This window comes from Parafannyhessea sp. LCP19S3_B1, from assembly GCF_052121955.1.
In the GTDB taxonomy this organism is placed as follows: domain Bacteria; phylum Actinomycetota; class Coriobacteriia; order Coriobacteriales; family Atopobiaceae; genus Parafannyhessea.
The window spans coordinates 1-53,975 of record NZ_JBQKDH010000016.1; the positions used below are offsets into that span (position 1 = coordinate 1).

Annotated in this window: 48 protein-coding genes and 1 pseudogene; 17 read left to right on the forward strand and 32 right to left on the reverse strand. The window is 62.8% G+C overall.

The features are described from left to right. Positions 1–204: 204 nt before the first annotated feature. From ACTQWE_RS09125 to ACTQWE_RS09170, 10 genes are all read right to left on the reverse strand, one after another. The gene (locus ACTQWE_RS09125; protein WP_373576277.1) at positions 205–591 is read right to left on the reverse strand and encodes a VOC family protein; all 387 of its coding nucleotides are present in this window, start codon (positions 589–591) and stop codon (positions 205–207) included. Positions 592–830: 239 nt separating this feature from the next. Continuing rightward, complete coding sequence (locus ACTQWE_RS09130; RefSeq protein ID WP_441921605.1) at positions 831–5,096, reverse strand: hypothetical protein; 4,266 nt, start codon at positions 5,094–5,096, stop codon at positions 831–833. 72 nt (positions 5,097–5,168) lie between these two features. Beyond that, positions 5,169–6,074, reverse strand: coding sequence for a class C sortase (locus tag ACTQWE_RS09135; protein ID WP_441855207.1), 906 nt, complete (start codon positions 6,072–6,074; stop codon positions 5,169–5,171). Positions 6,075–6,146: 72 nt separating this feature from the next. Beyond that, positions 6,147–7,829: an isopeptide-forming domain-containing fimbrial protein gene (locus ACTQWE_RS09140; RefSeq protein ID WP_441855206.1), complete on the reverse strand. Its 1,683-nt coding sequence runs from the start codon at positions 7,827–7,829 to the stop codon at positions 6,147–6,149. Positions 7,830–7,957: 128 nt separating this feature from the next. Next, positions 7,958–9,574 carry a SpaA isopeptide-forming pilin-related protein gene (locus ACTQWE_RS09145; protein WP_441855205.1) on the reverse strand — a complete coding sequence of 539 codons (1,617 nt, stop codon included), beginning with the start codon at positions 9,572–9,574 and terminating at the stop codon, positions 7,958–7,960. A gap of 327 nt (positions 9,575–9,901) precedes the next feature. Continuing rightward, positions 9,902–10,624: a DUF554 domain-containing protein gene (locus ACTQWE_RS09150; protein WP_441855203.1), complete on the reverse strand. Its 723-nt coding sequence runs from the start codon at positions 10,622–10,624 to the stop codon at positions 9,902–9,904. 98 nt (positions 10,625–10,722) lie between these two features. Further along, complete coding sequence (locus tag ACTQWE_RS09155) at positions 10,723–13,974, reverse strand: DEAD/DEAH box helicase (protein WP_441855201.1); 3,252 nt, start codon at positions 13,972–13,974, stop codon at positions 10,723–10,725. Positions 13,975–14,176: 202 nt separating this feature from the next. Then, positions 14,177–15,133: a DMT family transporter gene (locus ACTQWE_RS09160; RefSeq protein WP_441855199.1), complete on the reverse strand. Its 957-nt coding sequence runs from the start codon at positions 15,131–15,133 to the stop codon at positions 14,177–14,179. Further along, positions 15,133–16,062, reverse strand: a complete 930-nt coding sequence (locus ACTQWE_RS09165; protein ID WP_441855197.1) for a DMT family transporter — start codon at positions 16,060–16,062, stop codon at positions 15,133–15,135. Before ACTQWE_RS09165 ends, ACTQWE_RS09160 begins: the two co-directional genes overlap by 1 nt. Positions 16,063–16,198: 136 nt before the next feature. Beyond that, positions 16,199–16,633, reverse strand: coding sequence for a nucleotidyltransferase substrate binding protein (locus ACTQWE_RS09170; protein ID WP_441921607.1), 435 nt, complete (start codon positions 16,631–16,633; stop codon positions 16,199–16,201). A gap of 316 nt (positions 16,634–16,949) precedes the next feature. On the opposite strand from ACTQWE_RS09170, the gene ACTQWE_RS09175 reads away from it, so the two are divergent. Then, the gene (locus ACTQWE_RS09175; RefSeq protein ID WP_170104241.1) at positions 16,950–17,642 is read left to right on the forward strand and encodes an iron-sulfur cluster assembly scaffold protein; all 693 of its coding nucleotides are present in this window, start codon (positions 16,950–16,952) and stop codon (positions 17,640–17,642) included. 18 nt (positions 17,643–17,660) lie between these two features. Further along, the gene (locus tag ACTQWE_RS09180) at positions 17,661–18,665 is read left to right on the forward strand and encodes a GGGtGRT protein (protein ID WP_170104240.1); all 1,005 of its coding nucleotides are present in this window, start codon (positions 17,661–17,663) and stop codon (positions 18,663–18,665) included. Between the two features lie 160 nt (positions 18,666–18,825). On the opposite strand, the gene ACTQWE_RS09185 is transcribed toward ACTQWE_RS09180, so the two are convergent. Beyond that, on the reverse strand, positions 18,826–19,665 hold the full coding sequence (locus ACTQWE_RS09185; protein ID WP_441855193.1) for an alpha/beta hydrolase: 840 nt from the start codon (positions 19,663–19,665) through the stop codon (positions 18,826–18,828). A gap of 220 nt (positions 19,666–19,885) precedes the next feature. Next, positions 19,886–20,617 carry a D/L-lactic acid transporter LarD gene (larD, locus tag ACTQWE_RS09190; protein ID WP_441855191.1) on the reverse strand — a complete coding sequence of 244 codons (732 nt, stop codon included), beginning with the start codon at positions 20,615–20,617 and terminating at the stop codon, positions 19,886–19,888. A 318-nt stretch (positions 20,618–20,935) separates the two neighbouring features. Here larD and ACTQWE_RS09195 point away from each other — a divergent pair, with 318 nt between their 5' ends. Continuing rightward, positions 20,936–21,838 (forward strand): DegV family protein, encoded by a 903-nt coding sequence (locus ACTQWE_RS09195; RefSeq protein WP_441855189.1) that lies wholly within the window; start codon positions 20,936–20,938, stop codon positions 21,836–21,838. A 26-nt stretch (positions 21,839–21,864) separates the two neighbouring features. Here the strand turns inward: ACTQWE_RS09195 and murI are convergent, their stop codons facing one another. Beyond that, a complete protein-coding gene (gene murI / locus ACTQWE_RS09200; protein ID WP_373576268.1) occupies positions 21,865–22,635 on the reverse strand; it encodes a glutamate racemase in 771 nt (256 codons plus the stop codon). Positions 22,636–22,890: 255 nt separating this feature from the next. Between murI and ACTQWE_RS09205 the strand changes: the two genes are divergently transcribed. Then, positions 22,891–23,319, forward strand: a complete 429-nt coding sequence (locus ACTQWE_RS09205) for an FKBP-type peptidyl-prolyl cis-trans isomerase (protein ID WP_090844851.1) — start codon at positions 22,891–22,893, stop codon at positions 23,317–23,319. A gap of 377 nt (positions 23,320–23,696) precedes the next feature. Here the strand turns inward: ACTQWE_RS09205 and ACTQWE_RS09210 are convergent, their stop codons facing one another. Then, positions 23,697–23,975 (reverse strand): hypothetical protein, encoded by a 279-nt coding sequence (locus ACTQWE_RS09210; RefSeq protein WP_441855187.1) that lies wholly within the window; start codon positions 23,973–23,975, stop codon positions 23,697–23,699. 147 nt (positions 23,976–24,122) lie between these two features. On the opposite strand from ACTQWE_RS09210, the gene pth2 reads away from it, so the two are divergent. The 4 genes from pth2 to ACTQWE_RS09230 all read left to right on the forward strand — a co-directional run bounded on the left by pth2 (position 24,123) and on the right by ACTQWE_RS09230 (position 28,952). Further along, a complete protein-coding gene (gene pth2, locus ACTQWE_RS09215; RefSeq protein WP_441855185.1) occupies positions 24,123–24,575 on the forward strand; it encodes an aminoacyl-tRNA hydrolase in 453 nt (150 codons plus the stop codon). Between the two features lie 224 nt (positions 24,576–24,799). Continuing rightward, complete coding sequence (gene metF / locus ACTQWE_RS09220) at positions 24,800–25,663, forward strand: methylenetetrahydrofolate reductase [NAD(P)H] (protein WP_441855183.1); 864 nt, start codon at positions 24,800–24,802, stop codon at positions 25,661–25,663. A 3-nt stretch (positions 25,664–25,666) separates the two neighbouring features. Next, complete coding sequence (locus ACTQWE_RS09225) at positions 25,667–26,392, forward strand: vitamin B12 dependent-methionine synthase activation domain-containing protein (protein WP_441855181.1); 726 nt, start codon at positions 25,667–25,669, stop codon at positions 26,390–26,392. Beyond that, the gene (locus ACTQWE_RS09230; protein WP_441855179.1) at positions 26,385–28,952 is read left to right on the forward strand and encodes a homocysteine S-methyltransferase family protein; all 2,568 of its coding nucleotides are present in this window, start codon (positions 26,385–26,387) and stop codon (positions 28,950–28,952) included. The genes ACTQWE_RS09225 and ACTQWE_RS09230 overlap by 8 nt, the downstream gene beginning before the upstream one ends. Positions 28,953–28,963: 11 nt before the next feature. Here the strand turns inward: ACTQWE_RS09230 and ACTQWE_RS09235 are convergent, their stop codons facing one another. Continuing rightward, positions 28,964–29,944 carry a magnesium transporter CorA family protein gene (locus tag ACTQWE_RS09235; RefSeq protein ID WP_441921609.1) on the reverse strand — a complete coding sequence of 327 codons (981 nt, stop codon included), beginning with the start codon at positions 29,942–29,944 and terminating at the stop codon, positions 28,964–28,966. 228 nt (positions 29,945–30,172) lie between these two features. Here ACTQWE_RS09235 and ACTQWE_RS09240 point away from each other — a divergent pair, with 228 nt between their 5' ends. After that, complete coding sequence (locus ACTQWE_RS09240) at positions 30,173–30,793, forward strand: histidine phosphatase family protein (protein WP_441921611.1); 621 nt, start codon at positions 30,173–30,175, stop codon at positions 30,791–30,793. A gap of 173 nt (positions 30,794–30,966) precedes the next feature. On the opposite strand, the gene ACTQWE_RS09245 is transcribed toward ACTQWE_RS09240, so the two are convergent. The 8 genes from ACTQWE_RS09245 to asnS form a co-directional block, all read right to left on the reverse strand. After that, the gene (locus tag ACTQWE_RS09245; RefSeq protein ID WP_441921613.1) at positions 30,967–32,472 is read right to left on the reverse strand and encodes an FGGY-family carbohydrate kinase; all 1,506 of its coding nucleotides are present in this window, start codon (positions 32,470–32,472) and stop codon (positions 30,967–30,969) included. Between the two features lie 102 nt (positions 32,473–32,574). Beyond that, entirely contained in the window at positions 32,575–33,951 is a 1,377-nt protein-coding gene (locus ACTQWE_RS09250) for a PTS galactitol transporter subunit IIC (RefSeq protein WP_441921615.1), read from the reverse strand. Between the two features lie 53 nt (positions 33,952–34,004). Further along, positions 34,005–34,289 carry a PTS sugar transporter subunit IIB gene (locus ACTQWE_RS09255; RefSeq protein WP_441921617.1) on the reverse strand — a complete coding sequence of 95 codons (285 nt, stop codon included), beginning with the start codon at positions 34,287–34,289 and terminating at the stop codon, positions 34,005–34,007. A 41-nt stretch (positions 34,290–34,330) separates the two neighbouring features. After that, on the reverse strand, positions 34,331–34,798 hold the full coding sequence (locus ACTQWE_RS09260) for a PTS sugar transporter subunit IIA (RefSeq protein ID WP_441921619.1): 468 nt from the start codon (positions 34,796–34,798) through the stop codon (positions 34,331–34,333). A gap of 44 nt (positions 34,799–34,842) precedes the next feature. Next, positions 34,843–35,706: a class II aldolase gene (locus tag ACTQWE_RS09265; protein WP_441921621.1), complete on the reverse strand. Its 864-nt coding sequence runs from the start codon at positions 35,704–35,706 to the stop codon at positions 34,843–34,845. 316 nt (positions 35,707–36,022) lie between these two features. Beyond that, on the reverse strand, positions 36,023–36,760 hold the full coding sequence (locus ACTQWE_RS09270) for a GntR family transcriptional regulator (protein WP_441921623.1): 738 nt from the start codon (positions 36,758–36,760) through the stop codon (positions 36,023–36,025). Between the two features lie 48 nt (positions 36,761–36,808). Then, positions 36,809–37,369, reverse strand: coding sequence for a hypothetical protein (locus ACTQWE_RS09275; protein WP_441921625.1), 561 nt, complete (start codon positions 37,367–37,369; stop codon positions 36,809–36,811). A gap of 229 nt (positions 37,370–37,598) precedes the next feature. Continuing rightward, positions 37,599–39,002 carry an asparagine--tRNA ligase gene (asnS, locus tag ACTQWE_RS09280; RefSeq protein ID WP_441921645.1) on the reverse strand — a complete coding sequence of 468 codons (1,404 nt, stop codon included), beginning with the start codon at positions 39,000–39,002 and terminating at the stop codon, positions 37,599–37,601. Positions 39,003–39,222: 220 nt separating this feature from the next. Here asnS and ACTQWE_RS09285 point away from each other — a divergent pair, with 220 nt between their 5' ends. Beyond that, entirely contained in the window at positions 39,223–39,744 is a 522-nt protein-coding gene (locus tag ACTQWE_RS09285) for a GAF domain-containing protein (protein WP_439794037.1), read from the forward strand. A gap of 54 nt (positions 39,745–39,798) precedes the next feature. On the opposite strand, the gene ACTQWE_RS09290 is transcribed toward ACTQWE_RS09285, so the two are convergent. Next, a complete protein-coding gene (locus tag ACTQWE_RS09290; RefSeq protein WP_304212458.1) occupies positions 39,799–40,524 on the reverse strand; it encodes a B3/B4 domain-containing protein in 726 nt (241 codons plus the stop codon). A 382-nt stretch (positions 40,525–40,906) separates the two neighbouring features. Here ACTQWE_RS09290 and fumC point away from each other — a divergent pair, with 382 nt between their 5' ends. From fumC to ACTQWE_RS09320, 6 genes are all read left to right on the forward strand, one after another. After that, complete coding sequence (fumC, locus tag ACTQWE_RS09295; protein ID WP_441921628.1) at positions 40,907–42,334, forward strand: class II fumarate hydratase; 1,428 nt, start codon at positions 40,907–40,909, stop codon at positions 42,332–42,334. 3 nt (positions 42,335–42,337) lie between these two features. After that, the gene (locus tag ACTQWE_RS09300) at positions 42,338–43,492 is read left to right on the forward strand and encodes an NAD(P)-dependent malic enzyme (protein ID WP_304215621.1); all 1,155 of its coding nucleotides are present in this window, start codon (positions 42,338–42,340) and stop codon (positions 43,490–43,492) included. A gap of 219 nt (positions 43,493–43,711) precedes the next feature. Then, on the forward strand, positions 43,712–44,020 hold the full coding sequence (locus tag ACTQWE_RS09305) for a hypothetical protein (RefSeq protein ID WP_154539433.1): 309 nt from the start codon (positions 43,712–43,714) through the stop codon (positions 44,018–44,020). Then, on the forward strand, positions 44,007–44,471 hold the full coding sequence (locus ACTQWE_RS09310; protein ID WP_154539431.1) for a hypothetical protein: 465 nt from the start codon (positions 44,007–44,009) through the stop codon (positions 44,469–44,471). The genes ACTQWE_RS09305 and ACTQWE_RS09310 overlap by 14 nt, the downstream gene beginning before the upstream one ends. A 367-nt stretch (positions 44,472–44,838) precedes the next feature. Next, positions 44,839–46,260, forward strand: a complete 1,422-nt coding sequence (locus ACTQWE_RS09315; RefSeq protein ID WP_441921631.1) for a glycoside hydrolase family 25 protein — start codon at positions 44,839–44,841, stop codon at positions 46,258–46,260. After that, a complete protein-coding gene (locus ACTQWE_RS09320) occupies positions 46,257–47,435 on the forward strand; it encodes a cation diffusion facilitator family transporter (RefSeq protein WP_441921633.1) in 1,179 nt (392 codons plus the stop codon). The genes ACTQWE_RS09315 and ACTQWE_RS09320 overlap by 4 nt, the downstream gene beginning before the upstream one ends. Here ACTQWE_RS09320 and ACTQWE_RS09325 read toward each other — a convergent pair. From ACTQWE_RS09325 to ACTQWE_RS09360, 8 genes are all read right to left on the reverse strand, one after another. After that, positions 47,432–47,872, reverse strand: a complete 441-nt coding sequence (locus ACTQWE_RS09325; protein ID WP_206109837.1) for a type II toxin-antitoxin system VapC family toxin — start codon at positions 47,870–47,872, stop codon at positions 47,432–47,434. The two genes, ACTQWE_RS09320 and ACTQWE_RS09325, sit on opposite strands and share 4 nt — an antisense overlap. Positions 47,873–47,874: 2 nt before the next feature. After that, positions 47,875–48,201 (reverse strand): ribbon-helix-helix domain-containing protein, encoded by a 327-nt coding sequence (locus ACTQWE_RS09330; RefSeq protein ID WP_157692089.1) that lies wholly within the window; start codon positions 48,199–48,201, stop codon positions 47,875–47,877. 126 nt (positions 48,202–48,327) lie between these two features. After that, on the reverse strand, positions 48,328–48,948 hold the full coding sequence (locus tag ACTQWE_RS09335) for a biotin transporter BioY (RefSeq protein WP_441921636.1): 621 nt from the start codon (positions 48,946–48,948) through the stop codon (positions 48,328–48,330). A 105-nt stretch (positions 48,949–49,053) separates the two neighbouring features. Beyond that, positions 49,054–49,959, reverse strand: a complete 906-nt coding sequence (locus tag ACTQWE_RS09340; protein ID WP_441921638.1) for a DegV family protein — start codon at positions 49,957–49,959, stop codon at positions 49,054–49,056. Next, positions 49,956–51,692: an acetyl-CoA carboxylase, carboxyltransferase subunit beta gene (gene accD / locus ACTQWE_RS09345; RefSeq protein WP_441921640.1), complete on the reverse strand. Its 1,737-nt coding sequence runs from the start codon at positions 51,690–51,692 to the stop codon at positions 49,956–49,958. Before accD ends, ACTQWE_RS09340 begins: the two co-directional genes overlap by 4 nt. Beyond that, positions 51,685–53,022: an acetyl-CoA carboxylase biotin carboxylase subunit gene (locus ACTQWE_RS09350; protein WP_170104211.1), complete on the reverse strand. Its 1,338-nt coding sequence runs from the start codon at positions 53,020–53,022 to the stop codon at positions 51,685–51,687. The genes accD and ACTQWE_RS09350 overlap by 8 nt, the downstream gene beginning before the upstream one ends. A gap of 3 nt (positions 53,023–53,025) precedes the next feature. After that, on the reverse strand, positions 53,026–53,454 hold the full coding sequence (fabZ, locus tag ACTQWE_RS09355; RefSeq protein WP_090861256.1) for a 3-hydroxyacyl-ACP dehydratase FabZ: 429 nt from the start codon (positions 53,452–53,454) through the stop codon (positions 53,026–53,028). 10 nt (positions 53,455–53,464) lie between these two features. Continuing rightward, positions 53,465–53,707: an acetyl-CoA carboxylase biotin carboxyl carrier protein gene (locus ACTQWE_RS09360; RefSeq protein ID WP_441921643.1), complete on the reverse strand. Its 243-nt coding sequence runs from the start codon at positions 53,705–53,707 to the stop codon at positions 53,465–53,467. Between ACTQWE_RS09360 and ACTQWE_RS09365 the strand changes: the two are divergent. Beyond that, positions 53,706–53,975: pseudogene (locus ACTQWE_RS09365) on the forward strand (hypothetical protein); the annotation flags it as partial. The gene ACTQWE_RS09360 and the pseudogene ACTQWE_RS09365 sit on opposite strands and share 2 nt — an antisense overlap.

Genomic DNA, 53,975 nt, shown 5'->3' on the forward strand with positions numbered 1-53,975 from the left:
CCCGCAATAACGCACTCGCACTGCCCGCCCCCCCCCCCCCCCGCGGGCGCGGGGGTGCGGGGGGGCCGCCCCCGCCCGCGGGCCCCCGCGCCCCTCTCGTTGCATCTTGCAGCCCGCGCACGCGCGCCATTGCCATTTCGGCATCCGATGCGGACGGCCATGCCAGCGCAAGCTGTCTTGGTCGCCGTTCCCATGCGCCTCGTGCTACTTCTGGACGGTCAGGTGGATGGCGAAGCCCGCGATCTCCTCCTGGAAGTACACCAGGAACGTCTTGCCGTCCTTCAGCACGCGCGAGGACTCGTTGATCTTGAAGCCGCGTGCCTCAAACCACTTCTCCGCCGCGGCGATGTCATCCACGTGGAACCCGATGTGGCCCTTCGTCCCGCGGCCGCGTCCAGGCCTCATGACCTCGATGTAGTCGCTCGCAAAAAGGGACGCCGGCGCGATCTCCATGCGCGCGAGCCCCATCAGGCGCTCGAAGTCGCCCACAATCTTTTCGACGTCCTCGTCGGTCTCCGCGTTGATGCCCACGTGTGCAAGATACATGCCAAACAGCTCGCGCGGGTCCTCGCTTTTGCTCTGGTCTGCCATCTTCAGCTCCCCTTTGTCAGTCGCTCGCATTCCCAACCCTCACAACCAGTCAGACTCTCGTCCGCAGATCATGGAAGGGCTCATCGCCCATTGTATGCAAACAGCACAGCCTTACCCTGGGCTCCGTCTCTTGTAACCTACAAGATATATGCAAAGGGGTGCGAGGAGCCTGCTGGCTCGTCGCACCCCTCTTTCATGCGTTAGCAGGTTGCTCGCAAGGCAATGCAGAAGTAAAAGACCTACTCGTGCCTTCTTCTCCTAACCCATGCAAATGCAGATGCTCCTAGGACCACGCAACCTGCGACTACCAGCCCAGCAAATCCACCTGCACCAGCCAACGGCATGGTCGTGACGGACGTCTTGTGATACGTGCTGCTGCTCTGGCCATCCGTTGCGTTGCCAATGGTCTCGATGGTCGCCGTGTTCACGTACATGGTCGTCTTCTTCACGGGGTCCTTGCGAACAACGGGCACCGTGATCGACACGCTTCCCTCCGAGGGAAGCTTGCTGATGTCAAACGACACGCCATCAGATCCTGTCTGATAGCTCACGACTGACTGGCTGTCAATCTTTGTTCCCGGCGCAACACCCAAGGAACTAGACTCGACCTTCATGTCAGAATCTGAATCGAGAGCCATACCCTTTGGAAGAACATCCTTCACGTGAATCCTTGTTACGTCAGGTAGAGAGTCGCTCTTCTGGGCGTTATTAGTCACCTTGATGGTGTAGGTCAGTTGCTTGTTCGCATCGTTTCCAATCTCAGCAGGACTTTCCACAGTACCAGACTTAGGATCGCAGGTCTTCTCGATTGATAGGTCTGCTGCCAGGAGTTTCACCGTACGATTGGCGGTTTGCACAGTAGTCATATCACCCGGAGCAGGTACAGCCCCTGTGAACATTCGCTTTGAAATCAGGGCCTCATTCTTCTCCGTTCGACCTTTACGCGAAGCGTCAGCCGTGGCCTTCAAGTGCACATAGGCCACCAAAGTACCCTTTTTATCCAGCACAAAGTCTTTTCCAGAATCAGTCTTGCGACAGTCAACGGCAACAGCCCTCACCGCAGAGGGGTCCTTCGGAGGCGTTTTGCTCCAGATACCACTGTCAAGCGAACGAGTCTTGTCCGTAGGCACCGATGTAGAGTACCACACCACAGGTCTGCAGGTGTCCTCTGTCTTAGAGCCAGTCGAATCACAGGTTGGCTTAGCTTCAATGCTTGAAACGTCGATGCTCTCAAAGCTTCCTACCGCGTTATTGTCCTCGGGACTGAATACGTCGTACAGGACAGCGTTATCCGTTCTTGTATCCGAAGCAGATGTGTACTGCAGACAATCGATATACCTGTCGCCAAGATAAGTGAATCCAGACGACTGATATACGGGGTTGATATCTGTCGAAACCCTAGAGCTGAATCCCGCCTGCAGTGCAGTTACATTGTTGAAATCCATTACTGCCTGCGTTGTGGCTACCTGATATCCTTTTGCCCAAGCTCTTTGTGCTGAGTCTTTAAAATACGTCCAGTCATCGAACCCCTTCCCCGTATATGAAGAGTCCTCGGCATTGGAATGTAAAATACTGTCCTTACCGGACGTGTTGATGAAAATCACACTGTTGGTTACCCTGCCACCCCGGTCTACGATATTGGTGTATGAATCATGCAATATATAGTTCAAACGAATACCAAGACCAGACCAATAGTTCGCAGCGTAAAGCTCTTTCTCAGGGAGGCTGTATGTGACCTTAAGTAGTGTTCTTCCGCTACCATTCCAATTTTTAATGAACTTCACATCATGATTCATGTTTGGAGTAATCACACCGAATGCGCTTCCGGTTCTGAGTCCGACCGTGACCTCATCTGCATTTGTGTAAGTTCCCGCTGGCAATAGGTCACAAAACACCCCGGACTGTGGGATATAGTTCTTCATGAACCTTGTGTTTCCGTACTCTGAACCACCCCATACATTAGTTCCATTATATATACTCACGCTTACTGGTAAGGTTCTTTCCAAGTTGTTTGGACTGTCACTCAGCTTGCTCTGATCAGTTTCTTTAATGAAGGCAGTCTTCGTGTATATAGGTCCTAATTCATAACTGACCAAATGCCAATATTGACCAGCCGTTTCATCGAAAGTCGCAACTTCCTTTCCTTCGACCAACTGAGAGCCAGAGGCAAATCCACCAATTGCACTATTGATGCCGTTGGAAATATCTTGTTTTAAACGCTGTTCTATTCGATCATCTGGAATGATTCTGAGTGAATAGCGTAGGCTAACATCTGATGCGAAGAATCGGCTCCCATTCTGCTTCATTTTGATTTGAACGGTATCGGAAGGCAAGGCTGCGCGACTATTGCTCCCGACGGATAGGCTCTTGCTCCCGTCTTTCTTTGTTAAGGTGTAAGTCGACCCCGCTTTAACGACTGTACCAAATTCTTCAAATTTACTTGACCCCGCTCTGCGAATCAGAATCTCAATCGGTTCGTATAACTTCAAATCATTGTTAGGCCTAGAAGAGCGCTGCCAACCCAACCCTTCTGTATACGTTGCGTCATATTCTTGGTCATTAACATAAAAAGAGGTAATACGATATTCGTTGTCCGTAAGCTTAATGGGATCATTAGCCGAGATATTACTAATGCTTGGGTTTTTCCCAAAATAGCTAGGCACAGCGGAGAACAGATAGTATGAGCCATCCTGCGCCTCAAACCCTGTTGATGAACTGTATGTCGAACTCTCGGAGTTCCACTTGGCTTTATTGTCGTAGTTGTAAGAGGAAATGACATAGTCTGGTAATGAAATGCTATGCCCCTGTTCCAAGAGTGATTGAGCGGCTTGCACCGTATACGTACGGTCCACAGCATTCTGCCTTGCTTTTGTAATCCCTCGTGCTGTCCCACCATCTGGCAAGGATTTGACAGCAAGGTCTCCTGTTGGACCATAGTCTCTCGAAACCTCGTGGCCGTCCTGCCATTGCTCCGACAACTTTACGCCATTGCTAATTGTAATCCCGTCTTTCGCCATATCAACGCCATTAGCTATAGCTTCTTTTACCATTTTAAGAGGATATCTCATTAATAGTGCATATATTTGATAATTATATCCACCACTAATGCTATTAGCATGCAGCATGCCCGAATACGCGGAGTCTGTTTTAGTCGGAGAGTTTGATATTCCAATCCATTGATTCTTTAATATCTCCGCATTGCCAGAAATTCCCGTATAGTTTGTATCTAGCCTGGAATTGATAATACCGGGAGTCGCGTAAGCTTCCAAATCTCGTTGGCTTGTGTACTTTTGTGCTCCAATTAGTTCGCCGCCGCCCGCCTTGGCAGAATCAACCGATATCGAATATTTATAGGGCATAGTAGATTTGCCGTCGCGATTATATGTTATATACCAAATAATATAAAAATATCTATTCGCATCGACCGGCCTACTGCCCCAAGCATCATCCCAAGAAAAGTATATGCCCTTGTTGGGGTCCTCGGTCGCGTGGGTAAGTGTTAGGGAAGATGAATTGACCTTCGTCAATACCTTTACGCTAATAATCTTTCTGGCGACCTCGCTATCGCTTATCTCGCACGAAACGGGAAAGCTACCCTCATACACGCCCATATCCGAACCATCAGCCTGAGTTTGTTGCCTCACATCAAGCATCGTAGGACGGAAACGATAGTCAATATCCAAGTCAAGCTCTGTCGCACCGTTGAGTTCCTTCGCATTCTGAATTACGTTGTACTTGACCTGTTGCCCATCTACCTCTCGCATCTCCTCTGTGTAATTAAAGTCCGTCACAGTGAGACTCGGCGCTTTAGGAATCATCCAACTAACTTGTTCAAGTGGAGTCCCCTTTCCGACGTTGTCCTCACACGCCACTAAAAGAGGGTCGTCCTTGTCCAAACCACGATAGAAGCCGGCAGGAACATAAATTTTCACTGAGCCAGCCTTGTACTTGGTCTTAGAATCACCCGCAAGCTTGAGGTAGACCTTCAACGTTGACTTGTGAAGGGTGTTTTCGCTTGGCGTGCAGGAGAAGTCCGTCCAGGTGTTTGAATCATCCTTTTTGAAGCCAGCGTTTGTGTAGCTTATCTCCTTGTCAGGAGCGTTGGTCCAGTGTGCCGTGAAGGTGGACTGGCCGTCCTTATTGTCGGAGGTGTCCTGCGACGGAGCCGCGGGAGCAGCCAGCGCTGCAGCACCGGAGTTGTCATTGGACTTCGAGTCCTTCTCGTCTGCGGCACCTGCCTTCTCGCCATCGTTCGACGAGGAGGAATCACTGCCGGTCGTGGTGGACTTGGAAGGCGTGGCCTCTTGGTTCTTCTCGCCCGTAGGCGTGGGCTTGCTGGTGGAGGCATCGCTCGTCGCATCGTTGGATGCGGACGTGGTGGTCTGCGTCTGCGGCGTGGTGCCAAGCGCCTCCGCGAGCCCCTGGGTAGGCGTGGTTGCCCAGGCCATCGCTATCGCGAGGACCGCCGTGAGCAGCTGCGTGGGCAGACCGTTTCTTCTGAACATGTTGGAACCCTCCGAACCAGAACTGTAAAGACCTTGGAGAGACGCGCCTTGCGGCGTGGATCGTGCTTGGTGCTAGCTGGACCTTCGTGCGTGTCGCGCGGGGGTGGTGGCGGGGGCGCGCCTGGATGGGGTGCGACCCCTTGCCTTGCGGCGGCCAACGTGCGCGCCGATGGCGAGCGCCGTGGCGAGGCCCGCGACGCCGAGCATTGCGGGGAGCGTGCGTCGGTTGACGTAGTTGCCGAGGTTTCCCGAGCCGGCGTCGCGGTCGAGCTTGCGGCTGGTGCGGTGGCCTCGGACGAGCAGACGGTGGTCGTTCACGCCGTAGGGCGTGCACGTGACGAGGAGGCAGGTGTCCTTGCCGGGCACGATCGCGATGGCCCGCTCCCACGCGTCCGTATCGTCCTGCGAGATGACCTTGATGCTGTCGACCTCGTACACGCACTCGCGACCGAGCGTCTCGAGCGCGAAGAGGTCGCCCTTGCGGAGCTCGCGGATGTCGTCGAACGCGCGCATGTCGGGCATGCCGGAGTGGGCGGAGACCACGCAGTTGGAGCTTGTGCCGCCGACGGGGAGGCTCGTGCTGGACACGTGGCCGACGCCCGCAGAGAGGGACTCCTGGCTCACGCCGTGGTAGACGGGCATCTGAAGGTTGATCTTGGGACACTCGACGTACGACATGTACGGGTGCGTGAGCGCGAGCTGCTGATCGTAGGGAAGCACCTTCTCGCTCACCTCCTGCCCCGCGAGAGCGGAGTTGTAGACGTCCGCCTGGTGAAGCTGCTGCTTTGCCTTGGAACTTTCTGACTCAGAGTAGGCAGACTCCATCTTGGAGACGGCCTGGCGGTCGCGGTACGTTGCCACCCAGTCTGACACGAGCGGGTAGAGCAGCATCACGAGGCCGAGAGCCATGCCCACCAAGGGAAGAATCCCCCAGATGCGCGAGCCCTTCTTGCCCGAGTGACGCCTGCCGCTACCCAATGGACATCCCCTCTTGTGCACGGCACCCTCCCGCCGCCATCGTGGCTTTGGGAGAGGCCATGCGCCGGTAAGCTACTCCGAATCAGCCGCGTTGCGACGGTGCCTGATGTAGGCGGCCGCAGAGATGACGAGAACCGCGGAGCCGTACACGACGAGCGCCGTGGTGCCCTTCATACCAGTGAGCGGCATGGTGATTTCCTTCTTGTCGCCCACGGTGACGGTGACGGTACCGGTCTGCACATCTGCCGCGGTGTCTTTCGCCGCCTGAAGCTGGTGGTCGCCCGTGATGCCGTTGGACTGGCCAGGGATGGCGTCGTCGTTGCCGGTAACCTGGTTGTCGATGGCGGTGAGGGTCTGGTTGTCGTCGCCGGCAATCGTCGGGGTAATCTTGATGGTGGTATCGGTAGTGGTGTCATAGCCAGTAGGAGCAGTTACCTCGTGGAGGGTATAGGTACCCTCGTCGAGGCCGTTGACCGAGACAGCGCCGTTCTCGTCGGTCGTCAGGTGTGCTTCCTGCTCGTTTTCGGTCTTGGAGCCATCTGCCTTGATGTACTTGCCATCGGTACCCTTGAGCGTGAACACGGCACCATTAAGGGTGGCCTCGGTGTCGCGGTCCTTCTTCACGAGGTTCAACCTGTAGGTGTAGCTCTTCGTCGTAGAAGGAGTCGGGGTGTCGGTGGTACCCTTCTCGCCCTGGTCAGCAGTCTTGGGATCGTTGCTGTAAGTAAGCTTCGCGCTGTTGGACAGGTTGTTGTTGGTGTCGGACCCGCCCTGGGCCTTGGTGTTAACAGTAGCCTTGTACTCCACCGTCACGTGCGTGTCCTTGTTTATGGTTATCGCCGTATCGTTCTCGTCGGTAGCCCTCTTGAGATCGGTGAACTCAACAGTGAGCGTAGAGGTGCCATCTTCATTCGTCCCGAGGTTCGTCGTGTAGCCACTCTTAACCGTGGTCTCGGCCTCTCCGTTCTTGACCTTAACCACAACGCTATTTCGGTCAGCCGTCAGGCCAGCGGACAGGGTATCGGTGAACTTGTAGTAGTACTTCGAGTAGGTGTCGATGTTATTCGCCACCGTGCCGTCGAGCTTGTAGTTCACGGTGTCGCCAACGCCCACGGAGTCGGCCTTCTTGTTGTCGTTCACCGTCTTCGAGATGGTGGGGAGGGAGTCCTTCTCCTTCACGAAAACGTCCTTGCCACCGACCACGGCGAAGATAGGAGCCGTGGCAACCTCGCCCGGCACGTCAAGCGATTTGGCATCGGTAACGAACAGCCAATAGCCGTCGGAAAGATTTACAGCCGTACCGGCGGTCACGGCCTTCGAGGAAAGCTTGCTGTTCTGCAGTGCCGTTGCCAGCTGATAGGCAACAGTGTTGGAAGCAACAGCCGTTTCGCTATTCGTTTTCTGGATGTTGGCTTTAATCCAGTCGGCACCATCCTGGGCGGTCGCGAACTTATCCGTGTGACCGTTCTTCGCTGCAACGCTCTCAACTACAGCCTCTGCGCCGTCAGCCCACTTGAGGTCGCTGACCGTCTTGCCGTCGGTCGAATTCTCGGAATCCTTCACCGCGGCAGTGAAGATCTGATAGCCCTTGAAGGACGTGGTCTGACCATCGGTCTTCGTGATGGTGATGTTGCCAGTTGCCGCACCGTCTGCCAGCGCGACGGTCGCCGGGATGACGGGAGACGCCGCCATCGCGAGGGCGAGCCCAGCCGCGACTGCCGAACGTGCCACCTTGCTCGAGAACTTTCCGTCCATGTGTACCATCCCTGTCTTTCTACTCGTGCGACGCGCGCCGCATTGACTTGGCTGTGTGTGGATTCCAACCCGCGCGGGGCCGTGGACGAGGGTCGAAGCCGACCCGGATTCCCTGATTCCTGATGGGGCTATGCCTCGTCGTTCTTGCGGCGGACGCGCCATGCCGTCCAGATCGCTGCCGCGCCACCGCAGACCAAAAGGACCGCACCGGCGATGCTCACGGGGTCGCCCGTCTTGGGGAGCATCTTGGAGATGCCGCCGGCAAGACGACCGAGTCCCGTGTTTGGCACGTTCCTCGCCGCGGGCTTCGCGACATCGGCGATGTTTACCCGTGCGACGCCCGAGGCGGGGTCGACGTCCTCCACCTTCGCCTTGGTAGCCTGCGCGGAGAAGCCCTTCGCCTGGGCATCTGCCCCTTTAAGCGTGACAGTCGCCGCATCGGCGGTGTTGTAGCCCTTTGGAGCGACGACCTCGGTGAGCGTGTAGCTGCCATCTCCGGTTCCGGGGATGGTGACCGAGCCGTCCGAGGAGGTCTTCCACACGGACGCCTTGTCCTTCTCGGCCGTGCGGGAGCCATCGGTGTCGACGTAGAGACCTTGGGAGTCCCTCACCGTGAAGCCGGCGCCGGAGAGCGCCTTGCCCGTGGCGGAGTCGACCTTGTGGATCCGGACGGACCAGGTGGCGACGCGGCACTGGCTTCCCGCCGTGGTCGTGGTGGCCTGCGTTGCCGCTACTTGGGCGGGAACGCGCAGGCGCAGCGGCGTCCTGAGGAGGAGCCTCGCGGCATGCATGGCACCCTGTGCGGGCGCCGCCACGACGGCCTGGGTGCGGGCGGGCTTGCGCGGGTACGAGAGCGTCGCCGTGTTGTCGTTGGTGTCCGCGAGGCCCGAGGTGGCCGAGGGCAGGAGCTTGGCGTCGTACGTTACCGTGACGGTGCGCACGTCCCCGCGCTGCGGGAGGACCTTCTTGAGGTCTGCAAACGAGACGGCAAGCGACGTGCCCTTGTAGGCGACCGTCGCGGCGGACGTGACGTCCTGGCCGTCCTCGCCACCCAGGCACACGCGCACGGTGGAATCGTCGATCCCGATGGAGGGATCGGAGACGTCGTCGAAGCGGTACGCGTACGCGGGGAAGCTGTCGTAGTTGCGCGGGACGGTGCCCACGATCTTGTAGTGGATGGTGTCGCCCACGGACGCGACGGCGAACTGGGACCAGTCGCCCGTGGTGCGCACGTACTTCTGCACGGTGGGAGCCTCGGCCTTCTCGGTCACGGTGCGGGCCGCGCCGCCGCCCACGAGCACGAGCACGGGGCTGGAATCCGCTGAGGAGACGAGCCAGTAGCCGTCGTCCAGCGTGACGGGCGTGCCGTCGGCCTTGATGTCCGCCTTGTCCGCAGCGGCGCCGGAGTCCTCCACGGCCCAGTCGATCCTGTTGGCGAGCTGGTCAGAGGTGTTGGCGGCAATCCAATCCGCCACGTCCTGCGCCGTGTCCGCGTTGGCACCGAGGCTACGCCAGTCGCCACGGCTGAGCGCACCCGTGAACTCGACGTCGCTCAGGCGCAGGTCGTCGCCCTTGCCGGTCACCTTGCCGGAAAGGACCCTCCACGCGCCGTAGTCGCGCGCGACACCATCCGAGGGCTGAATCGCGAGGGTGCCCTCCGCAAGCGCCTGGCGCGGCACCGCCACCAGCGCAAGCACGAGAGCCCCCAGCGCCAACGCCGCAACCCGCATATGACGTCTTGACATGACACTTCCCGTCTCGATGCACGTCCACGCAAAAAGCGCCCACCCACCCCCCGCGGCGTGCGGACGTTCTTATCTTCTGACAGGGTGTGGACACAAATTCGATACCTGAAACAAAGCTAAGTATAGTTACGACAAGGAGCTGCCCCCCCCCCGCAACATGGGGTATGGGAGAAAAGAGCATGCCTTCTTGACAATTACTATTGGGTTCGTGCCATTGGGACCGCGCACATGGACGCTCGTTCCCGCATGGGGGACGTTTGCTCCCGAGGGACGTCGTTCGCTCTGCGCGGCGGCGTTCGCTCTGCGCCGGAGACTTGCGCGGCGGGGCTACAGGACGGAGGCCACCACGCCCGCAAGCGGCACGAGTGCGATGGGCAGGAACGCCGCCGGCAGGATGTTTGCCACCTTGATGTTGGTGACGCCCATGAGGTTTGTGCCGACGGCAAGCAGCAGCACGGAGCCGGTGACGCCCATCTGCAGGATGACGGCATGGCTCAGGAGCGGGCCCACGAGGCTTGCGAGCACGCTCAGGACGCCCTCGTACACCACGAGGCTCACGCCGCAGAACGGCACGCCTATGCCCATGGTGGCCGCGAGCGGCAGGCACACCACGAGGTCGATCACGCCCTTTGCGATGAGGGTGGACGGGTCCAGCTGGATGCCGGCGGATATGGAGCCCAGTATCGCCATGGCGCCGGTGCAGCAGAACAGGGTGGACGCGACGAAGCCCTCGCTGAAGCTGCCCAGACGCTCGCCGCCGCCAAACAGCCTGTCCAGCCTGGCCTGGGCCCAGTCGCCCAGGCGGCGCACCCACCTGTCCAGGTCGATGGCGTAGCCCACGACCGAGCCCAGGGCCACGGCCATGGTGACCACCGCGATAGAGCCGCCTTTTGCGACCATGCCCTGCACGGCCACGAGCACCACGCACAGGCCCTGGCCCTTAAGGAGGAAGTCGCCCAGGTCGTCCGAAACGTGACGCTTGAACAGCAGGCCGAGCACACCGCCCACGAAAGCCTCGAGGCCGTTCATGAGCGCACCAAAAAGTACCACGTTCTTCTCCCCCAGTTGCGCAGGGCGGATTTCCTGCGAAAACGACATGTAGCTGTGAATGGTACACCAAGCGCGGCGGCAAGGCGCCCTTGGCGGCGCTACCTCCCCAGCAGGTCCACCAGGTCCTCCTTGCGCAGGCTCGAGAGCGACGTGCCGCCGCCCTCGCCCACCACCTGGTTGGCGAGCTCGCTCTTGGCCTCCTGCAGCGCCAGGATCCTGTCCTCCACGGTGTCGCGGGCGATGACCTTGTACACCGTGACCTCGCGCGTCTGGCCAATGCGGTGGGCGCGGTCCGTGGCCTGGTTCTGCGCGGCGGCGTTCCACCACGGGTCCGCGTGCACCACCACGGAGGCGCCCGTGAGGTTGAGGCCGGTGCCGCCCGCCTTGAGCGAAATCAGGAACACGGGCGTGTCGTCCTGGTTGAACGAATCCACCAACTGAAGGCGGCGCTTCTTGGGCGTGGCGCCCGTGAGCATGTAGTGGGCGACGCCGTGCGCGTCCAGCCGCTGCGCAATGAGGTCCAGGTAGCTTGTGAACTGCGAGAACACCAGGACCTTGGCCTGGGCGTCCACCACGCGCTCCACGAGCGAGAAGATCGTGTCGAGCTTGGCCGAGGGGCCGTCGTAGTCCTCGTACACCAGGCGAGGGTCGCAGCACAGCTGACGCAGGCGCATGAGCTCCGCGAGCACCTGCAGCTTGCCGCGGGTGAACTCCTGGTCGGTCTGGGACGTGAGCGAGAGGCGCAGCGCCTGCTCGTGCGCGTTGTACAGCTGGCGCTGCTCGCCCTCGAGCTGCGCGTACACCACCTGCTCCAGCTTGTCGGGCAGGTCGCTCAGCACGTCGCGCTTCAGGCGGCGCAGCACGAACGGGCCTATGGCCGCGCGCAGCCTGTTGGCGCAGTCCGCGTCGCCCGCGAGGATGGGGTCCTCGTACCTCTCGCGAAAGCGGTCGTAGCCGCCCAGGAGCCCCGGCATGAGGTAGTCGAATATGCTCCAGAGCTCGGACAGGCGGTTCTCGATGGGCGTGCCCGTGAGCGCGAAGCGGTGCCGCGCCGTGACGGCCTTCACCGCGCGGGCAGAGAGCGTCTCGTGGTTCTTTATGTACTGCGCCTCGTCCAGGACCTCGCACCAGAACTCCGTGGGGGCGTAGCCCTCTATGTCGCGGCGCAGCAGGTCGTAGCTGGTTATGAGCACCTCGTGGCCGCGCTCGCGGCGGATGCGGGCGCGCTCCGGCGCCGTGCCCACCACGGGCGCCACGTCCATCTGGGGCGCGAACTTCTGGAACTCCGCCACCCAGTTGTAGACCAGGGAGGACGGGCACACCACGAGGCTCGTGCCCCTGCCGCGGTTTGCCAGCAGGAAGGATATCATCTGCACGGACTTGCCCAGACCCATCTCGTCCGCGAGGATGCCGCCAAAGCCCATGGCCGCAAGCGCGCTGAGCCACTGGAAGCCGGCGCGCTGGTACGGGCGCAGCTGGCCCGCGATCGCGGCGGGCGGCTCGAAGCGCTTGGGGTCCACGGAGCGAAATCCGTCAACGTACGCGCGGAACGACTCGTCCTTCTGCTCGTCCGTCATGATGTTGTCGAGCAGGAACGCCTTGTAACTGGGAATGCTCACCTCGCCGGCCGCAAGGTCGCGCGCGGTCAGGCCAAGCTCCTCCGCGAGGGCGGCCGCCTGCGAAAGGTCCGCGCCGGCAAGGTCCACGAACGATCCGTCGCGCAGCCGGTGGAAGCGCTGGTGGCGGCGGTAGCTGGCAAGCAGGCCAAACAGCTCGTCCAGCGGCAGGTCGTCCGCGGAGACCCTCAGGTTGATGAGGTTCGACCGCACGGAGAGCCCCACCTGCACCCTCGGCGCCTCGCGGCGCAGCATCCGGTCGAACGCGTCCGTCACGTGGACGGTGCCCGCCTCGCGAAGGCGGGCCATGCCGTCCAAAAGCAGCCTCGCGATGGCGGGAGTGTCCTTCTCGCCTATGGTCGCCACCGTGCCGCCCGCGGCCGGCAGCCTGAAGTACTGCTGCACCAGCTGGCGCGCCCGGGCCTCCCCCGCGGCGTCGCGCGCGTAGTCCGGCACGGCGTCGGGGTCGCGCGTGAGCACGGAGAGCCGGCGGGCGCCGTAGCTGGCCTCCGCGCGGCACGTCACGCCCGTGCGCACGTGGTCCAGGTAGAAGTCCAGCGTGAGGGGCTGCGGCATCTGGTCCAGCACCTCCTGCGGCGCGTCCACGCGCATGGCCTCGCCCACGCGGGGCAGCACCGCGGCCGCAAAGCGCGGCACGTCGCGCTCGCCCAGAAGCACCCGGGGCGCGTGGCTCGAATACACGCTCGTAAGGAACGGCGCCACGTCCAGCAGCCGCTTGGAGCAGCGGAAGAGCGCGTCGCGCGTCAGCGCGTACAGGTGGCCAGGCGTCGTGAAGAACTCCGCCTCGCCCTCGCGCTCCAGGTCGAACGCGCCATAGCGCGCCTCCTTAAGCCGCAGGCCCACCTGGGGGTCGCCGTCCGCGACGGTCACGTCGCGCGCCGGCTGCTGCACGCCCTCCGTCACCACCTCGACCTCGATCGTGCGGCCAACGTGTAGCGCTATGAGCTCGTCCAACTCTGGCGGCGAGAGCCGCAGCTCGCGGCCTATGGGCGTCTGCAGCCCCGGCATGCCATACACGCGCGGCGACACGCGCGAAGACGCGAAGGAGCGCCTGTTCTGCACGGCGCGCACCAGAAGCTCCGCCACGGGGCGTGACTGTGCGTCGAACATGTCGAGCGAGTGCACGAACGCGAGCTTCTTGCCGTACTCGTGAAACGCGCCCGCCAAGATGTCCTGCGCAAGGTCGCCCACGTCGCGCACCACGTACGAGCCGCGCGGCCCCGCTATCCTCAGGCGCAGGTACCAGTCGTACTCGTGCTCGAGCGTCACCTTGAGGCCCACGGTCCCAGGCGCCGCGTCCGTCGCGGAGGCCACGCGCACCGGGGCCGGCGCGCACGCGCGGTCCAGGTAGTCGCCCAGCACGCGCGAGGTGCCCGTCTGGCCCTGCGGGCTGTGGCCCTTGTACGCGCCCGCGTTGCGGTTGAAGTCCAGCGCCAGCGCGATGCTGTGCTTGCACGGCCCCGGGTAGCGCCGCGCCGCCGGGCAGGTGCAGTGGTAGTCCACCACCTCGTCCGCGGCCTCGTCAATGGTGATGCCGCAGCGGTAGTGGTCCTCGTATCCGCTCGAGCTGTCGACGCACGCCTCGATGCTGATGCGCGAGCCGCTGTAGCTGCAGGAGCGGTTCCATATGCGGTCGCTGCGCTGCGCTATGATGCGCCCACGCCCCAGCACCGCCGGCCTGCAGACCTTGGACAGCGACTTCTCGGATATCAAGCGACGACCTCCTGCCCCTCTTTCCTGCGCGACGCCACGCCCGCGCCACATGGCGACCCCGCGGGCGAGAAGAACGTGTTCCCGTCGTTGGTGCCATATCGTAAGCCATTCGTTCCCGCAATTGCGAAAACCGGCGTCTCGCGTATCTTTTTAGCGTAGCGCGTTTCGGGCGCGGCGGAGGCGTGTTTCTCCAACGGCCCCGTCAGCCGCGCGCCTTCGCGCGGACGAGCGGTCCCAGCCCAAACTGGCTCACGGTGATCGCCACGAAGATGAGGACGAAGCCCACCATCAGAGAGGGCGTGACCTTCTCGCCGTAGAACACGATGGAGAACAGCACCGCGAACACGCTCTCGAGCGAGAGCAGGAGCGCGGCCTGCGCCGGCGGCACGTGGCGCTGGCCAACGTTCTGCAGCAGCAGCGCCGCCACCGTGGAGCCAAGCACCACGTAGGCCATGCACCCCCAGAACCGCGGCGTCAGCGCGGCGAAGTTGGGCACGGGCTCCGCCACCAGCGCCACGGCGGTGCACAGCACGGCCGAAAGCGCAAACATCACCGTCGTGATGACCATGGCGTCGTGCGCGCGCCCAAAGCGGCCCACGGCCACGATGTTGAGCGCGAAGAACAGGGACGAAACGAGCGTGACCACGTCGCCAAACCCCAGGCCAAAGCCGCGCTCGCCGGAAAGCGCCAGAAACCCCACGCCCGTAAGGCACAAGAGCGCCGCAACCACGCTGTTTGCGCCGGGCCGCCTGCGCAGGAACGCCCAGTTAAGAAACGGCACCATCACGCAGTACGTCGCCGTGAGAAACGCGTTCCTGCCGGGCGTGGTGCCCGAAAGGCCCACGTTCTGGATGATGAACGCGACGGCCTCCGGAAGGCCGATCGCCACGCCCGCCAGCACGTGGCTCGCGTCCAGGTAGCGCGCGAGGCGGCGGTGGAAGATGACAACCATCACCAGCGTCGCCAGGCAGAAGCGCACCGCGATGATCCAGATGGGGGTCATGGCGTCCAGCGTGTCCTTCAGGACCACGAACGCGCCTCCCCAGATGACGGCCGCAAGCAGCAGCCCCAGCTCGAACGCCCACACCGGCGGCTCGCGGCGCGCGCCCGCGGCACTCGTTCCCGCGCCCGCGCCCGCGCGCAACGCTTCCCTCGACACTACAGCCTCCCCCTTCTGGCCTCGGCCCTCAGCTCGTCCGCCTGCCGGCGGTCGGGCGCAAACTGGCTCACCAGGACCGCCCCGAAGATGAGGGCGAACCCCGCAAGCAGGGAGGGCGTGATCTTCTCGCCGTAGAACGCGACGGAGAACGCCGCCGCGAACACGCTCTCGAACGAGAGCAGGAGTGCCACCTGGGACGACGGCAGGTGCCGCTGTGCGACGTTCTGCACGAGCAGCCCCACGACGGTGGTCGCAATGGTTATGTACGCCAGCTCTGCGGCGAACTCCGCCGTGAACGCGGATGCCGCGGGCGCCGGCTCAAGCGCGACCGCCCACCCCAGGCACACGAGCGCGCACGTCGCAAGCATGACGAACGTCAGGCACACGGCGTCGTGCGCGCGGCCCAGGCGCCCTACGGCCACCATGTTGCTCGCGTACATCAGCGCGGAGAGGAGCGTGAGCCAGTCGCCCGCGCCCAGGCTCAAGCTCTGCCGCCCCGTAAGCGACAGCAGCCCCACCCCGGCCAGGCACATGAGCGCCGCTACCACGTTGTTTGCGCCCGGCCGACGGCGCTCGACCGCCCACGCCAGAAACGGCACCATCACGCAGTACGTGGCCGTGAGGAACGCGTTGCGCCCGGGCGAGGTCTGCGTGAGTCCCAGGTTCTGCAGCAGAAACCCCAGCGCCTCCGGCAGGCCCACCACCACGCCGGCCAGCACGTGGCTGAGGTCGATGGTCCGCGCGATGCGCCGCCAGAATGCCACGCCCAGCACAAGGGCCGCCAGCCCAAAGCGCATGGCAAGCAGCCACGACGTGGCCACGGCCTCCATCGCGTCCTTTATCACCACGTACGACGCGCCGTACGCCACGGTGGTCAGCACCACGGCCACGGCGTACGCCCAGCTTGGTATGTTCCGGGGAGTGTTCATCCCACCGATTATATGGCATGGGCGGCGGCGCCCTGGGCAAGAAGGACGTGCCACGAGGGGTCGCGGCACACGGGCGCGCGACGGCCTTCGGACACGCACAATCCCGCATACAGCCCGACGCCGCCTGGCGTGGGGCCTACTTCGGAAGCCCGGCCACGACCTCGCGCATGTCCCGCTCGAACGCCGCGAGCGCGGGAATGTAGCGCTCCAGGATGTCGCGCGCGGCGACCGCGGACACGCTCGGATTGTCCAGAGTGGCATCATGTATCTGTGGAAGCTCGCTCCTGAGCCGCAGCATGGAAAGCCAGCTCTTCTCGTCCGTAATCAGCCCGTTGTAGAGCGCCTTGGAAAGGAGCTCGCGCGTGGTCCCCTCCGGGAAGTCGTCGACGCCCCAACCGTCCGCCAAGACGCACCGCATGGTCGCGCACGCGGAGTCGAACGCGCGCGAGAACTGGTCCAGCAGCCCGCAGAGCACGTAGTCGTCGGCGAAGACCGGCTTCTGATACGCCAACGCGAGGGATGCGTTTAGCCTGACAAGCCGACCCAGCCCGATTTCGTAGCCCATCGTCATCCGCAGCCTCCATGCCCACGGTGAGCACCCAAACCAAGGGCGCCGCACTTCTCGTGCGTGCGAATGATTATAGGTGCCGCGCGTGCTTGCGCCCTCCCCCGCCCGGGACGACAGCCATCAATCGCGACACCAAATGACCACGCTTCCGCGTCAAGTCCCGCCCCTAACGATATTTCTACCGAACTTGAATGTATTGTGGCGACAAACACACGCCGTGGCATAAAATGGGTCTGACCGGCCGCATGGGCCAGTCACACACCGGACAGTGGCGCGCGGGACAAGGCCCGACGCGCTTGATGTGGTGGAGAGGAGAACCATGCAGTATTCCGCAGAAGTGGAGCGTATGTGCACTGTCGCCAAGGGCGCATACCACGGTCCTGCGCCCATTCCCGAGGAGGGCAAGTGGGTCCAGGCCAAGGAGATCTCTGACATCTCTGGCTACACGCACGGTGTAGGCTGGTGCGCACCCCAGCAGGGCGCCTGCAAGCTCAGCCTCAACGTCAAGCAGGGTGTCATTGAGGAGTGCCTGATCGAGACGATCGGCTGCTCCGGCATGACGCACTCCGCGGCAATGGCGGCCGAGATCCTTCCCGGCAAGACCATCCTCGAGGCGCTGAACACCGACCTCGTCTGCGACGCCATCAACGTCGCCATGCGCGAGCTCTTCCTGCAGATCGTCTACGGCCGCACCCAGACTGCGTTCTCCGAGGACGGCCTGCCCGTCGGCACCGGCCTCGACGACCTTGGCAAGGGCCTCCGCTCCATGGTGGGCACCACCTACGGCACCAAGGCCAAGGGCGCCCGCTACCTCGAGCTGACCCAGGGCTACATCACGAAGATGGCCCTCAACAAGGACGACGAGATCATCGGCTTCGAGTTCCTTAACCTCGGCAAGTTCACCGACGCCATCAAGGCCGGCACCGATCCCAAGGAGGCCGTCGAGGGCGCCATGGGCCGCTACGGCCAGTGGGACAACCCCGCCAAGGTCATCGATCCTCGCGAAGAGTAGGAAGGGAGCTGAATACACATGGCAATCACGTTCGAAGGCTACGAGCGCCGCATCGACAAGATCAACAAGACCTGCGCAGAGTACGGCATTGCTGACCTTGAGGAAGCTCGCAAGATCTGCACCGACCTCGGCTTCGATCCCTACCAGATCACCGAGGGCATTCAGTCCATCGCGTTCGAGAACGCAAAGTGGGCATACGTCCTTGGCTGCGCCATCGCCGTCAAGAAGGGCGTAAAGACCGCGTCCGAGGCCGCCGCCGCCATCGGCATCGGCCTGCAGGCGTTCTGCGTCCCCGGCTCCGTCGCCGAGGAGCGCAAGGTCGGCCTGGGCCACGGCAACCTGGGCGCCATGCTGCTTGGCGAGGACACCGAGTGCTTCGCGTTCCTGGCCGGCCACGAGTCCTTCGCTGCCGCCGAGGGCGCCATCGGCATCGCCAACAACGCCAACAAGGCCCGCAAGAAGCCGCTGCGCGTCATCCTGAACGGCCTTGGCAAGGACGCCGCCCAGATCATCGCCCGCATCAACGGCTTCACCTACGTCCAGACCAAGTTCGACTACTACACCAGCGAGCTTGAGATCGTGCGCGAGGTCCCCTACTCCGAGGGCCCGCGTGCCGCCGTCAAGTGCTACGGCGCCGACGACGTCCGCGAGGGCGTTGCCATCATGTGGCACGAGAACGTCGACATCTCGATCACCGGCAACTCCACCAACCCCACGCGCTTCCAGCACCCCGTCGCGGGCACCTACTTCAAGGAGCGCGTCCTGGCCGGCAAGAAGTACTTCTCCGTCGCCTCTGGTGGCGGCACCGGCCGCACGCTGCACCCGGACAACATGGCCGCCGGCCCTGCCTCCTACGGCATGACCGACACCATGGGCCGCATGCACTCCAGCGCCCAGTTCGCCGGCTCCAGCTCCGTGCCTGCGCACGTTGACATGATGGGCCTCATCGGCATGGGCAACAACCCCATGGTCGGCTGCACCGTCGCGTGCGCCGTCGCCGTCGAGGAAGCCCTCACCAAGTAGGACCTTTCCCCACAAGGGCAGCACGGGACCCGTCACCTCGGTGGCGGGTCCCGTTTTTTGCGCGCACGCACGCGCGCCGCGGGCGAGAAGGACGGCGCCCATCGCCCCGGCACGCTCGGCGTGACGCCGGCACGGGCTTCCGACGCTGGGGGCGCCTGACCTACAACGTCCCCGCAAGGCTCACGATTGCCTGGACGGTCGCCTCCACCTGCTCCCCGCCAGATGTCGTGGCCTTACGGTCACCGTCCTGCCTGCCGTAGCTGCCAAACCCCGCGTGGTTTCCGCCCCTGATCCGCACCTCGCGGTAGTCGCTCGGCAGGTTTGCAAGGCAGCTGTTGTATCTGTCGCGGTTGAGAACGCCATCGCGCGTTCCAGTAACAAGCAGGACGCGAAGCCCGCTTTTGGAAATTTCGCCGGAAGAGTATGCCGCAAGCAGCACAAGCCCCCGGTACTCGCTCGCGTGGCTCCCGGCATAGCTTGCGGCCATCGCACCTCCCAGGGAGTGGCCGCCCATCATCCATGGCACGTTCAGGGGGTCGCACCCCGCCGCTCTCAGTGCATCCTCAAGCTCGCCCCGGCTGCGGTCCGCCGCGTTCGGTGCAAGCACCGCAAGGTTCTCGGGCATCCGGGTGAGCGCGCACGCAATGCCGCGCTCCGCAAGGCGCCGCAGCAGGGGCGCGTACGCGGTCGCCTCCACCTTGCCGCCGGGATAGAACACGAGCGCGGCGCTTACGCGGCCCGCATCGCTCGGCACAAACAGCACGTCACCGCTGTCGAGCCGCTTTACCCGCACTTCGGAAGAGGTCTCAAGCGCCTCCCACGCAGTCGCCGTCGCATGGCTGTAACTTGCGGCGTAGATGTGGATTCCCAGGCAAAGGACGAGCAAGACCGCCACAAGCGCCACGACCATCCCCAGCAGCACCCTGCGCACGCGATGGCGCTTCCCATGGCCCTGTCCTCCTCCGCCAAGAGGGGCGTTCTGCTCCCCGCGTCTTCCCATGCAAGCTCCCTTCAAAACGCACTCGGATTGTCTCAGGCTAGCACGGCCGCGTCGCGGCAGCGCGCGGGCGAGAAAAACTTTTATGCCCCGTGACAGGCGTCGCGGGAAGCGCCGCTAACGTTCCCGTCATAAAAAGGGCGCCCCGTAGGAGCGCCCTTGCGGAAGTCCTATGTTGCCCGTGTTGACCTCGTGTTGCCCGAAGGCGGTGTCGCGCCAGGCCCTAGAACATGCCCAGGAAGCCGTGGACGAAGAGCGCGGCGAGCGCCGCGCCCACAAACGGGGCGATGCCCGGCACGATCAGGCCGTACTTCCAGTTGTTGTCGCACTTGCCCTTGATGGGGAGCAGCTGGTAGGCAAGGCGGGGACCAAGGTCGCGCGCCTGGTTCATGGCGAATCCGGTGATGCCGCCCATGCCCATGCCCACGGCCCACACGATGATTCCGACGGAGATGGCAAGCAGCAGGACGTTGTCGCCGGCGCGGCTGGCGGCGGCGAGGATGGCGGAGATGAAGACGAAGGTGCAGGTGGCCTCGCAGAAGAAGTCACGCGGGAGGTTCTGGACGATGGGGTTGGTGCTGAAGATGTTGCGCTTTGCGACGGCGCTCACCTCGGGGTCGCCCTCGGACGCCTTGAAGTCGTCCGCGTACATGAACCACGCCAGGACCGCACCGAAGAACGCGCCGAGTATGTCCGCCACGACGTACGGCACGAAGCTGGACCACGGCACCAGGCCGATCATGCACTGCGCAAGCACCATGGCCGGGTTCATGCAGACGGCGCCGCCAAAGATGAAGAGCGCGACGGAGATGCCGAACGACCACGTGGTGATTGCGAACATGTGGCCGGAGCCGTGGTACTTGGTGCCCTTGAGCACGGTGTCGCAGTGAACCCCGACACCGAACACGATCATGAGGGCAGTAGCCCCAAACTCCGCCAGAACGTTGTACGGCATTGCTTCTCCTTACGCCATGGGCTTTGCCACCTGCGATCGGCTGCACCCCGCGAGCAGGCGACGTCTACGGACAATATTTTACCGCTCACCAAATACGCAACCTCTTTAAGAGTTGTGAAGATGGCCAATCCCGCGAATAAACACAGCGCGATTGGGAATGCCCTCGGAATCGCGTCAAGTTGCCGCCAAATGGCTCGCGTGCCATAAAATTCCAACACTTATTGGGTACTCTGTCTAAAAACACAGGCGAGAAGGACGGCCGCCAAGGGCCGCAGCCTACACGTGCGCCCCGTGACGGCGGCGCGGTAAGGAGCCCGTTTGAACGACTACATCCTAAGCTGCTGCTCCACGGTCGACGTGACCGAGGACTTTCTGCGCAGCCGCGACATCGAGTACGTGTACTTCAACTACAACATCGACGGCGAGGCCTGCCACGACGACTTTGGCCGCACCAACTCCCCCGCCACGCTGTACGCGCGCATGCTCGCCGGCGCGGACGTGGTGACGTCCCAGGTGTCCGTGGGCGAGTACCAGGAGTTCTGGCGGCCGTTCCTCGAGGCCGGCAAAGATGTGCTGCACGTAACGCTGTCCTCCGGCATATCCGGCACGTACAACTCCGCATGCACCGCGCGAGACCTGCTGAAGGACGAGTACCCCAACCAGAAGATCGTGGTGGTGGACTCGTTGTGCGCCTCCTCCGGCTACGGCATGCTCATGGACAGGCTCGCCGACCTCAGGCGCGAGGGCATGGGTCTGGAGGAGCTTGCGGCCTGGGCCAGGCAGCACCGCCAGGAGGTGCAGCACTGGTTCTTCTCGTCAGACCTGACGTTCTTCGTGCGCGGCGGGCGCATCAGCAAGGTCGCGGGCGTCGCGGGCGGGCTGCTGCGCATCTGCCCCGTGATGGACGTGGCGCCGGACGGGAGCCTTGCCGTGATCGAGAAGATTCGCACGAAGGCGAAGGCCGAGAGGCGCGTGGTCGACATCATGCGCGCGACCGCCTTTGGGGGCGAGCGCTACACGGGACGCGCCTTTCTGTGCAACTCCGAGTGCGCGGACGACGCACGCGACGTCGCCACGATGGTTGAGCAGGCGTTTCCGCAGATGGACGGCCATGTGCAGGTGTTCGACATCGGCGCCACCATCGGCTGCCACACGGGACCGGGCACCGTGGCGCTGTTCTTCTGGGGCGATGCCGCCGGCAGGAAGTCGGCCGCAAGGTAGCGTCGTGCCCGGAAGTCCCGGTGCGCCTAGCAGTCCTGGTTGAAGAACCACTGGTACAGGTCGAGCTCGCCCGGCTTGCTCAGGCTGGTCTCGAACGTGACGGAGCCGGGCTCGTCCTCCGGCTTCAGGAGGTCCGCCTTCGCGAGCAGACTCCTCAGGCGGCGGGCCGTGCCCTCGGCGCCGTCGAAGAACGGGACGTCGCCCACCACGGAGCGAATCTGCCGCCGCACGAACGGGTAGTGCGTGCAGCCCAGAACGACGCTGTCCACCGTGCCGCGGTACTGCCCCACCAGACGCTCCAGCAGCTCCGTGAGGTCCGGCGCGTCCAGGTTGCCCTGCTCGATGCGGGCGGCAAGGCCGGGGCACGGCGCGGGGATGACGGTGGAGTCAGACCCCCACTCCTGCGCGAGCTTGTGGAACTTGTCGAGCTTGAGGGTGATGGGCGTCGCCATGACCAGGATGCGGTCGTGCCTGGGGGCAAGCGTCGCCGGCTTGAGCGCGGGTTCCACGCCCACGATGGGAAGGTCCGGGTAGTCGCCGCGCAGGCGGGCGGCCGCGACGCTCGTCGCGGTGTTGCACGCGATCACGATGGCCTTTGCGCCGCCGTCCAGCAGACGCTCCACGTTTGCGCGCGAGAGCCTCAGCACCTCGTCCGTGCTCTTCTCGCCATACGGCGCGTTTGCCGAGTCGCCAAAGAACACGAAGTCCTCGTGCGGCAGCGCGGCAACCATGCTGCGCAGGACGCTGATGCCGCCGACGCCGGAGTCGAAGACGCCGACACAACCCTCTTTGCCCAAAACGTGCCTCCATCCCGGCGCCGCGGGTGCGGCGCTTTGCCCGTGCGCCCGCGCGGGCGCAGGTAGATAGTCTACCGCACCGTTGTCGAACTTGTATGTGCCGCCGGGCGCGCCGGCCCCTTTGGGCGGCGGGCGGCGCCGTCATTTGTGGCGGCTCGGTGGGCGGAGGCGCGCTGTCGGCCTTGCCCGCATGGCGCGCGTGCCTTTTGGGTAACCTTGTGCCATCCGCACAAAGGCGAAAGACAGGAGCATTCCTTGAGCAACGAAGGCAAGAAGGTCAAGGTCCACTACACGGGCACCCTCGACGACGGCACCAAGTTCGACTCTTCGTACGACCGCAACGAGCCGCTGGCATTTACCTGCATGGCGGGACAGATGATCGCCGGCTTCGACAACGCGGTGAAGGACATGGAGCCCGGCCAGACGGTCAACGTGCGCCTGGAGCCCAAGGACGCGTACGGCGAGCACCGCGACGACCTGGTCCAGACCATCCCCCTGGCGCAGCTGCCCGGCGCGGAGGAGCTCGAGCCCGGCGCCAAGGTCATGCTCTCTGGCATGGACGGCCGTCCGTTCCCCGCGCAGGTGGTCGAGAAGGACGAGTCCACGATCACGTTTGACCTCAACCACGAGATGGCGGGCAAGGCCCTGAACTTCGAGATCACCCTGCTCGAGGTCGAGGACTAACCGGGCCTCACGCCACGGGAGCATATACTCCATGCAGCCGCCTGCGTCCACGGACGCGGGTGGCTTTTTGTTGCCGCGCGGATGCAGCGTGCCCAGGGCACCGCACGGGCCCACCCAAGCGGCGCCGAGGGCAGGTTCGAGGCAGACCGATGGCTAGCTCAAGGCAGGCAAACGGCACAACTTCCCTTGGAAAACGTGGGAGACTCGCACGTTTTTCCTAGGGTAAAACGTGCGAGTTTTGTAACGTCGCTGGTCAGAGGGTTGGCTCGTCAACGTCCCGCTCTGGGCGATCGGGCAGCTTGGCAAGCTCGCGTAGCGTTAGGGCCCCTCACCTGCCCGGCAGCAGAAGTTCGGGCGTCTGGGCTCCGGTCGCTCCCCTACCCGCGCCTGCCCATGAGGCCGGTCGCAAGGCCTGCGAGGTCGCTCAGGCCAAGCCCCGTGCTCTTCTCGACCTTGTCCAGAAGCTCGCCCATGCTGGCAGACTCCGCAATCGCCCGGTGCAGCTCCTCGGCGCTCGCCGAGACCCCCGCCCTCTCCACGAGCTCCGCTATCGTGCCCAGGTCCAGCTGCTTCAGCATGGCCAGCGCCTCGTCCGACCTGCCCATCATCACGGCCATCGCCAGCTTGTGCGCGTCGACGCCACCAAAGTCCGCCATGCCACTCCCAACCTCTCGCGCCGCCACGGCGTGCGTACGCAACCAACAGAGTTCGTCCATCATACGAGAAGAGCCGCCGCCTTGCCTGCGTCGCCGCTATAGTGGTGAGGCGAGAAACACATCCCCCACCATCGAAGCGGAGACCCCATGCCAAGCTCTTCCTACCTCGCCAAGCAGATGATCGTGATGAGGCGCGACCTCAAGATGCGCAAGGGCAAGATCGCTGCACAGGCCGGCCACGCGTGCGTGGAGGCCGTGCTCATGGCGCTTGCGCGCGAGCACCGCCTTGACCAGGTGCGCCTTGCCACCGCGGAGGACGGGAGTCCCACGTGGGTGTACCTGGACGCGGACGGCACGCCGCGCACGGCGCTTTCCGACTGGTTCGACGCCGGCGTCGCGAAGGTGTGCGTGTACGTGGACTCCGAGGAGGCGCTGCTGCGCATCGCGGACCAGGGCCGCGAGCGCGGCTTTGCCGTTGCGCTCATACGCGATGCCGGCCTCACGGAGTTCCACGGCGAGGCCACGTACACCTGCCTCGCGTTCGAGCCGCTCCGCGCAGAGGACGTCGACCCCATCACCGGCGAGCTGCCGCTGTACTAGCCGCGGGGCCGCAGGGCGGCCGTCCCGCGGCCCCGCGCACACGCGTGCCCGCGTCCTTCTCGCCCAGTGGCGGCCATCGCGCGGCACGATGGCGCGTTATCGAATACGCAACTATTACCGAACGGTACCGTTTTCGCGCCGCCCGCGTCCCAACGCTACCATGGGTAGACCAAGCTGGGCGCACCTGCGCTCGGCGCGCCACCATGCAACACGAAGGGACAACCATGCGCATAGCCGACATCCTCAAGAGCAAGCAGACCTTCTCGTACGAGATCTTCCCGCCCAAGGGGGACATGTCGGTTGTGCAGGCCACCGGTATCGCGGAGCGCCTCATGCAGAACTCGCCGGACTGGATATCGGTCACGTTCAGCGCGGGCGGCTCCGGCAACTCGCAGAACACCGTCAGCGTGGCCAAGGCCATCCAGGCGTCCGACAAGACGCAGGCCCTGGCACACCTCACGTGCTTGGGGTCGTCGCGCGCGGACGTGGACGCCTACGTACAGAAGATCCAGGCGGCCGGCGTCCAGAACGTGCTGGCGCTGCGCGGCGACCGCGCGCCCGGACGCGACGTGATCGACTTCGAGCACGCGTCGGACCTGGTGGCGTACCTCAAGCAGGCCGGCCTGTGCGTGGGCGCCGCATGCTACCCTGAGGGTCACCTCGAGTCCCCCTCGCTCCAGGCGGACATCGAGCACCTCAAGGCCAAGGTCGACGCCGGCGCGGACTTCCTGGTGACGCAGCTCTTCTTCGACAACGAGGACTTCTACCGCTTCCGCGACCGCTGCAGCCGCGCGCACATCAAGGTGCCCATCGTGTGCGGCATCATGCCGTTCACCAGCGTGCAGCAGATCCAGCGCATGGCGTTCACCTGCGGCGCCTCTATCCCGGCCGCAGTCATCAAGCGCCTGGTCGCCGCCGGCGATAGCAAGCAGGCCCAGCAGGACGCCGGCGTCGCGTACGCGTGCGAGCAGCTGGTGGACCTTGCCCGCAACGGCGTGGACGGCCTGCACGTCTACACCATGAACCGCCCGTCCGTCGCGGACGCCACGCACGACTGCCTGCTGCGGGCGGGCTACGTGGAGGCCTAGACCATGCCCGTCGCGCCAACGCTCAAGAGCTACCAGATAGACGCGCTTGACCGCAAGGAGGTCCTGCGCTACCTGGGCTACCGCGGCCAGGAGGTCACGCCGGAGCTCGACGCCCGCCTGGATGCGGCCATCGCAAGCTGCCTTGCCATCGGGCGCGCACGCGCAAGCATTGCCGTGTACGACGTCGCCGGGCGAGAAGAGCTTCCCGACGGGACCCCGCAGGTCACCCTGACAGACACCGCGCTCACGCTCGTGGGCACGTCCATGCAGCGCCACATGGCGGGCGCCCGCAAGGTGGGCGTGCTCGCCGTCACCATAGGCATGGGCGTGGAGCGCGAGCTCAAGCGTCTCTCGCTCACGGACCACCTGGACCAGGTGCTGTTTGACGCCGCGGCCACCACCATGGTGGAGCGCGCGGCTGACGCGGCGGAGGCCACGCTCGTGGGCATGGCCGCGCGCGAGGGGCTGTACACCAACTTCCGCTTCTCGCCGGGCTACGGCGACATGCCCATGCAGACCCAGCCCGTGCTGCTCGACGCGCTCGACGCGCGCCGCCGCCTGGGCATCACCCTAAGCCCCACCCTGCTCATGACCCCCACCAAGAGCGTGACGGCCGTCGTGGGCATGTTCGACGCGCCGCAGCCCTCCACGCACGCAAGCTGCGCGGACTGCTTCTGCCGCGCGTTCTGCAACCTCCGCGCCACCACAGGAAGGACCTGCCATGACTGACGCAACCACCAAGACGCCCGCCGCCGGCAGGACCGCCGGCAAAAACGTGGGCACCATCGACGCCCGCAAGTACTTTGGCACGTACGACCACCGCACCCTGCGCGTCAAGGACGACCACCTGCGCCGCGTGCTCGCGGGGCAGGACCTCCTGCTGTTCGACGGCGCCATGGGCACGCAACTGCAGGAGCGCGGCCTTGCGGCCGGCGAGGTGCCAGAGCTTCTGTGCCTCACCAACCCGCAGCAGATAACCCAGATCCACCAGGCGTACGTGCAGGCGGGCTCCGAGGTCGTCACCACCAACACCTTTGGCGCGAGCGCACCCAAGCTGGGGGATGCGGCCACGGTGGAGGAGGTCTTCTCGGCCGCCGTCGCCTGCGCAAAGGCCTCCGGCGCGCGCTACGTCGCCGCGGACATCGGCCCCACCGGCTCGCTCCTCGAGCCCATGGGCACGCTGCCGTTCGACGACGCGTACGAGCTGTTTGCCCAGCAGGTGCGCGCGGCCGACGCCGCGGGCGCGGACCTGTTCATCATCGAGACCATGGCGGACCTCGCAGAGGCCAAAGCGGCCGTGCTCGCGGCAAAGGAGTGCTCCGACCTGCCCATATTCTGCACCATGACCTTCGACGAGGACGGCCGCACCTTCCTGGGCACCACGCCGGAGGTCGCGGCGAAGACCCTCAGCTCGCTCGGCGCCAACGTCGTGGGCATCAACTGCTCGCTTGGCCCCAAGGACGTGGCGCCGCTCGTGCGCCGCATGCTGCCGTGGTCCAGCGTGCCGGTGATGGCACAGGCAAACGCGGGCCTTCCCCACGTGGAGGACGGCGTCACGCTGTACGACATCAAGCCCGCGGAGTACTGCGAGGCCGTGCGCGACATGCTGGACGCCGGCGTCACGGTCATCGGCGGCTGCTGCGGCACCACGCCGGACTACATCGCGGGCGAGAGGGACCTCCTTGCCGGCCGCACCCCCGCCGCGCGCGACGTGTGCCGCGACTTCGCGGTCGCAAGCTCGCAGCGCCTGGTGAGCCTGCCGGCCGGCCACGTGGGCGTCATCGGCGAGCGCATCAACCCCACGGGCAAGCGCCGCATGAAGGAGGCCCTGCGCTCCGGCAACTACGACTACGTTATGCAGGAGGCCATCAGCCAGACGGACGCCGGCGCCCAGGTGCTGGACGTGAACGCCGGTCTGCCCGAGATAGACGAGTCCGCGACGCTGCGTCGCCTGATGGCAGACCTCCAGGGCGTAACGAACCTCCCGCTGCAGGTGGACTCCGCCGTGCCGGCCACCATCGAGGCGGCCGTCCGCAGCTACCCGGGCAAGCCCATCATCAACTCCACCAACGGCAAGCAAGAGACCATGGACGCCGTCATCCCCATAGCGGCGCACTACGGCTGCGCGCTGGTGGCCCTTACCATAGACGAGAAGGGCATACCCCAGACGGCGGAGGGTCGCCTTGGGGTGGCGCGTAGGATCGTGGCCGCGACGGACGCCGCCGGGATTCCGCGCCAGGACGTGGTGGTGGACTGCCTGTGCATGGCGGCCTCCACGGACCAGAGCGCCCCGCGCGCCATACTCGACGGCATCGCCCTGGTCAAGCGCGAGCTCCCGGGCGTGCGCACGGTGCTCGGCGTGTCCAACATCAGCTTTGGCCTGCCGTTCCGCCCGCTGGTGAACGCCACGTTCCTGGCGGCCGCGTTTGCGGCCGGGCTCGACCTGTGCATCATCAACCCGTGCCAGCAGCGCATGATGGACGTGGTCAACAGCTGGCGTGTGCTCTCCGGCGAGGACCAGAGCGCCCAGGCGTACGTGGCTGGCTACGCCGGCAGGAGCGACGCCGCCCCAGCCACGGGCGCGGCAGCCGCCGGCACCGCGACCCCCGCCGCCGGCACGTCCGCGCAGGGGCAGGGCGAGCCCGCACCCGCGGCGGACAACCCCGTGGCCCAGGCCAGGGCCATGGTGCTTGCCGGGCGCAAGGGCCCGATGCCTGCCCTGATGCGCGATATTCTCGCCACGCACGACGTGCTGTTTGCCATAAACGACGTGCTGATTCCCGCCCTGGACGAGGTGGGCGTGCGCTTCGAGAAGGGCACGTTCTTCCTGCCGCAGCTCATGGCCTCGGCCGAGGCGGCCAAGGCCGGCTTCAACACCATCAAGGAGGCGAACGACGCCACGGGCGTCGAGGTTGCCTCCAAGGGCAAGGTCGCGATATGCACCGTGAAGGGCGACATCCACGACATCGGCAAGAACATCGTGAAGATGCTGCTCGAGAACTACGGATACGACGTGATCGACCTGGGCCGCGACGTTGACCCGCAGGTGGTGGTGGACACCGTGGTCCGCGAGCACCTGCAGGTTGTGGGGCTTTCCGCCCTGATGACGGCGACCGTGCCGGCCATGGCCGAAACCATAGAGCTGCTGCGCAAGCAGGCGCCGTGGTGCAAGGTCATCGTGGGTGGCGCGGTGCTGAACCCGGAGTACGCCAAGATGGTGGGCGCGGACTACTACGCGAAGGACGCCGCGGAGTCCGCCCGCATCGTGGGAGAGATCCTGATCAAGTAGCGGCGCCGGCGCTACTTGATCAGGCGGCTGCGCATGATCCAGACCGCGGCCGCCACGGAAAGCACGACGGACAGCACCAGCGGGAACACCCACGCCTCGTCCAGCGGCAGCGCGGTGTTCATGCCGTAGAACGAGAACACCATCGTCGGCATCGAAAGCACCAGCGTGATGATGGCGAGCGTGCGCATCGTGAGGTTCAGGTTGTTGTTGATTATCGAGCCAAACGTGTCCATCGTCTCGTTGAAGACCTCAGTGTAGATGCCGCACATCTCGATGGCCTGCCTAACCTCGATGGAGACGTCGTCCAACAGGTCGCGGTCGTCCTCGTACAGCCGCACGGTGCGCCCGTAGCCAATGCGCCTGACCGTGGCGTCCAGCGCCTTGAGCGAGGTGGAGAAGTACACGAGCGACTTCTCGAAGCCGAGCATCTTGATGAGGTCCGCATTGCGCATGGAGCGGCGGAGCTTGCGCTCGTTCTCGCGGAACTGCCGGTTGATGGAGCGCAGGTCCGCCTGGTAGCGACGCGATATGAACAGCAGCATCTGCAGCAGCAGGCGCGTGCGCTGCGCCGTGTTGACGCCGGAGATGCGTCCGCCGGCCACCGCGTCCACCGTCGCGTTTGGCTTGAGGCTCACAGTCATAATGGCGTCCTGCTCCGGCAGAAACAGCACGGCCAGCGGGTGCGTGTCGTACTGCACGATGGAAGGGTCCACGGCCTCGCGCTCATCCTCCACAAACGGGCAGTCCACGATCACGAGCGCCTGCCCGGTCTCCGCGTCCAGGTCTACCCGGGACGTCTCCTCGTCGTCGAGCGCGGACGTCACGAACTCCGGGTTCACGTGCAGCTCTTCCAGCATCCAGCGGCGCTCCTCCTGCGTGGGCGCCACCACGCTGATCCAGCACCCCCGCACGGGAGCGTCGACCCTGCCCGTGAACGGCACCTTCGTACCGTCCGCGGCAACCTCGTGCGACGTCTTGTAGTACTCGATCATGGGGCCTCGCAATCGCAGCCGTCAGGCATCTTGCGTCAACCTGAGCTACAGACAGGCTACACCATATCCGTCCGCGGACGCGCCGCGCAACGTCGACCCAGCCCCCATAAAGATATTGGGTTCTTTTAGTCTGGTCGCACAACATAGCCAATTGGGTGCATCATATCAGCAGTCGCCAGGCGTAACGTCCCTGGCTGTCCAACCACCGCATAAGCTCTTGGAGGTCATATGGGTTGTAGGGTCGTTCTGATACGCCATGGTCTTACCTACTGGAACGTAAAGAAGAAGATGCAAGGCCAGGTCAACATCCCCCTCAACCAGACAGGCATACAACAGGCTAAAAGGCTGGCGGAGAGTCTCAGGGAATACCACTTCGACGTCTGCTACTCAAGCCCACTCGACCGTGCCTACATGACTGCCAAGCTCGCGCTCGGCAATCGCAACGTTCCCATACACAAGGATCTCAGGCTGGTCGAGCACGGCTACGGCCTCCTCGAGAGCCACAGCTATAGACACTGGCCGTGGTTCCGATGGACAAGCGAGGCCTACAACTACGAGCGGCATCCCAACCTCTATCACGCGCCTGTTGGCGGAGAGTCCTTCGATGACATCTACGCCCGTGCGCAAGACTTTATCGACAATGTACTCGTACCCGAGTCCAGGCAGCGCGACGGCATTCTTATCGCAGGACATGGTGGCATAAACTGCGCAATCATTGGTCGTCTGTTCGACATCCCCCTCAAGGACTTCTGGAGCGTCAGGCAGGCAAACTGCGGATACACCGTCTTGGACGAGAAGGGCGGGTCGTTCCAAATCGCCTATTCCACTCCCGTCGAGACGAGCTTCTAGCCTATGGCCACGAGACGTCACAGCATGCCATATCAAGCCTGAGCCAAACAAGGGGTGGAGTGCATTCAATGCACCCCACCCCTTCTATCTGCTGAAGGATCATTTCGACATCGACGCGAAGTTGAAGTCTTACTCGCTCAATCCAAGTATCTTCGTAAATGGCATTCTGTTGCCTATTTCTCTTTCTCGACATTTCGTTCGAATGCCCTAACCGCTTCGGACAGCGGTACGTACCATCGTTCGAGGAACTTCTGCAACATCTGGTGACGACCCGCGTCAGGCGCAAACTCTCTTATTGGAACTCTTGGCGTTACCTCATACCCGAATTTGCTAGCCGATACAATGACAGAACCTCTGGCCACGGCCTCTGTAACATCGCACGCTAGAAACTTAGTATTTAGTACATCTGCCTTCAGCTGCATCCACAATGGATTTTTAGCAGCCGGTCCTATCACCTTTACAGCAATGTCTTTATTAAGTCCCTTGCCGTTCGTCATGCAATTGCACAGACAAGCAAATTCAAGACATACACCTAAGTGTGTGGCATATAAGAGTTCGTCATCACTGGTCATGTCGCTCATGCCGTATACGAAAGCACGGGAATCTGAATCTCTGTCTGGCGGACCACTCCCACGTAGATGCGGCACGAAAACAATCTTCGTCTTTTCGAAATTGCCATCAAGATATTCTCGGAATATCTTTTCCTGTCCCTTGTTGAAAAACTGATCCTGGTCTTTCCCTAAAGTTCTCAAAGACCACTCAAAGGAGAGTCCAGCCGACGGAACTGAAGCATAGGATGTAAATTTGTCCCTATCCACAAAGCGTCCATTGGTAATTTGCCTCTTCATTGAGGAATCGCTCAGGTCGGCATCATCCTTCAGAAGTAGTAAGCCCTCAGAAGTTCCGGTCGAATTCAGAGCCCCACCGCTTTGTAAAAGATTGCATGCGACCGCTCCAGACATGTGGTCATGTCCAGACACACATACATTACAAGTCGGTGGCAGCCCAGTCTTCTCCTGCACTTCACGCGTTACTAGTCCTCTTGGTGAACCGCTGTCAACGATATCAGCAAAAAGCGTGCTTGGAATCCGATAGTGATTGAGCACTTCACTTGACATGCAGTCGTTCTCTACATCATACGCAGCAGTCCTTGACGCCAAAGTCCTGTCTTGTCCAGCGCATCCACACAGTGTCCAGGCGATAAAATCTGCCATTGTTAGCCATGTTGCATTTTTCAAATCTGAACCGTGGTCGCGCATCCATAGAATCTTGAATAGTGCCGAATTCGAATGCGTAGGTACACCAGTTATATGGTAAAGGGTCTCCGAAAACCCCGATTCGATCGCGTTCCGAGCGTATACCTCGCCACGATTGTCGTACCAATAGATTGATCTGCTAGAGAAAGACCCATCTGGATATATGAGGACACCAGACTCTCCAACGCTAGCAATTGAAACGAACTGTATGTCCGATGACTTTGCCCCAAGCTTCAGAACGCACTTCTTCAGTAGATTGTAGACTCCATCGCATAAGCTACGAACGTCATAGTCCGTATTACTATTTGTAGTAATTTTTGGACTGGCGATTTTCTCTACAAGTAAGGAATCGCATGTTGGAAGCTCACAAAGAACGGCCTTGGTGTTGGTTGTTCCCACATCGATGCCTATTGCAAATGGCAACTGGTATCACCTCGTTTCCATTCTTGTAAGAAGCCGATCTATCCGAATGTAAGATGGCGTGGGAAGTTGTAACCCACGCCATCTTAACCTACTCACACTCAGTTAATCCTGAGCCTCAACCTCGGGATGGGTCTGCTTATAGGTGAGCTTGTAGGTGAGAAACACAAGCGCAGCGACTATGACCGCAATAACCATGGCGACAACATTCCCAGAGAATATCTGATAGATGAGATAACGGAACGGGTTCCCGCCATCGAGGAAAGCGGTGATGTTGCTACCACCAGCAGCAGACATATCATAACCTACCGTAGTTGCAAGCTTGGTAATCAGTGGCGACGCAGCAGAGCAAATCAGCAGGTCTCCAACCAGGCAGGGGATGGAGATGATGACCGCGCGCACAATATTCTGGTTGCACGCAACAACGATCATGGAGCAGAACACTGCAAGATTTGAAAGGTCAGCGACGGGAAGAGTCTCATTTCCCGGAACAATAAATGCAAGCAGGATTGCGATGGGAGTAAGAAGAAGGCCAGTAGCGATAATTGCAGGATTTCCGATGGCCACGGCGATATCGAGGCCGATGTAGAAATCCTTGCGATCCGGGAACCTCTTTGCCATGAAGTCCTTTACGCCATCGGAAACAGGAATCAGTCCGTCCATCAGAATACGTACCATGCGGGGAAGAATGTACATAACTGCAGCAAGGTAGATAGCAAGAGAAAGAACGCCCTTGAAGTCATAGCCCGCGAGAAGTCCAAGCAACACGCCAAGCATGAAACCAACCATCATCGGCTCACCGAAGATGCCAAAGCGCTTCTGAATGTGCACAGGGTCGGCCTGCAGCTTATTGAGCCCAGGAATCCTGTCGATTACCCAGTTCCCCAGCAGACCAATTGGGAAGAACACAGCACTGGAAAGTGTGGGCAGCGAAATACCAGGAAGGTTGCAATACTTCTGAGTAAGCGGTGCACACCAGTCGGCAATTTTAATAATCACGACTGCCGCAATTGCAGTTCCAAGAAGACCGAGGAAGAAATTGCCCGTCGCAACATACACAAGCGCGCCAGCAAATGCAAAGTGCCAGTAGTTCCAAATATCAATATCTACAGTCTTGGTCCACTTGAAAGCAAGCATTACAAGATTAATCACAAGAGTAAGAACAATTGCAAAAGGAGCGATTATCGAACCCCAAGTAATCGCGGACAAAGGAGCCCATCCCAAATCCACGTCAGGAAGGTTCAACCCGGTGCGCTGAACAATTGCCTTTGCAGCAGGGCCAACCTGATCACCCATCAGTGCAAAGATGGTAAAGACGCCTACGAAGCCTATGCCAACAACGAGGGCAGACCTAAAAGCTTTAGCGGGCTTAATCCTGAAGCAAAGCGCAAGTATGAATATAACGATTGGAAGCATAACAATTGCTCCCAGTCCCAAAAAGTATTGTACGAAATCATATAGGCCTTTATACATGCCACCCATGGTGTTCTCCCATATTACTTATTCAAAGCACTCGGATAGGTTGTCTCGCCTTGCTATTTTGTAAGCGCCTCCTTAATCTTCTCGAATGTCTCATCCGCTCCAAATCCGGTTAAGAAGGGAAGTCCGCTAATCACAGGCGTGTTGAGCTTATACGGCACTTGCGTGGTAGCGATAATCAAATCGAAGTCGTCCGCAATACTAGGAACACTTCCGACGTTTCTCTGATCAGCCTCAAAATCAATGCCCTGATTACGCAGGTACTCGCAGACCTTTTCCTCAACAACAGTTGAGGTCGCAATTCCAGTGGCGCAAACGAACAGAATCTTCTTCTTTGCCAATCTAACCCCTCCTACAGCACACAAAATTGGTTGGCTCTCTTCTACTCCTCAATTTCTAGGAACCGTTTTACCGACTGGAAGAGATCTCTATCGGACTTCGCAGAAAACAGTTCAGAAACCTTCTCCTTGTCCTGGGCGAGCTTTACGACTTGTTGTAAGAACTTGATGTGGGCATGACCGTCATCAAGAGCAAGCATGAAAACTAGCGACACCGCGACATTCAACTCAGGGCTACCCATTACCTGGAAATCAACCGGATCTTGCAATGTTGCAACAGCAATAGAGGGCGATATAACGTTCTCCGGATCCGTATGAGGTATTGCCGCTCCGAAAGAATCGAATGGAAGACCAGTCGGAAACCTCTGCTCGCGATCGAGTACGTGGCAGGAAAAATCCGGCTTCACCTTTCCGGCTTTAACCAACGATGTGGACATAACGTCAAACAGCTCTTCTTGGCTACTGACCTTAATGTTGCATTGAACTGCTTCAGGCAAAATCTGTATCATCATGAACCTCCCTTCACTTCTTCTAGGATCAATCCCTTCAACATTTCCTATTGCTCCGAAAACTTTCCAATCAAGACATCCTTGTTGATTTCGATTGCAAGCTCATACGCCATCTCCGAGACTGCATTCCTCGCATCCAGGAGGACTGAGGCAAGATTCGCTTCGTTGTGATTCTTCTCATACCTTGCTGCAACCGCACGAATGTACGCCTGACGCAAATCACTTGCTATATTTATTTTTTTCATCCCATACGGACGCATTGCTCTAAGGGTTTCAAAAGGAATTCCAGAGCCACCGTGAAGAACAAGAGGCACGGGTGACACTTTCGAAATCTCGGCAAGAACGCCCAAGTCTATCTTTGGCTTTTCCTCAAGCCCATGTACGTTTCCAATCGAAACAGCAAGTGAGTCACATCCGGTGCGCTCGCAGAACTCTTCTACCTGCGCGGGATCGGTGTGGCAGTCTGCCTCACTTACGTGATCGTCCTCCTTGCCCTTTAAAGCACCCAGCTCAGCCTCGACCGGCACGCCATAGCAGTGAGCGAAATCAACTGCCTCCCTAGAAAAGCGAATGTTCTCTTCGAAGGGAAGCGCAGCTCCATCAATCATCACTGAGGTGAATCCCGCCTGGACCGCCTGGCGAACATCATCCAACGTCTTTCCGTGGTCAAGGTGAAGCGCAAACGGAGTGACATAGTGCTTTGCAGCCATCTTTGTGGTTTCTGCAATGTACTCGTAACCCGTTACCTTAATGTTCGTCGGAGCGATTTGAATGATTCCAGGCATACCTGCACGCTGAAACGCGTCCATTATTCCCAGCGTCATCTGTATGTCAGTAGAGTTATACGCTGGAAGCATCAGATTGTTCTTTGTTGCAATTGCCATCAATTCATTCATATTCACGAGTGGCATGGGTTCTCCCTCCCTATTAATGAAACCTAGCCTTGTCTCGTGTGCATTTATACAAAGGTGTACAAATATATGCAAGTATAGTGTTTTTGTACAAATATTTTCGAATTATCTATTGACATCTGAAAATATAGTTGACTCCTCTTCCATTGGACCACATAAAGGCCACCGTCGAAAGAGGAGTCTCACTGCGTTAATATTTGCTTTTATGGAAAGTTGTTCACTGGTTCAATACAAATGACGCTGGACGCGGTAGGAAAAATCCCTTCATTCAATCGTGAGAAAAACCTGAACGGTAGTATTTTCCCTTTAAACGAACTTACGCTCTTGGAAGAACTGTACCAACTACATACCTATATGCTTGCAACCAAACATTGCCCCATTCGGCTGGAGCATCATCTGCATAGAATACGTGCTGTTCAAGGTGCAGCACAGGAGAATCTGAGCGAACTCCCAATATTTTTCCCTTCACCTCTCCGACTACCTCCGCAGAGTATCTAGCGTTCGAGAAACCAATCTTCTTTCCGGATAGCTGTTCCATAGTCTGGAATAGCGTCTCTTCCGCAAAATTGACCTTTTCTATTCCAGGTACTTCATCAGCGCGAATTCGATTTTCTATATACATAATCTGCTCACCGCCAACAAAACGAACGCGTCTCAGGAAGAAGACGGGGTCTCCGATTTTTAGGAACAGCTTTTTCGCAAGAAACTTATCAGCAGGAATCATTTCGGCGCTCAACTGACGCGTTTGAAAAGGCACTCCCTGTAACCGAAGCGATTCAGCAAACGAAAGCAACGTGTTCCCCGTTGGATGCGAAATGACTTTTCGCTCAGTAACAAATGTGCCTCTACCCCTGTATTGAACCAGGAGTCCCTCATCAACAAGGATTTTTACACCATGCTTAACGCAGCCTCTACTCAGTCCAAGAATCTCACACAATTCATATTCAGTTGGAATTTTGCATCCCGGACCCCACTCCTGAGAGTAAATCTTCTCCCTAATATAATCTGCAGCCTGCACATACAGAGGGGTACCAGTATCACGATCTAGGGCCATAGTTCCCCCTTCAAAGCTTTGGAGACTGATTATCTTTCCAACAGCTGCTTACTTGCTCGCTCTATTGCGCGCGTCAGCTTCAATTTCTTTTTTCGCACCTTCTACCATATACAACAGGGTGTGAAGATACTTCTGTCTTTGCTCATTCGTCTTATGCTTTTTCATAGATTTTGAAATAGAATTGGCAGCGCTTTCCAACTGGTCAACTAGTCTGTTGCCCTCAGATGTCAGATGTTCCGAATCGACACCTTGCGAGAAGTAACTTCCAACGAGGATTAGGATTGCTACAAGCACGGCCTGAGGTAAAAAACCACCAAGGGAACCAGCAATAATGAATGCAGCGCAGATAATTAGCGCAGGTATCTTCTCCGTCAAATAGTCGACAGTTGGATCCTCGGTATCAAGAGCTGCAAAGCAGCTCTCTTTTCCAGCAGCATACAAGTCCTCGGCCTTCAGAGCTCTCTTCTGTAACTGTTTTTGAAACTGAACATGACCGTCGTCCTCAACCGCACTATCTACTTCATTAAGCAGTGTCTTAACTGCTTTCAAAGATCGTGCGGTTGGATAGAAGAAGGGCTGCGTCTCTTCACTTTCAAGATTCCTGTTCATTTTTTACTTCCCTACGTCGATTAGACCCGTCGTCTCGTATCCACTCGATGGGTACATATTTGTATATATTTGTACACAATGCAAGTAGCATATATTCACAAGAAGCATGTCAACTTCCAATCGCATTGCTTTTCGAGGAAAATTGCTAATCAATCTCATCTAAAGCGATAGGGGCGCCCCGCCGATTTGACGGGACGCCCTTGGGATGACGCTTCGCGCGTAGATGGAACTAGAAGTCCGCGTTGCCGACGGTGCGGGGGTGCGGGAGGACGTCGCGGATGTTATCGACGCCCGTGAGGTACATGACGAGGCGCTCGAAGCCCAGGCCGAAGCCTGCGTGGTGGCAGGTGCCGTAGCGGCGGAGGTCAAGGTAATACTTGTACTGGTCCTTCTCCATGCCGAGCTCCTCGATGCGGCGCTCCAGCACGTCGAGGCGCTCCTCGCGCTGGGAGCCGCCGATGATCTCTCCGATGCCGGGGACGAGGCAGTCCGCGGCGGCGACCGTCTTGCCGTCGTCGTTCTGGCGCATGTAGAACGCCTTGATGTCCTTGGGGTAGTTGGTGACGAACGTTGGCTTCTTGAAGTGCTGCTCCGTGAGGTAGCGCTCGTGCTCGGTCTGAAGGTCGATGCCCCACTTGACCGGGTACTCGAACTTGTGGCCGGCAGCCTGGGCGTCCTCGAGGATCTTGACGGCATCCGTGTAGGACACGCGCGCGAAGTCGCTGGTGGCAACGTGCTGCAGGCGCTCCTTCAGGCCCTTGTCCACGAACTTGTTGAACATGTCGAGCTCGTCCGGGCAGTGCTCCATCACGTAGTTGATGACGTACTTCAGCATCTGCTCGGACACGTCCATCTCGCCCTCGAGGTCGCAGAACGCCATCTCGGGCTCGACCATCCAGAACTCCGCCGCGTGGCGACGGGTGTTGGAGTTCTCCGCGCGGAACGTGGGGCCGAACGTGTAGACGTCGCCGAAGCTCATGGCGAAGTTCTCCGCCTGGAGCTGGCCGGAGACGGTGAGGTTGGTCTGCTTGCCGAAGAAGTCCTTGCTGTAGTCGACCTTGCCGTCCTGGGTGAGCGGCGGGTTTGCCGGGTCGATCGTGGTGACGCGGAACATCTCTCCGGCACCCTCGGCGTCGGACGCGGTGATGATGGGCGTGTTGACGTAGACGAAGCCGCGCTCCTGGAAGAAGCGGTGGATGGCGAACGCCGCGACGCTGCGCACGCGGAACACCGCGCGGAACAGGTTGGTGCGGCTGCGCAGGTGCTGCTGGGTGCGCAGGAACTCGCGGGTCTGGCGCTTCTTCTGCATGGGGTAGTCAGGCTGTGCCGCGCCCTCAACCACGATGGTCTTGGCCTGGAGCTCGAACGGCTGCGGGCGGTCCGGCGTGAGCGCGAGCTCGCCGGTGATGATGAGGGCGGAGCCAACGGTGAGGGCTGCGACCTCCTCGTAGTTGGCGAGCTTCTCGCGGTTCATGACGACCTGCAGGTCCTTGAAGCAGCTGCCGTCGTTCAGCACGACGAAGCCGAAGTTCTTCATGTCGCGGATCGAGCGGACCCAGCCGGCCACGGTGACCGTCTTGTCCCCAAACTCGTCCATGTGCGCATAGAGCTGCGCGATCCTGGTGCGGTCCATCTGCGGGATCCCCCTTTTGTTCAAGGGCGCGCCTTCGGGCGGGAGCCAGGCTCTTCTCGCCCGGCGCAGCCCTGCCGCGGGCCTGCTCTGGGGCCCTGGCGCGCATGCTGTCCAACCACGTAACCATATCGCAAAACGGGTGCGCGTGCCGCGCGAAGTGGGCGGCTCCTTGCTACGCTGGTGTGGTTTGGACGGGCGACATTGCGACCTGGAGGCGGACATGGCGAAGGGGCTTGCGGACTTTGGGCTGATTGCGGCGCAAATCGAGGCGCTGGCCGAGGAGGACGCACATTGGGTGCCGCTATTGGCGAACGCGTCCGCGCTGGTGATGGACGGCGTGGAAGACCTGAACTGGGCGGGTTTCTACCTGATGCGCCCCGCCGGAACGTCTGCTGCGGACGGCACGGACGCAGCGGACGGAAGGCGCGAGCTGGTGCTGGGGCCGTTCCAGGGCAAGGTCGCGTGCGTGCGCATTGCCGTGGGACGCGGCGTGTGCGGGACGGCCGTGGCGACGGACTCGACGCAGCTGGTGCGCGACGTGCACGAGTTTGCCGGGCACATCGCGTGCGACAGCGCCTCGAACTCCGAGGTGGTGGTGCCGATCCACGCGGGTGGGCGCGTCGTGGGCGTGCTGGACGTGGACTCCCCGCTGGTGGGAAGGTTTGGCGAGACGGACGCGCGCGGGATGGAGGCCGTGGTCGCCGCCATCGAGCGCTGCTGCAACTTTGGGGAGCTGGCGTAGCGGATGCGGCTGGCGGCGCCGGCAGATCGCGACGGCGCCGACCTCCCGTGGCGCCTACACCAGCTCGGTCTCCGGATGCTCCTTCGTGACGAAGTCCTTGTTCGTGACCGTTGCGCCCAGAAGCTGCTCGCACTTCTCGGCCAGCTCGTCGATGGCCGCGTGAAGGTCCGCCGAGCGCTCGGGCATCACGTTCTCCATGATGAACATGCAGTGCGGCGTCGCGTCCGAGACCTCCGTGCGCTGGCCGTCGCGCCAGTTCCAGCAGCGGCACACCGCGCCGGCGTCGTCCAGGTAGGCGATCTCTCCGGGCAGCGTGGGGTCGCTCTGATCCTCGCCGATGGGCAGGAAGTAGTCGCCCCCGTCCGTCATGGCAAGGCGGAACGTGCCCTCGATGGCGTCGATGTTCTCCGCGCCGATGGGCAGGGCGTACTTGAGCGATATCGCGTTGCTCACGTCGACGCTCGGGACGATGTGGCCCACGGGGTTGTCCTTCAGGACGCGCTTCAGCAGGTTCTCGACGGAGCAGCGCGCGCCCTTCTTCGTCTTGAACTTGCGGTACGCGTCGCGCCACACGGCGACGACCTCGTTCTGGCTGATGGTGGAGCTCGTCAGCCACTCTTCCGCGCTCGCGTTCGCGCGGTCCAGGAACTTGGCCGCGGCCTTGGCCTCCTCCTCACCGATCTGGTCGGTCGGCTTGATACCATCCACGCACAGCACGCCGATCTCCACGTCGGGGAACACCTGCCAGAACGAGTCCTCGACCACAAACCTCTTGCCCATGACGCCTCCTTACGCCCGCGGGCCCACCCCGCGTGGGTCGCGTTTCTCTGCTGCTAATATTCTTACCACAAGTTGGCATATTGTAGTGCAAGATACGGCGATTTTATCAGTTCAACTCAAATACTTTGCTTGTTTCATGCATTCCAAAATGCATATTCCGCAGGCGAGAAGAACGCGGCGCCCCAGCTTGGCGGCGCCACGTGGGGCGCGGCGCGGGCATAGTTTTCGCGGGTCGGGGCGAATCGCTGCATAAAATCTTCGCTACGGCGGCGCGGGCGTGCGGGCGAGAAAGTAGAATGGTGGTCGCGCTCCATGATCGGGCCGCGCTCCCGCAGGGGTCGCGCGCAACCGGGCGCAAGGCAGACGCAAGTCGGAGGTGCACATGGCAGACGGCTCCACATGCACAAACCAGAACTCGGGCCAGGCGGACGGCTATCGCATGGAGCACGACTCCATGGGGCAGGTCAGGGTTCCCGCCGCGGCGCTTTGGGGCGCGCAGACGCAGCGCTCCTACCAGAACTTCCCCATCGGGACGGAGACCATGCCCCAGGGCATCGTGCGCGCGTTCGCCATTCTCAAGAAGGCGGCCGCGCAGGCAAACGCCCAGCTCGGCGTGCTGGACCCCAAGGCCGCGAGCCTCATCGAGCGCGCGGCGGACGAGGTCCTTTCCGGCGGGCACGACGACCAGTTCCCTCTCAAGGTGTGGCAGACGGGCTCCGGCACGCAGTCGAACATGAACGTAAACGAGGTCCTCGCGAACCGCGCGAACCAGATCGCCGCGGCGGAGGGCGTCGCGCTCGAGAGGCCCGTGCACCCCAACGACTCGGTCAACCGCTCGCAGTCCTCGAACGACACCTTCCCCACGGCCATGCACATCGCGGCCGTGCTGGCCGTCACGCGCGAGCTCCTGCCCGCGATCGACCAGCTTGCCGCAACGTTCGAGCGCCTGGAGCGCGAGAACGCCGGCGTCGTGAAGAGCGGCCGCACCCACCTACAGGACGCGGTGCCCATAGCCTTCAGCCAGGAAATCTCTGGCTGGCGCGGCATGCTTCTGGCCTCGCGCGAGCAGCTCGAGGCAAGCCTTCCGATGCTGAGGCGCCTGGCGTTGGGCGGCACGGCCGTCGGCACGGGGCTGAACGCCCCCGCCGGCTTTGACGTGCTGGTGGCAGAGCGCGTCAGCACGCTCACCGGCGAGGACTTCAAGACCGAGGCCAACAAGTTCCATGCGCTCACCAGCAAGGACGCCATGGTCTTCTCGCACGGCGCCATAAAGGCGCTTGCCGCGAACATGATGAAGATCGCGAACGACGTGCGCTGGCTGGCAAGCGGGCCGCGCCTGGGCCTGGGCGAGATAACCATTCCCGCAAACGAGCCGGGCAGCTCCATCATGCCCGGCAAGGTGAACCCCACGCAGTGCGAGGCCGTCACCATGGTGGCCGTGCAGGTTATGGGAAACGACGCGACCATAGGCTTCGCCGCGAGCCAGGGCAACTTCGAGCTCAACGTGTTCATGCCGGTCATCGCGTACAACTACCTGCAGAGCGTGCGGCTGCTGGCCGACGCGATCCGCTCGTTTGACGAGCGCTGCGCCGCGGGCATCACGGCAAACCGCGAGCGCATGGCCCACAACCTGCACAACTCGCTCATGCTGGTGACGTGCCTGAACCCCTACGTTGGCTACGAGCGCGCGGCGAAGGTCGCACACAAGGCGTTTGACGAGGGAACGAGCCTCCGCGAGGCGTGCGTCTCCCTTGGGTATCTGACGGAAGAGAAGTTCGACGAGGTTTTCAAACCGGAGGAGATGGTCTAGAGGATGGACGAGACAAGCGCAAAGAGCCTGAAGCTCCACGAGGAGCTCCAGGGCAAGATCGAGGTCGTTTCTCGCGCAAAGGCCGAGACGAACGAGGACCTCGCGCTCCTGTACACGCCCGGCGTCGCGGAGCCGTGCCGGCAGATACAGGCAGACTACAGCAAGTCCTGGGAGCTGACGCGTCGCTCGCACCTGGTGGCCGTCATCACCAACAGCACGGCTGTCCTGGGCCTGGGCGACATCGGCGCCGCGGCCGGCATGCCCGTGATGGAGGGCAAGTGCCTGCTCTTCAAGGAGTTTGGCGACGTGGACGCCTTCCCCATCTGCGTTGACACGCACGACACGGACGAGCTCGTGCGCACCGTGCAGCTCATCAGCAAGAGCTTTGGCGGCATCAACCTGGAGGACATCGCGGCGCCGCAGTGCTTTGAGGTCGAGGACCGCCTGAAGGAGCTGTGCGACGTCCCCGTGTTCCACGACGACCAGCACGGCACCGCCATCGTCACGGCGGCTGGCCTGCTGAACGCCGTGAAGGTGACCGGCAAGAAGATGGGCGAGCTCAAGATCGTGATGAGCGGCGCGGGCGCAGCCGGCCTTGCCATCGCGACGCTCCTCACCCACATGGGCTTTGGCAACGTGATCCTGTGCGACCGCAAGGGCGCCATCTACGAGGGACGCGACGGCCTGAACCCGTACAAGGAGCGCGTTGCCAAGATCACGAACAAGGACCACGAGGCGGGATCTTTGGCCGACGTGCTGGTTGGCGCGGACGCCTTCCTGGGCGTGAGCAAGCCGGGCCTCGTAACGCCGCAGATGGTGAGCACCATGAGGGACGGCATCGTGTTCGCGATGGCCAACCCCACGCCGGAGATCATGCCGGACGAGGCGAAGGCCGGCGGCGCGAAGGTCGTGGCCACGGGCCGCTCCGACTTCCCCAACCAGATCAACAACGTGCTGGTCTTCCCCGGCATCTTCAAGGGCGCCCTTGCGGCGCGCGCCCCGCAGATCACGGAGGAGATGGAGATCGCGGCCGCCGAGGCCATCGCAAGCCTGGTGCCGGAGGACAAGCTCTCCCCGGACTTCATCATTCCGTCCGCCCTCGACAAGACCGTGGCCGACGTCGTCGCCAAGGCCGTCGCGGACCGCGTGAAGAAGTAGCGCGAGGACGGCAGAGCGGGTAACCGCCCGCACACGCAAGCGTTACAGGCAACGCCGCGGGGAGAAGGACGAGTTCTTCTCCCCGCGGCATTTTCTTGCATTATTCTGCGCAAATGGACTCGCGCTGGATTCTTTTCCAAACTATATGGTTTCAATCCACCACTCCCGTCGTCGTATACTAGTCAGACATTCAACTCTCGACTGAAGGGATGGCTGGAAATGGACGTGAAGCAGGCCGTGAAGATTGCCGCGAACTACGTTTCGAGCTTGGAAGGCATGACGAATGAGTATCCCGATGCCGATACAGATACGAAGCTGCTGCGTGACATCCGCTTCGCCGTCGAGGGAACGCGATTCAACGAGGAGGACGATACCTGGAGAATCGAGGTGGGCTTCACAAGACCATGGGACCAGGCCCATTCCCCCCTTGCCGGAATCGCCACTGTACCTCTGAAGGACAACCGCACGATCAAGACTGTGACCATCGACGATAAGACGGGCAAGGTGCTTGCGTATGGCGGCAACTAGGATTGCCCTCGATGCAAACATCCTTGTCCTGCTGGCCGTCGGATCAGTAGACAAAGGCGCCCTTGGGCGGAAGCGCCGCGTCAAGGAATACGTTCCTGAGGATTACGATCTTGCCGTGAGCGTAATATCGGGATTCCGTCAGGCAGTCGTAACCCCCAACGTAATTACCGAGTGTTCTGACCTACTTTCCGATACTTCAGACGAAGGCGAGAAGCGCTGGCTAAAGGAGTTTGTGCAAAACGGTGAATCCGTTCGAGTGGAGAAGTACGTCCCTAGCAAGGAGGTCGCCGAGCTGCCCCAATATAGCTACCTTGGTATCGCCGACTGCTCTTTGCTCTCGCTCGTCGACGGCACAACCATTCTCCTGACGATGGACAGTAAGCTACACGCAGCGGCATCAAACATCAATCCTGAATGCATCAACTTCAATCACTGTCGCAACTTCACTTAACTTCATCCACCCGCGGGGAGAAGGACGATCTCTTCTCCCCGCGGCATTTTTGCCAAGATGCGCTAACTACGCGCGAGGGATGCGCAAGGGATGCGAGCTACGCCAAACGGACACCGCGCGAGCCTGGGCGCCCGCGTCACACACCCGTAGCAACCTTGCATGACCGCCGCCCGCTCACCGCCGGTGCGTGCAGGCGGCGCTCCCCCGCACCAGCACCCCCACACCGGCAACCCGCACCGGCACCCCCTTGGCCCTCTGATGATGTTGTGCCATTGCATCCGGTCGCACTCGCACCGGGACGCTCGGGGTGCGACAATGGGACGACTAGCGACATGACGGACGGGCGATCCCAGGGAGGTGCGACGCGTTGGCAGAAAAACGAAGGCCCAGCAAGAAGCAGTCGCGCCCCAAGGGGCAGAGGGCCCAGGGCCACGTGCCTTCTCGTCGTGGCAGCGAGCGTTCGGGCGGCGCCGCGGCCCACGGCACGCCCCGGACCGGCACGTCGCGTACGGCCGGCACGCCACGCACTTCTCGCGGAAGCAGGGGCAGCTCGCGCAGCAGCCTCGGAAGCTCCATGGGCACGTCGCACGCCGCCAGGTACGGTACGTCCCACGCCAACCACAGGGGCACGGGCTCCCGTGTGTCGCGCGACGCCAGCAGCTCGCGAGAAGTGCGTGGCACCAGGGCAGACCGCGGGCGCGAGGTGCGCTCCCGCGACGGTCGCGGCCGCGAGGCGCGCCAGCCGCGCAAGATGCTCCGCCCGAAGGACACCGGCCTCGAGCTGCGGCGCGAGGAGTACGGCCAGACCAGCCTCGGCGCGCGCAGCCAGACGAGCCGCCGCCGGCAGGAGAGCCGACTTCGCAAGATCCGCGACCTGGGGTCCACCAGGCCGCCGTTTCCGTTCAAGCCGCTCATCGCCATCGTGGCGGTGCTCCTGGTGGCAAGCGTGGGCGTGCTTGCGGGCACAAGCATCATGCGTGCGCTGCAGCAGCCGGCCCAGACGCAGGAGTCCAGCAGCAAGGTCAAGATGAAGGGCGGGAGGTCCACCGCCATCGATGACAGCGCGAAGATCTTCACCACCACGTACGACTGGGACAACGCCACCACCAAGCACGGGCGCATCAGCTACAAGATAGGCGGGACCGTGGTCTCGCGCACCGGCATCGACGTGTCCGAGCACAACGGCAAGATCGACTGGGCAAAGGTCGCGGCGGACGGCATCGACTTCGCGTACATCCGCATTGGCTACCGCGGCAGCGTCGAGGGCAACATCACGCACGACAAGCGCTTCGAGCAGAACTTCGACGGTGCGCGCAAGAACGGGCTGGACGTGGGCGTGTACTTCTACTCGCAGGCCATCACGGCAGAGGAGGCGCGCGAGGAGGCGCGCTACGTGGTGAAGCAGCTGGACGGCTATGCCACCGAGTACCCCGTCGTGTTCGACATGGAGCCTTCCACCAGCGGCGACGACCGCGTGTCGAGCCTGACGAACGACCAGATGACCGCCATCGCGAAGGCGTTCTGCAAGGAGCTGCAGAAGAACGGCTACTACGCGTGCGTCTATGGCAGCCGCGCGGACCTGGCGCACTACGACCTCACCGCGCTTTCGCGCTACGGCTTCTGGTACGCGGAGTATGCGAAGGCGCCCACGATGGCGCTGCGCTACGGCATCTGGCAGTACACGGACTCCGGAAAGGTGGACGGCATCGACGGCGACGTCGATCTGGACATCGACCTCACCGGGGCGCTGGAAAAGGTACAGAGGGCTGAGAAGAGCAAGGCGCAATGACAGAGTGGCTGGTACATAGGTTCATCCACGACGCAGACCAGACGGACCGCGCCGACGTGAGAAACGCGCACGGCACGCTTGCGAGCATCGTGTGCATCGTCTGCAACATCCTCTTGTGCACAACGAAGGGGCTCGTGGGCCTGGCCGCCGGGTCGCTCTCCGTCGTGGCGGACGCCGTGAACAACCTGACGGACGCCTCGAGCAACATCGTGAGCCTCATAGGCTTCAAGCTCGCAAGTCGCCCCGCGGACAAGGGCCACCCTTACGGACACGGTCGCATCGAGTACCTTGCCGGCGTTATCGTGGCGTTCATCATCGTGATCGTGGGCCTCGACCTTGCGAAGACCTCGTTCCAGAAGATCCTGAACCCGGAGCCCATGGACTTCTCGCTCGCGGTGGTCGCGGCGCTGCTGCTCTCCATTGGCGTCAAGGCGTGGATGGCCCGCTTCAACCACGCACTTGCAAGGCGCATCGACTCCGTCACGCTGGAGGCCACGTCCCAGGACTCCAAGAACGACGTGCTCGCGACGTCCGCGGTGCTGGCCGCCGGCGTCGTTGGCAAGATCGCCGGCATCGACCTGGACGGCCTTGCCGGCCTTGCCGTGGGCGCGTTCATCATGTGGAGCGGCTTCGAGCTGGTGCGCGACACGCTGGACCCCCTGCTTGGACAGGCACCCGATCCACAGCTCGTGAGCCACATCCACGACACGATCATGAGCTACCCCGGCGTGCTGGGCACGCACGACCTGATGGTGCATGACTACGGCCCCGGCCGCAAGTTCGCGAGCGCCCACGTCGAGATGGCGGCCGAGATCGACCCCATCCGTAGCCACGAGGTGCTGGACTCCATCGAGCACTACTTCGAGGACGAGGAGGACCTGCCCCTCGTGCTGCACTACGACCCCATCGTCACGTTCGACCCCGAGGACCACGACCTGCGCCACTGGGTGTCAGACCAGGTGAAGACCATCGACGGACGCCTGACCGTGCACGACGTGCGCACGACGCGCCAGGACGGCACCCTGCATGTGTCGCTGGACTGCGTGCGCCCGCACGACCTGCCCATGACCGACGAGGAGCTGAGCGAGCGCATCTGCAAGATCCTGCACAGGCGTTGCGCTGACGCCGTCTGCCACGTGACCGTGGACTCGAGCTACGTATCCACCGGCGTCTAGCCGCAAACCCCATGACGCTCCCTTGGCACCGCCGCAGGCACGTCTTCGGTGTGGATGCAGTCGACACCGTTCTCCTCGCACAGCTTCACAAGCTTCTTGTCGCACGAGAAGAGCGTGCCACCTGACCTGCGGGCAAGCACCAGATACGTGATGTCGTAGGCAGGATGTTCCAGTCGCACTGCTTCCGCGAGCACCTCCGATGCAAGGTCGAGCGCGTCTGCATACTCGTCCACGAGCGACAGTGCGATGAAGAGCCGCCTTGTGGCCTCCTCCCGCCGCATGACCCCTGCCCGCACGTACTTCCAGAAGGCGTTCGTCACCTCGGATTGAAAGAGCGGCACGCTCACCACGCGTTCGTCCACGTACCAAAGCCCGCGCAGCGCGCGGCCTTCCACGGTGTCGAGCGCGATCTCTATCGCGGCAGAGCTGTCCAGCACGATCACCTGGCATCACGGTCCGCCCGGACCAGCTCCTCCGCAGAGGGAAACCCATCCGGCACGTTGACTGGACCCAGAGTGTCCGCCTCTGCAAACGCGCGCCGACGGCGCTCGCGCCGCTGCGCAACCACGGCAGGGTCCTCCCCCACCCAGTCCATCCATGCGGGAACGCGCCGGCCGGTGCCATCGACACCTTCCGGCGCACCCTGTAGATAGAGTTGGATTATGTGCGCGGTCTGCTGCGCAAGGCTGCGGTGCTGGCTCTTGGCCGCAAGGGAGAGCCCCTCGTACAGATCCTGGGGAAGGTCGCGTACCTGAAGCGTCGCCACGGCAATCACCACCTGGGCTCGATGCTCATGCAATGTGCATGCATTATGCACCGCGTGACTACGCGCCGTCAAGCACCGTTTTCGGGCGCCTTCGCAAGATGTTCTGCAAGCGACTCCGCGGCCCTACTAGGCCCGGACAGCGTCACCGCCACGCGCCATGCGTCCGGCAGCGGCAAGGCTCGTGGCTATGCCGGCCTTCATCAGGTCGAGCGCCACGAACGGCGCGACGCCCGCCGCAAACGCGGCCGCGGGCGCAAGGTGCGCCACTACCATGAGCTGCGCCCAGCCACATGTGTACACGACGGCGATCGTGGTCGCGAGCGCAAGCATCGCGCGCACGACATACGGCACGCGCAGGCAAGAAGCGCCCCTGAGCACAAGCGTGCCCACCGCGGCCGCAGCGACAAAGCCCAGGATGAAGCCTCCGGTGGGGCCGGCGATGCGCGCGACGCCACCCATGCCGCCAGAGAACACCGGTGCGCCGAGCGAGCCCACGAGCACGTAGGACGCGGCGCTCGACACGGCCTCGCGCGGACGCATCGCCAGCACCACCAGGCAGAGCGCCAGCACCTGCAGCGTGAAGGGCACCGGCGTCAGCGGCACCTCCACGCGGGCGCTCGCGCACAGCGCCAGCGTGCCCAGCGCCACGCGAAGCACGCCCGCTGCCGCACCCTCGCCGTGCAGCACGCGCACCGCGACCACGTGAGCGCGCTGTCCACCGTTCGAAACCACACCGTTCTCGACCATGCCTGCACCTCTCTTCCACGGGACGCCGCCAACGGCGGGCGCCCGCCCTTCTCTCCCGCTCTTCTTGCACGCGCCTTCCACCCGCCTTGTGCGGCTGGTTTGCGCCTATCGCTCCGCGTCGCGCGGCACGTCCCACGCGATGCTGACGGAGCCCACGCCCAGGTGCAGCGACACCACGGGGCCGGCGTCGCACACCTCGACCTGCGCGGCGGGCATCGTGCGGCGCGCGCAGTCCGCAAGCGCGCGCGTCGCGTCCGATTCCCCGTAGTGCGCCACCACGATGCGCCCGTCGCGCGCGGCCTGGGGCACCTGCCGCACCAGCAGGCGGACGGTGGCGCCCATGCCGTGCGCCACGTCCACGTCGCGGATGCCGCCACGGTCCAGCTCCATCACCAGGAAGCGGTCCAGCTTTCCCGCGACGGCGCGGCGCATGGCGCCCAGCCGGCCGGAACGGCGCAGCACGTCCATCTTCGGGACCGTGAAAGCGATTCCCTGCAGCGCCCGCGCACGCTCCAGGCGCGCCACGGCCTCGGGCAGCGTCGCGCCGGCGGAAAGCTCGCGTCGCGCGCGGCGCACCAGGAGCTCGAGCCCGCCCGACGTCGTCCACGAGTCCACTATGGCCACGCAGGCGGGGTCCGCTCCCTCGCCCACCAGCTGGTCTCGCGCCTCCACGGCGCTGCGATGCGTGCCAGAGAGCCTGGACGACATCGTGACGCACAGCACGTCCGAGCCGCACGCCAGCAGGCGCCGGAACTCGCCGTAGAACGCGGAGTGGTACACGGCCTCCGTCCCCAGCACCGTGCCGCCACGCAACAGCGCGTCGTACGCGCCGTTCTCGCCCTCGTACGTCTCGTCGCGGCGAACGCCGTCCACCAGGTAGTGCATGGGGACGATGTCGCAGCCCAGCGCGGCCGCCTCTGCGCGCGAAAGGCACGCGGAGCTGTCGCACACGATGGTGACGGGCCGCGTCGCGCCGCCGCCCTCCGGCCGACCGTTCGCTTCCTCGCTCATGCGTCGCACCTCCCGATCTTCCGGAACCTCTCGTATCGCGCGGCGAGAAGGTCGTCCGTCCCCATCGCGCCGAGCTCCGCGAGCTCGTCGTGAATCCTGCCCGCGAGCCTCCACGCGAACTCGGACGTGCCGAGCCCCTCCGCGTCGACCTCCCCGTCCACGATGCCCAGGCGCATGAGCGCCTTTGCCGTGATGCCCAGGGCGTCCGCGGCCTCCGCGGCGCGCTTCTGCGACTTCCACAGGATGGTGGCGCAACTCTCCGGACTCACGACGCTGTACACGGCGTCGGACAGCATGAGCACCCGGTCCGCCGTAGCAAGCGCGAGCGCTCCGCCGGAGCCGCCCTCGCCCATGATCACGGCGACCTCCGGCACGGCAAGCCCGCTCATCGCCATAATGTCGTCCGCGATGGCCGCGCCCTGGCCGCGCTCCTCCGCCTCCATGCCGGGGTAAGCGCCGGACGTGTCCACGAGCGTCACGACTGGCCGACCGAACTTCTGGGCCTGTCGCATGAGGCGCAGCGCCTTGCGGTAGCCCTCCGGCTTCGGCGAGCCAAAGTTGCGCGCGACGCGCTCCTTCGTGTTGCGGCCACGGTCCGTGCAGATGACGGTCACGGGGCGCCCGCGCAGAAGCGCGATGCCGCCCACGATGGCGGGGTCGTCGCCAAACTCACGGTCCCCGTGGAGCTCGACCAGCCCCTCGAACGCCTGCTCCGCCACGGTTGGCACGCTGGCGCGGCTTGTGTCGCGCACGCGGCGCACCAGGTCGTACGGGGTGGCATGGTCAGCCTCGAGCGCCCTCTGCTCGTGGTGCGGTCGCGGCCAGCGCGGCTGCTCCGGAAACGCCGCGCGGCAGTGCGGCACGGCGCGCGCAGGATCGCCCCATGCGGTGCGGTCATGCAGGAACAGCAGGTAGGCTATGGTGGAAGGCAGGTCCTTGCGCTCGACCACCATGTCCGCGAAGCCATGCTCCAGTATGAACTCCGCGCGCTGGAAGCCGGCGGGCAGACGCTTGTGCGTGGTCTGCTCCACCACGCGCGGACCCGCGAACGCCACGAGGGCGTCCGGCTCCGCAAGGCAGACGTCCGCGTCCATGGCGAAGCTCGCCGTGACGCCACCGGTGGTTGGGTCCGTCAGGACCACCAGGTACAGAAGGCCAGCGTCGCCGTGGCGCCGCACGGCACACGTCACCTTCGCCATCTGCATGAGCGACGTCACGCCCTCCTGCATGCGCGCCCCGCCGGAGACGGTGAACCCCACCACGGGCAGGCGCCTCTGGGTGGCCCGCTCGAAGCAGCGGCAGATCTTCTCGCCCACGGCGCTTCCCATGGAGCCCATCATGAACGAGGAGTCCATCACGAAGAGGGCGCACGGCTCGCCGCCGATCGTTGCCTCGCCCGTGACCACGGCCTCGCGCTCGTGCGACTTCGCGTGCGCCGCGGCCAGCTTCTGGCGGTAGTCCGGAAACGACAGCACGTCGCGCGGGGCGACGTCGGCGTCCCACTCTGCGAAGCTGCCGTCGTCCACGGTGAGATCGATGCGCTCGCGCGCGGAAAGCCGCAGGTGGTGGCCGCAGCGCGGGCACACGTCCAGGTTCTTCGCAAGGGCGTCCGCCTCGACCACGTGGCGGCAGTGCGGGCAGCGCACCAAGACCATGCGCTCGGGCACGTCCACGGGGACCTCGGTCACCGGTCCCTCGAGCTCGTTCACGCTCTTGTCGTTGCGTCTACTCATACAGGTGCTCCATCAGGTTCGTATGGTAGTTCCCGCTCAGGAACTCGTCGTTGGCGAGCACGTCCAGCTGCAGGTCGGCGTTGCACTCCACGCCGTCCACCACCAGCTCGCCCAGGGCGGAGCGCATCTTGCGGATGGCCTCCTCGCGCGTGGGGCTGTACACGACGAGCTTGCCGAGCATGGAGTCGTAGAACGGCGAGACGAGCGAGCCCACGTACAGCGCGGAGTCGAAGCGGACCCACGGGCCGTTGGGCACGTGCAGCATCGTGATGGTGCCGCATGACGGGCGGAAGTCCGGCGTCTCCGCGTTGATGCGGCACTCGATGGCGTGCCCGCTCACGGGCGCCGCGTCCACGCCGTCCGGCAGCGGTATGCCCGCGGCGACGCGCAGCTGCCACTTCACGAGGTCGTAGCCGGTCACAAACTCCGTCACGGGGTGCTCCACCTGAAGGCGGGTGTTCATCTCCATGAAGTAGAAGCTCCCGGCGTCGTCCAGCAGGAACTCGATGGTTCCCAGGCCCTCGTAGCCCACGGAGCGCGCCAGGTCGCGCGCGCACTTCTCCATGCGCAGGCGCACGTCGTCCGTGAGCGCCGGGCACGGGCTCGGGCTCTCCTCCAGAAGCTTCTGGTTCTTGCGCTGCACGGAGCACTCGCGCTCGCCAAGCGACATCACGTGGCCAAAGCGATCGCCTATGACCTGCACCTCCACGTGGTGCGCCGGGCTCACGAACTTCTCCATGTAGCATGCGCCGTCGCCAAACGCCGCCTTCGCCTCCGTGCTCGCGCTCTCGAACGCGACCGCGGCGTCCTCGGGCCGCTCCACCTTGCGGATGCCGCGACCGCCGCCGCCGGCGCGCGCCTTCACCAGCACGGGGCAGCCGATCTTTCGCGCCTGATCCTCTGCCTGCTCGGGCGAGTCCAGAAGGTCGCAGCCCGGCACAATGGGCACGCCCGCCGCGCGCGCGGTCCGGCGCGCCTCGTCCTTGTCGCCCATGCGCTGCATCACCTCGGGGCTGGGCCCAATGAACACCAGCCCGTGCTCGCGGCACTCGCGGGCAAACTCCACGTTCTCGGAAAGGAAGCCGTAGCCCGGGTGCACGGCGGAGGCCCCGGAGGCGATGGCGACCGTCAGGATCGCGTCGATGTTGAGGTAGGACTCACTCGCGCGCGGGCCGCCTATGCAATACGCCTCGTCCGCGAGCGTCGCGTGCAGCGACTCCTCGTCCGCCGTGGAGTACACCGCCACGGTCCTGACGCCCATCTCCTTGCAGGCGCGGATGATGCGGACGGCGACCTCTCCCCTGTTCGCGATGAGGACCTTCTGGAACATGGTCTACTTCTTTCCCTCTGGCACCAGCGCGAACGACATGTCCGCCACGCAGCACACCACGCCGCCCACGCGCGCCTCGCCGTGCGCGAAGTGGAACATGCCGTGCGAGCGCACGACGGAGCAGTCGAGCTCCACGGTGTCGCCCGGGCGTACGGGGTGCTTGAAGCGAACCTTGTCCAGGCTCGTGTAGTACGGCGTCGTCCCCTTCGACGCGCCGCCCTGGGCCAGCAGCACGCAGCAGTTCTGGGCAAGCATCTCGCACAGGATGACGCCGGGCACCACGGGGTTTCCGGGAAAGTGCCCCTGCACGAAGAACTCCTCGCCCGTCACGCGCACGTGCCCCACGGCACGCCCGTCCACCAGCTCGCAGTCGTCTATCAGAAGCATCGGCGGACGGTGCGGGAGTATGGTCTCGATCTCTTCTCGGTTCATGCGCTCCCCCCTAGTACAGCTTCATGAGCACGCAGCCGTATTCCACCAGCTCGCCGTCGCTGGCGCACACGTCCACGACCTCGCCGTCAACCTCTGCCGTGACCTCGTTCATGGCCTTCATGGCCTCGATCACGCACAGCGTGTCGCCCTTCTTCACCTTGGAGCCCACGTGCACGAACGGATCGGCCCCGGGTGCGGGAGCCGCGTAGTACACGCCGACCATGGGCGCCTTCACCGCGACGACCTTCGTCATGTCAAGCGGCCTCTCGCCGGCGTCGGCCGCGCCGTCCGTCGAGGCCGCGGGCGCGTCTTCGGCGGACGGTGCCTGCGCAGGCCCTGTCGCGTCGCCCTCGGCGGGCGAGAAGGACCGTCCGCCGTCCGCCGCGACCGCTGCGGAGGCGCCTGCCGCCGCCGGCGACAGGCCGCATGACAAGACGAAGGTCGTCGCGCTCAAGGCGCCCATGGTCGGCGTGTACTTCGCCGCTCCAGCACCCGGGGCCGATCAGTTCGTGGCCGTGGGC

What these genes read in the sequence shown, in the direction of transcription:
- fabZ (WP_090861256.1), bottom strand. Translation starts at nt 53,454, where the DNA reads ATGAACCGAGAAGAGATCGAGACCATACTCCCGCACCGTCCGCCGATG.
- ACTQWE_RS09140 (WP_441855206.1), bottom strand. Translation starts at nt 7,829, where the DNA reads ATGGACGGAAAGTTCTCGAGCAAGGTGGCACGTTCGGCAGTCGCGGCT.
- ACTQWE_RS09125 (WP_373576277.1), bottom strand. Translation starts at nt 591, where the DNA reads ATGGCAGACCAGAGCAAAAGCGAGGACCCGCGCGAGCTGTTTGGCATG.
- ACTQWE_RS09310 (WP_154539431.1), top strand. Translation starts at nt 44,007, where the DNA reads ATGGCGGCAACTAGGATTGCCCTCGATGCAAACATCCTTGTCCTGCTG.
- ACTQWE_RS09305 (WP_154539433.1), top strand. Translation starts at nt 43,712, where the DNA reads ATGGACGTGAAGCAGGCCGTGAAGATTGCCGCGAACTACGTTTCGAGC.
- ACTQWE_RS09175 (WP_170104241.1), top strand. Translation starts at nt 16,950, where the DNA reads ATGCAGTATTCCGCAGAAGTGGAGCGTATGTGCACTGTCGCCAAGGGC.
- ACTQWE_RS09275 (WP_441921625.1), bottom strand. Translation starts at nt 37,369, where the DNA reads ATGAACAGGAATCTTGAAAGTGAAGAGACGCAGCCCTTCTTCTATCCA.
- larD (WP_441855191.1), bottom strand. Translation starts at nt 20,617, where the DNA reads ATGCCGTACAACGTTCTGGCGGAGTTTGGGGCTACTGCCCTCATGATC.
- ACTQWE_RS09260 (WP_441921619.1), bottom strand. Translation starts at nt 34,798, where the DNA reads ATGATGATACAGATTTTGCCTGAAGCAGTTCAATGCAACATTAAGGTC.
- ACTQWE_RS09180 (WP_170104240.1), top strand. Translation starts at nt 17,661, where the DNA reads ATGGCAATCACGTTCGAAGGCTACGAGCGCCGCATCGACAAGATCAAC.
- ACTQWE_RS09225 (WP_441855181.1), top strand. Translation starts at nt 25,667, where the DNA reads ATGCCCGTCGCGCCAACGCTCAAGAGCTACCAGATAGACGCGCTTGAC.
- ACTQWE_RS09270 (WP_441921623.1), bottom strand. Translation starts at nt 36,760, where the DNA reads ATGGCCCTAGATCGTGATACTGGTACCCCTCTGTATGTGCAGGCTGCA.
- ACTQWE_RS09320 (WP_441921633.1), top strand. Translation starts at nt 46,257, where the DNA reads ATGACAGAGTGGCTGGTACATAGGTTCATCCACGACGCAGACCAGACG.
- ACTQWE_RS09170 (WP_441921607.1), bottom strand. Translation starts at nt 16,633, where the DNA reads ATGACGATGGGCTACGAAATCGGGCTGGGTCGGCTTGTCAGGCTAAAC.
- asnS (WP_441921645.1), bottom strand. Translation starts at nt 39,002, where the DNA reads ATGGACCGCACCAGGATCGCGCAGCTCTATGCGCACATGGACGAGTTT.
- metF (WP_441855183.1), top strand. Translation starts at nt 24,800, where the DNA reads ATGCGCATAGCCGACATCCTCAAGAGCAAGCAGACCTTCTCGTACGAG.
- ACTQWE_RS09230 (WP_441855179.1), top strand. Translation starts at nt 26,385, where the DNA reads ATGACTGACGCAACCACCAAGACGCCCGCCGCCGGCAGGACCGCCGGC.
- ACTQWE_RS09130 (WP_441921605.1), bottom strand. Translation starts at nt 5,096, where the DNA reads ATGTTCAGAAGAAACGGTCTGCCCACGCAGCTGCTCACGGCGGTCCTC.
- ACTQWE_RS09340 (WP_441921638.1), bottom strand. Translation starts at nt 49,959, where the DNA reads ATGAGCGAGGAAGCGAACGGTCGGCCGGAGGGCGGCGGCGCGACGCGG.
- ACTQWE_RS09350 (WP_170104211.1), bottom strand. Translation starts at nt 53,022, where the DNA reads ATGTTCCAGAAGGTCCTCATCGCGAACAGGGGAGAGGTCGCCGTCCGC.
- fumC (WP_441921628.1), top strand. Translation starts at nt 40,907, where the DNA reads ATGGCAGACGGCTCCACATGCACAAACCAGAACTCGGGCCAGGCGGAC.
- ACTQWE_RS09210 (WP_441855187.1), bottom strand. Translation starts at nt 23,975, where the DNA reads ATGGCGGACTTTGGTGGCGTCGACGCGCACAAGCTGGCGATGGCCGTG.
- ACTQWE_RS09185 (WP_441855193.1), bottom strand. Translation starts at nt 19,665, where the DNA reads ATGGGAAGACGCGGGGAGCAGAACGCCCCTCTTGGCGGAGGAGGACAG.
- ACTQWE_RS09285 (WP_439794037.1), top strand. Translation starts at nt 39,223, where the DNA reads ATGGCGAAGGGGCTTGCGGACTTTGGGCTGATTGCGGCGCAAATCGAG.
- ACTQWE_RS09335 (WP_441921636.1), bottom strand. Translation starts at nt 48,948, where the DNA reads ATGGTCGAGAACGGTGTGGTTTCGAACGGTGGACAGCGCGCTCACGTG.
- ACTQWE_RS09240 (WP_441921611.1), top strand. Translation starts at nt 30,173, where the DNA reads ATGGGTTGTAGGGTCGTTCTGATACGCCATGGTCTTACCTACTGGAAC.
- ACTQWE_RS09265 (WP_441921621.1), bottom strand. Translation starts at nt 35,706, where the DNA reads ATGCCACTCGTGAATATGAATGAATTGATGGCAATTGCAACAAAGAAC.
- ACTQWE_RS09145 (WP_441855205.1), bottom strand. Translation starts at nt 9,574, where the DNA reads ATGTCAAGACGTCATATGCGGGTTGCGGCGTTGGCGCTGGGGGCTCTC.
- accD (WP_441921640.1), bottom strand. Translation starts at nt 51,692, where the DNA reads ATGAGTAGACGCAACGACAAGAGCGTGAACGAGCTCGAGGGACCGGTG.
- pth2 (WP_441855185.1), top strand. Translation starts at nt 24,123, where the DNA reads ATGCCAAGCTCTTCCTACCTCGCCAAGCAGATGATCGTGATGAGGCGC.
- ACTQWE_RS09290 (WP_304212458.1), bottom strand. Translation starts at nt 40,524, where the DNA reads ATGGGCAAGAGGTTTGTGGTCGAGGACTCGTTCTGGCAGGTGTTCCCC.
- ACTQWE_RS09165 (WP_441855197.1), bottom strand. Translation starts at nt 16,062, where the DNA reads ATGAACACTCCCCGGAACATACCAAGCTGGGCGTACGCCGTGGCCGTG.
- ACTQWE_RS09235 (WP_441921609.1), bottom strand. Translation starts at nt 29,944, where the DNA reads ATGATCGAGTACTACAAGACGTCGCACGAGGTTGCCGCGGACGGTACG.
- ACTQWE_RS09250 (WP_441921615.1), bottom strand. Translation starts at nt 33,951, where the DNA reads ATGGGTGGCATGTATAAAGGCCTATATGATTTCGTACAATACTTTTTG.
- ACTQWE_RS09300 (WP_304215621.1), top strand. Translation starts at nt 42,338, where the DNA reads ATGGACGAGACAAGCGCAAAGAGCCTGAAGCTCCACGAGGAGCTCCAG.
- ACTQWE_RS09360 (WP_441921643.1), bottom strand. Translation starts at nt 53,707, where the DNA reads ATGACGAAGGTCGTCGCGGTGAAGGCGCCCATGGTCGGCGTGTACTAC.